46 protein-coding genes (1 of these 46 running past the window's edge) are annotated in these 57,671 nt (G+C 69.2%); 21 read left to right on the forward strand and 25 right to left on the reverse strand.

Going from position 1 to position 57,671, the window contains the following annotated elements; all coding sequences use genetic code 11:
* Positions 1-73: 73 nt before the first annotated feature.
* Entirely contained in the window at positions 74-940 is an 867-nt protein-coding gene (locus LCL87_RS00035) for an SDR family NAD(P)-dependent oxidoreductase (protein ID WP_225015273.1), read from the reverse strand.
* Positions 941-1,082: 142 nt separating this feature from the next.
* On the opposite strand from LCL87_RS00035, the gene LCL87_RS00040 reads away from it, so the two are divergent.
* Both LCL87_RS00040 and LCL87_RS00045 read left to right on the forward strand, forming a co-directional pair.
* Positions 1,083-2,318, forward strand: a complete 1,236-nt coding sequence (locus tag LCL87_RS00040) for a CaiB/BaiF CoA transferase family protein (RefSeq protein ID WP_225015274.1) — start codon at positions 1,083-1,085, stop codon at positions 2,316-2,318.
* Positions 2,318-3,250 (forward strand): hydroxymethylglutaryl-CoA lyase, encoded by a 933-nt coding sequence (locus LCL87_RS00045; protein WP_225015275.1) that lies wholly within the window; start codon positions 2,318-2,320, stop codon positions 3,248-3,250. The genes LCL87_RS00040 and LCL87_RS00045 overlap by 1 nt, the downstream gene beginning before the upstream one ends.
* A gap of 11 nt (positions 3,251-3,261) precedes the next feature.
* Here the strand turns inward: LCL87_RS00045 and helR are convergent, their stop codons facing one another.
* Both helR and LCL87_RS00055 read right to left on the reverse strand, forming a co-directional pair.
* Complete coding sequence (gene helR, locus LCL87_RS00050) at positions 3,262-5,478, reverse strand: RNA polymerase recycling motor ATPase HelR (RefSeq protein WP_510850666.1); 2,217 nt, start codon at positions 5,476-5,478, stop codon at positions 3,262-3,264.
* Between the two features lie 195 nt (positions 5,479-5,673).
* Entirely contained in the window at positions 5,674-6,552 is an 879-nt protein-coding gene (locus LCL87_RS00055; protein WP_225015276.1) for a hypothetical protein, read from the reverse strand.
* A 401-nt stretch (positions 6,553-6,953) separates the two neighbouring features.
* Between LCL87_RS00055 and LCL87_RS00060 the strand changes: the two genes are divergently transcribed.
* Positions 6,954-8,255 carry an HNH endonuclease signature motif containing protein gene (locus tag LCL87_RS00060; protein WP_225015278.1) on the forward strand — a complete coding sequence of 434 codons (1,302 nt, stop codon included), beginning with the start codon at positions 6,954-6,956 and terminating at the stop codon, positions 8,253-8,255.
* Between the two features lie 30 nt (positions 8,256-8,285).
* Here LCL87_RS00060 and LCL87_RS00065 read toward each other — a convergent pair whose 3' ends face one another.
* From LCL87_RS00065 to LCL87_RS00075, 3 genes are read right to left on the reverse strand one after another with little or no spacing between them, the layout of a single operon-like run.
* Positions 8,286-11,156, reverse strand: a complete 2,871-nt coding sequence (locus LCL87_RS00065; RefSeq protein WP_225015280.1) for a BTAD domain-containing putative transcriptional regulator — start codon at positions 11,154-11,156, stop codon at positions 8,286-8,288.
* Positions 11,157-11,210: 54 nt separating this feature from the next.
* Complete coding sequence (locus LCL87_RS00070; protein WP_225015282.1) at positions 11,211-12,344, reverse strand: acyl-CoA dehydrogenase family protein; 1,134 nt, start codon at positions 12,342-12,344, stop codon at positions 11,211-11,213.
* Positions 12,345-12,353: 9 nt separating this feature from the next.
* Positions 12,354-13,529: an acyl-CoA dehydrogenase family protein gene (locus LCL87_RS00075; protein WP_225015284.1), complete on the reverse strand. Its 1,176-nt coding sequence runs from the start codon at positions 13,527-13,529 to the stop codon at positions 12,354-12,356.
* A 385-nt stretch (positions 13,530-13,914) separates the two neighbouring features.
* Between LCL87_RS00075 and LCL87_RS00080 the strand changes: the two genes are divergently transcribed.
* The gene (locus tag LCL87_RS00080) at positions 13,915-15,423 is read left to right on the forward strand and encodes a GAF domain-containing sensor histidine kinase (RefSeq protein WP_237691554.1); all 1,509 of its coding nucleotides are present in this window, start codon (positions 13,915-13,917) and stop codon (positions 15,421-15,423) included.
* A 139-nt stretch (positions 15,424-15,562) separates the two neighbouring features.
* A complete protein-coding gene (locus tag LCL87_RS00085; RefSeq protein ID WP_225015288.1) occupies positions 15,563-15,967 on the forward strand; it encodes an Hsp20/alpha crystallin family protein in 405 nt (134 codons plus the stop codon).
* Positions 15,968-15,987: 20 nt separating this feature from the next.
* Here the strand turns inward: LCL87_RS00085 and LCL87_RS00090 are convergent, their stop codons facing one another.
* The 4 genes from LCL87_RS00090 to LCL87_RS00105 all read right to left on the reverse strand — a co-directional run bounded on the left by LCL87_RS00090 (position 15,988) and on the right by LCL87_RS00105 (position 19,879).
* A complete protein-coding gene (locus LCL87_RS00090; RefSeq protein WP_225015297.1) occupies positions 15,988-16,413 on the reverse strand; it encodes a CBS domain-containing protein in 426 nt (141 codons plus the stop codon).
* A gap of 4 nt (positions 16,414-16,417) precedes the next feature.
* Entirely contained in the window at positions 16,418-18,739 is a 2,322-nt protein-coding gene (gene ppsA / locus LCL87_RS00095; RefSeq protein ID WP_225015299.1) for a phosphoenolpyruvate synthase, read from the reverse strand.
* Between the two features lie 73 nt (positions 18,740-18,812).
* Positions 18,813-18,977: a hypothetical protein gene (locus tag LCL87_RS00100; protein ID WP_225015301.1), complete on the reverse strand. Its 165-nt coding sequence runs from the start codon at positions 18,975-18,977 to the stop codon at positions 18,813-18,815.
* Positions 18,974-19,879: a universal stress protein gene (locus LCL87_RS00105; protein ID WP_225015303.1), complete on the reverse strand. Its 906-nt coding sequence runs from the start codon at positions 19,877-19,879 to the stop codon at positions 18,974-18,976. Before LCL87_RS00105 ends, LCL87_RS00100 begins: the two co-directional genes overlap by 4 nt.
* Positions 19,880-20,017: 138 nt before the next feature.
* Here LCL87_RS00105 and LCL87_RS00110 point away from each other — a divergent pair, with 138 nt between their 5' ends.
* Positions 20,018-20,644: a response regulator transcription factor gene (locus LCL87_RS00110; protein WP_225015305.1), complete on the forward strand. Its 627-nt coding sequence runs from the start codon at positions 20,018-20,020 to the stop codon at positions 20,642-20,644.
* Here LCL87_RS00110 and LCL87_RS00115 read toward each other — a convergent pair.
* The gene (locus LCL87_RS00115) at positions 20,633-23,296 is read right to left on the reverse strand and encodes a cation-translocating P-type ATPase (RefSeq protein WP_510850667.1); all 2,664 of its coding nucleotides are present in this window, start codon (positions 23,294-23,296) and stop codon (positions 20,633-20,635) included. The two genes, LCL87_RS00110 and LCL87_RS00115, sit on opposite strands and share 12 nt — an antisense overlap.
* Positions 23,297-23,314: 18 nt before the next feature.
* The gene (locus LCL87_RS00120) at positions 23,315-24,274 is read right to left on the reverse strand and encodes a 1-phosphofructokinase (RefSeq protein ID WP_225015309.1); all 960 of its coding nucleotides are present in this window, start codon (positions 24,272-24,274) and stop codon (positions 23,315-23,317) included.
* A 124-nt stretch (positions 24,275-24,398) separates the two neighbouring features.
* On the opposite strand from LCL87_RS00120, the gene LCL87_RS00125 reads away from it, so the two are divergent.
* From LCL87_RS00125 to LCL87_RS00150, 6 genes are read left to right on the forward strand one after another with little or no spacing between them, the layout of a single operon-like run.
* Positions 24,399-25,550 (forward strand): 4Fe-4S dicluster domain-containing protein, encoded by a 1,152-nt coding sequence (locus LCL87_RS00125; protein ID WP_510850668.1) that lies wholly within the window; start codon positions 24,399-24,401, stop codon positions 25,548-25,550.
* The gene (locus LCL87_RS00130; protein ID WP_225015314.1) at positions 25,547-25,993 is read left to right on the forward strand and encodes a cyclic nucleotide-binding domain-containing protein; all 447 of its coding nucleotides are present in this window, start codon (positions 25,547-25,549) and stop codon (positions 25,991-25,993) included. Before LCL87_RS00125 ends, LCL87_RS00130 begins: the two co-directional genes overlap by 4 nt.
* Positions 25,990-26,823 carry an FAD/NAD(P)-binding protein gene (locus LCL87_RS00135; RefSeq protein ID WP_225015316.1) on the forward strand — a complete coding sequence of 278 codons (834 nt, stop codon included), beginning with the start codon at positions 25,990-25,992 and terminating at the stop codon, positions 26,821-26,823. Before LCL87_RS00130 ends, LCL87_RS00135 begins: the two co-directional genes overlap by 4 nt.
* Positions 26,823-27,593, forward strand: coding sequence for an NADH-quinone oxidoreductase subunit B family protein (locus tag LCL87_RS00140; protein WP_225015318.1), 771 nt, complete (start codon positions 26,823-26,825; stop codon positions 27,591-27,593). The genes LCL87_RS00135 and LCL87_RS00140 overlap by 1 nt, the downstream gene beginning before the upstream one ends.
* Positions 27,583-28,917 (forward strand): nickel-dependent hydrogenase large subunit, encoded by a 1,335-nt coding sequence (locus LCL87_RS00145; protein WP_225015320.1) that lies wholly within the window; start codon positions 27,583-27,585, stop codon positions 28,915-28,917. Before LCL87_RS00140 ends, LCL87_RS00145 begins: the two co-directional genes overlap by 11 nt.
* Positions 28,914-29,375 carry a hydrogenase maturation protease gene (locus LCL87_RS00150; RefSeq protein WP_225015322.1) on the forward strand — a complete coding sequence of 154 codons (462 nt, stop codon included), beginning with the start codon at positions 28,914-28,916 and terminating at the stop codon, positions 29,373-29,375. The genes LCL87_RS00145 and LCL87_RS00150 overlap by 4 nt, the downstream gene beginning before the upstream one ends.
* 32 nt (positions 29,376-29,407) lie before the next feature.
* On the opposite strand, the gene LCL87_RS00155 is transcribed toward LCL87_RS00150, so the two are convergent.
* The 6 genes from LCL87_RS00155 to LCL87_RS00180 all read right to left on the reverse strand — a co-directional run bounded on the left by LCL87_RS00155 (position 29,408) and on the right by LCL87_RS00180 (position 37,102).
* The gene (locus tag LCL87_RS00155; protein WP_225015324.1) at positions 29,408-29,851 is read right to left on the reverse strand and encodes a hypothetical protein; all 444 of its coding nucleotides are present in this window, start codon (positions 29,849-29,851) and stop codon (positions 29,408-29,410) included.
* A 69-nt stretch (positions 29,852-29,920) separates the two neighbouring features.
* Positions 29,921-32,446, reverse strand: a complete 2,526-nt coding sequence (locus LCL87_RS00160; RefSeq protein ID WP_225015326.1) for an FtsX-like permease family protein — start codon at positions 32,444-32,446, stop codon at positions 29,921-29,923.
* Positions 32,447-32,450: 4 nt separating this feature from the next.
* A complete protein-coding gene (locus tag LCL87_RS00165; protein ID WP_225015334.1) occupies positions 32,451-33,218 on the reverse strand; it encodes an ABC transporter ATP-binding protein in 768 nt (255 codons plus the stop codon).
* A 97-nt stretch (positions 33,219-33,315) separates the two neighbouring features.
* Positions 33,316-35,685: an arylsulfatase gene (locus LCL87_RS00170; protein WP_225015336.1), complete on the reverse strand. Its 2,370-nt coding sequence runs from the start codon at positions 35,683-35,685 to the stop codon at positions 33,316-33,318.
* Between the two features lie 71 nt (positions 35,686-35,756).
* On the reverse strand, positions 35,757-36,344 hold the full coding sequence (locus tag LCL87_RS00175) for a hypothetical protein (protein WP_225015338.1): 588 nt from the start codon (positions 36,342-36,344) through the stop codon (positions 35,757-35,759).
* Positions 36,341-37,102, reverse strand: a complete 762-nt coding sequence (locus LCL87_RS00180) for an SDR family oxidoreductase (protein WP_225015346.1) — start codon at positions 37,100-37,102, stop codon at positions 36,341-36,343. Before LCL87_RS00180 ends, LCL87_RS00175 begins: the two co-directional genes overlap by 4 nt.
* Positions 37,103-37,217: 115 nt before the next feature.
* On the opposite strand from LCL87_RS00180, the gene LCL87_RS00185 reads away from it, so the two are divergent.
* The 3 genes from LCL87_RS00185 (at position 37,218) to LCL87_RS00195 (ending at position 40,695) form a co-directional block, all read left to right on the forward strand.
* Positions 37,218-37,994, forward strand: coding sequence for a deoxyribonuclease IV (locus LCL87_RS00185; RefSeq protein WP_225015348.1), 777 nt, complete (start codon positions 37,218-37,220; stop codon positions 37,992-37,994).
* A gap of 85 nt (positions 37,995-38,079) precedes the next feature.
* Complete coding sequence (locus tag LCL87_RS00190) at positions 38,080-38,703, forward strand: AMIN-like domain-containing (lipo)protein (RefSeq protein ID WP_225015350.1); 624 nt, start codon at positions 38,080-38,082, stop codon at positions 38,701-38,703.
* Between the two features lie 102 nt (positions 38,704-38,805).
* Entirely contained in the window at positions 38,806-40,695 is a 1,890-nt protein-coding gene (locus tag LCL87_RS00195; protein WP_225015352.1) for an ABC transporter ATP-binding protein, read from the forward strand.
* 28 nt (positions 40,696-40,723) lie between these two features.
* Here the strand turns inward: LCL87_RS00195 and LCL87_RS00200 are convergent, their stop codons facing one another.
* Both LCL87_RS00200 and LCL87_RS00205 read right to left on the reverse strand, forming a co-directional pair.
* Positions 40,724-41,326, reverse strand: a complete 603-nt coding sequence (locus LCL87_RS00200; protein WP_225015354.1) for an NlpC/P60 family protein — start codon at positions 41,324-41,326, stop codon at positions 40,724-40,726.
* 169 nt (positions 41,327-41,495) lie between these two features.
* Positions 41,496-43,310: a DEAD/DEAH box helicase gene (locus LCL87_RS00205; RefSeq protein WP_225015356.1), complete on the reverse strand. Its 1,815-nt coding sequence runs from the start codon at positions 43,308-43,310 to the stop codon at positions 41,496-41,498.
* A 267-nt stretch (positions 43,311-43,577) separates the two neighbouring features.
* Here LCL87_RS00205 and LCL87_RS00210 point away from each other — a divergent pair, with 267 nt between their 5' ends.
* Positions 43,578-44,861, forward strand: a complete 1,284-nt coding sequence (locus tag LCL87_RS00210) for a TrpB-like pyridoxal phosphate-dependent enzyme (RefSeq protein WP_225015358.1) — start codon at positions 43,578-43,580, stop codon at positions 44,859-44,861.
* Positions 44,862-44,928: 67 nt separating this feature from the next.
* Here the strand turns inward: LCL87_RS00210 and LCL87_RS00215 are convergent, their stop codons facing one another.
* On the reverse strand, positions 44,929-46,092 hold the full coding sequence (locus tag LCL87_RS00215; RefSeq protein ID WP_225015360.1) for an alpha-hydroxy-acid oxidizing protein: 1,164 nt from the start codon (positions 46,090-46,092) through the stop codon (positions 44,929-44,931).
* 131 nt (positions 46,093-46,223) lie between these two features.
* Here LCL87_RS00215 and LCL87_RS00220 point away from each other — a divergent pair, with 131 nt between their 5' ends.
* The 3 genes from LCL87_RS00220 to LCL87_RS00230 all read left to right on the forward strand — a co-directional run bounded on the left by LCL87_RS00220 (position 46,224) and on the right by LCL87_RS00230 (position 49,607).
* Positions 46,224-46,868, forward strand: coding sequence for a phosphoribosyltransferase family protein (locus tag LCL87_RS00220; RefSeq protein ID WP_225015363.1), 645 nt, complete (start codon positions 46,224-46,226; stop codon positions 46,866-46,868).
* Between the two features lie 69 nt (positions 46,869-46,937).
* Complete coding sequence (locus tag LCL87_RS00225) at positions 46,938-47,654, forward strand: DUF8548 family protein (RefSeq protein ID WP_225015365.1); 717 nt, start codon at positions 46,938-46,940, stop codon at positions 47,652-47,654.
* Between the two features lie 165 nt (positions 47,655-47,819).
* Positions 47,820-49,607 carry an AMP-dependent synthetase/ligase gene (locus LCL87_RS00230; protein ID WP_225015367.1) on the forward strand — a complete coding sequence of 596 codons (1,788 nt, stop codon included), beginning with the start codon at positions 47,820-47,822 and terminating at the stop codon, positions 49,605-49,607.
* A gap of 84 nt (positions 49,608-49,691) precedes the next feature.
* On the opposite strand, the gene LCL87_RS00235 is transcribed toward LCL87_RS00230, so the two are convergent.
* Together LCL87_RS00235 and LCL87_RS00240 are read right to left on the reverse strand one after the other, a co-directional pair.
* Entirely contained in the window at positions 49,692-50,447 is a 756-nt protein-coding gene (locus LCL87_RS00235; RefSeq protein WP_225015369.1) for a maleylpyruvate isomerase N-terminal domain-containing protein, read from the reverse strand.
* A complete protein-coding gene (locus tag LCL87_RS00240) occupies positions 50,447-51,082 on the reverse strand; it encodes an alpha/beta fold hydrolase (RefSeq protein ID WP_225015370.1) in 636 nt (211 codons plus the stop codon). The genes LCL87_RS00235 and LCL87_RS00240 overlap by 1 nt, the downstream gene beginning before the upstream one ends.
* Positions 51,083-51,182: 100 nt before the next feature.
* On the opposite strand from LCL87_RS00240, the gene LCL87_RS00245 reads away from it, so the two are divergent.
* A complete protein-coding gene (locus LCL87_RS00245) occupies positions 51,183-54,716 on the forward strand; it encodes a bifunctional RecB family nuclease/DEAD/DEAH box helicase (protein WP_225015372.1) in 3,534 nt (1,177 codons plus the stop codon).
* Here LCL87_RS00245 and LCL87_RS00250 read toward each other — a convergent pair.
* Positions 54,686-55,864 (reverse strand): amino acid deaminase/aldolase, encoded by a 1,179-nt coding sequence (locus tag LCL87_RS00250; RefSeq protein WP_225015374.1) that lies wholly within the window; start codon positions 55,862-55,864, stop codon positions 54,686-54,688. The two genes, LCL87_RS00245 and LCL87_RS00250, sit on opposite strands and share 31 nt — an antisense overlap.
* Before the next feature lie 59 nt (positions 55,865-55,923).
* Complete coding sequence (locus LCL87_RS00255) at positions 55,924-56,595, reverse strand: TetR/AcrR family transcriptional regulator (RefSeq protein ID WP_225015377.1); 672 nt, start codon at positions 56,593-56,595, stop codon at positions 55,924-55,926.
* Positions 56,596-56,672: 77 nt separating this feature from the next.
* Here LCL87_RS00255 and LCL87_RS00260 point away from each other — a divergent pair, with 77 nt between their 5' ends.
* On the forward strand, positions 56,673-57,671 hold the 5' portion of the coding sequence (locus tag LCL87_RS00260) for a D-arabinono-1,4-lactone oxidase (RefSeq protein ID WP_225015379.1). 312 nt of this gene lie beyond the right edge of the window; only the first 999 of its 1,311 coding nucleotides appear in the window; its start codon is at positions 56,673-56,675; its stop codon lies beyond the right edge, outside the window.

Consider the following 57,671-nt stretch of genomic DNA (forward strand, 5'->3'; position numbering starts at 1 on the left):
ACACGACGGGGACCACCTGCCGATACCAATCCGATACGAGTCCGCTGCAGATCGGTGTCGATCGACTCGGTTGTCAGTCGATGACAGCTTCGGAGAACGCCGGCGGATTGCCGAGGAACTGACGGTGCGACGGCGGCTGCTTCCCCTCGAGGTCCTTGACGCCGAGCTCCTCTGCGACCTCGGCGCCGACGAGCACCTGGCCGCTGCGCTTCATCAGCTGGGGGTCGCGGGCGAGCGCGTCGATGACCCGTCCGGGGAACTCCGCGGACTCCGCGGTCGCCGCGAGGCCGTCGTACGCACCCGGGTTCGCGTCGAAGCCGGCCTTGGTGCGCTCGGTCATGAGCAGACCCATCCAGAGCGAGACCACCGCGACGTTGAACGGCTTGAAGTCGACCGCCATGTCGTGGGCCATCTTGTCGACCGCGGCCTTGCCGGCGCCGTACGCGGGTCCGTGCATGTAGCAGGTGCCACCGAACGACGACGTGTTGACGACGAGGCCCTCACCGTTGGCGGCGAGCAGCGGCGCGGCGTAGTAGCTGGAGACGTAGCTCGACCGCATGCCGACGTCCAGCACGTCGAGCAGGGCCAGGGACTTCTCCCAGAACGGCCCCTTCTTGGTCAACTCGTCCGGCACCGCCAGCGCGTTGTTGACGAGGATGTCCAGGCGGCCGTGCTCCTCCTTCAGACGCTCGAAGAACGCCGCGACCTGCGCGTCGTCGCTGTGGTCGAGCACCACCGGAACACCCTCGCCGCCGCGGCGGGTGATCTCCTCGGCCGTCGCGAACACCGTGCCGGGCAGCGGGGCGTCGCCCTCGGTCTGCGTCCGCCCGGTGACGTACACCTTGGCCCCGGTCTCGCCGAGTGCCAGCGCAATTCCCTTACCTGCGCCGCGACTCGCGCCGGTGACCACCACGATCCGATCCGAACTCAGACCCACCATCCACTCCAACCGTTTGTCGGGAGACCACACGAGGGGTGTGGCCTGCGTCTCATTCAGCACACCGTAGGCGCGGCCTCGTGTGCATGTCACTTCCCGATGGACGGGAAAACCACGACGGACCCGGAACTGCTTGAATCGAGGGATGACGCAGGACAACCCGACGCGGCCCCTCGACGGCATCCGCGTGCTCGAGCTGGGCAACTACATCGCGGCCCCCACCGCGGGCCGGCTGCTCGCCGACTTCGGCGCCGAAGTGATCAAGGTCGAGCGCCCCCGCACCGGCGACGAGCTGCGCAACTGGCGCCTGTACTCGGGCACGACGTCGATGCTCTACCGCACGATCAACCGGAACAAGAAGTCGATCGTGCTCGACCTGCGGTCCGACGAGGGCCGACGCCTGGTCCTCGACCTCGCGGCGAAGTGCGACGTCCTGCTGGAGAACTTCCGTCCCGGAACCCTGGAGAAGTGGGGTATCGGGCCGGAGCAGCTGAACGCGGTGAACCCCGACCTGGTGATCACCCGGATCTCCGCGTTCGGGCAGACCGGACCGCTCGCCGAACGGCCCGGGTTCGCGGCCGTCGCCGAGGCCGTCGGCGGCTTCCGGGAACTGGTGGGCGACCCCGACCGTCCGCCCGTACGGGTCGGCGTCTCGATCGGCGACTCCATCGCCGGCCTGTACGCGGCGTTCGGATCGGTGATGGCGTTGTTCCAGAGGCAGTCCCGCGTCGGCGCGTCGCTCTCGCTGTCGCAGCGGACCATCGACGTCGCGCTCAACGAATCGATCATGTCGATGATGGAGTCGCTGATCCCCGACTATCTCGCGTACGGCGTCAAGCGCGAGCGGGTGGGTGGCCGGATGGAGGGCATCGCGCCGTCCAACGCGTATCCGTGCAACGACGGCACCAGCATCATCATCTCCGGCAACGGCGACGCGATCTTCCAGCGCTACATGGAGACGATCGAGCGACCCGACCTCGCGGCAGACGCGGAATTGCAGACCAACGCGGGACGCTGGGCGCGCCGCGACGAACTCGACGCCGCCATCGGCGCCTGGACGTCGCGTCACACCCGCGACGACGCCCTGCGCATCCTCGACGACGCGAACGTCCCGTCCGGGCCGATCTACACCGCCGCCGACATCGTCGACGACGAACAGTACAACGCGCGCAACATGATTCAGACGTTCGACGTAGACACCGGCGCCGAATCGCCGCAGCCGGTGGGCTTCCCGGGAATCGTGCCCGTGATCGGCGACAAGTCGCTGCCCATCGACCATGTCGGCCCGGATCTCGGCGAGCACACCCGCGACGTGCTCGCGGCGGTGCTGGGGCTGTCCGACGCCGAGATCGACCGGATCGCCACCGAGACGGAGTCCTGATGAGTTACTCCTTTGCACCCCATTCGATTCTGCGCGACGTCACCCTGCGCGACGGCCTCCAGCTGACCGGCAAGGTGCTCCCGACCGACCGCAAGCTCGAGATCGCGCGGGGCCTGCTGGCCCTCGGCGTTCCCGAACTCGAGGTCGGGTCGATGGCCCGGCCCGATCTGGTGCCGCCCATGGCCAACACCCTCGAGGTGATCGGCGAGTTGACGCCCGAGGAGTTGGAGCGCTGCTGGGTGTGGGTGGCCACGCCCCGCCACGTGGAGAAGGCCGCGGCCGCCGGCGCCCGGAACTTCCAGTACTGCTTCTCGGCATCGGAATCCCACAACCGCGCCAACATCGGACGGTCCACCGACGACAGCCTCGCCGCGATGCCCGCCGCGATCGAGCTGACCCGGGCGGTGGGCGGGCGCATCCAGCTGTGCATCGCGACGTCGTTCACGTGCCCGTTCGAGGGCGACGTCCCGGCCGACCGCGTGCTGGCCATCGCGAACGACCCGCGCGGCGACGGCGCCGACGACATCGTCCTGGCCGACACGCTCGGTCAGGCCGTTCCGGCGCAGGTGGCCGCACTGGTCGGGCGGGTGAAGGCCGAATCGCCGCAGCGCCGCATCGTGTTCCACGGTCACGACACGTGGGGGCTCGGCGTCGCGAACACCCTGGCGGCGATCGGCGCCGGGGCGGACGTCGTCGACGGCTCCCTCGGCGGGCTCGGCGGCTGCCCGTTCGCGCCCGGCGCGAGCGGCAACACGTCCACCGAGGACATCGCGTTCGCGACCCGGCCGGACTGGCTCACCCCGCACACGTTGACCGCCCTCGTGGACATCGCGACGCCGATGCTCGCCGAGCTGGGCGAGCCCAACCGGTCCAAGACGGCCGAGGGCACCCGCTCCGAGGCACACGCCTTCGAGTGGGTGCGCCCGGCCTGACCGTTGCAGCCCTATCCGGTTGTCCTGGCGAGCCCGGCCAGGACGGCCGGCAGCGGGCCGCGGTGCAGCACTCCGAGGCGCTGAGTGGCGCGGGTGAGCGCGACGTAGAGTTCGGCGGCACCGCGGGGCCCGTCCGCGAGGATCCGATCGGGATCCACCACCAGGACGGCGTCGAACTCGAGCCCCTTGGTCTCCGACGCCGCCACGGCCCCCGGGACGTCGGGTGGCCCGATCACGACGCAGGTCCCCTCCCTGCCGGCCTCGTCGCGCACGAATTCTGCTATTGCAGTATCCAGTTGGTCGCCGTGGACGCTCCTGGACCAGGGCTGCACACCACACTCACGCACCGAGTCCGGCGGCGTGACGTCGGGCGCGAACTCGGCGAGCACCGCGGCAGCGACGGCCATGATCTCCGCCGGGGTCCGGTAGTTCACCGACAGCGACCGGTAGACCCAGCGGTCCGGCACGTACGGTGCCAGCATCGCGTCCCACGACGTCGCGCCGGCCGCCGACCGGCGTTGCGCGAGATCACCGACCACCGTGAAGGACCGGCTCGGGCAGCGGCGCATCAGCACCCGCCAGTCCATCTCCGACAGTTCCTGCGCCTCGTCGACCACGACGTGCCGGTACGTCCAGCTCCGATCCGCCGCGGCACGTTCGGCGAGTTCGCGGGTGTCGCGCTCGACGAAGCGTTCCGCCAGATCCTCGGCGTAGAGCAGGTCCGTGGCGAACAGGTGGTCGTCGTCGTCCATGTGGTCCTCGCGGCCGACCATGAGGTCGAGCACGCCTGCGGCATACGCCGCTTCGGCCTGCGCGTCGGCCTTCCGCTTCTGCTCGGCAGCCCGCTCCACCGCCGGGTCGGCACCGAGCAGGTCGGCCAACTCGTCGAGCAGTGGGACGTCCGACACCGTCCAGGCGGCACCGTCGGCACGCCACAGCGCGGGGTCGGCGCCGGCCGCGCGCAGTCGCTCCGGTGACGTGTACAGCTGTGCGAGAACCGTTTCCGGCGTCAGGATCGGCCACAGTTCGTCCAACGCTTGTCGGAACCCGTTGTCCTCGGCGAGTTCGGCGAGGAGGTCGACGCGCAGCCGCTCCCACGCGTCGCGGTCCGCGCGGGTCAGCCAGCCCCGGCCGATCCGTCCGATCGCCCGTTCCGTGAGGACGTAGGTGACGATGTCGCGGAACACCTCGCGGGCCTCGTTGTGTGGCAGCCCGCTCGCCCGCGCCTCCTCCCGACCCCACTGCGCGGTCTCGGCGTCGATCCGCACCGTGACGTCGGCCAGTTCGATCGGCAGCGGATCCTCCGGCAGTCGTTGCCGATCGGCGATCGCCGCTGCCAGCACGTCCAGGATCGTCAGCGCCCCTTTGAAGCGGGCGACGTCCGGCGCGTCCTCGCGTGTCGTGGACAGACCCGGCACGAGATCGCCGGTGGTGGTGAACACCACGTTCGACTCCCCCAGCGACGGCAGGACGCGGTCGATGTGGCCGAGGAACGCCGGATTCGGCCCGACGACGAGCACACCGTGGTGCTCGACCCGCGCCCGCTGGGTGTAGAGCAGGTAGGCGACGCGGTGCAGCGCGACGACCGTCTTGCCGGTGCCCGGACCACCCTCGATCACCAGCACCCCGTCGTGGTCGAGCCGGATGATCCGGTCCTGCTCGGCCTGAATCGTCGCGACGATGTCGCGCATGCCGTCGCCGCGGGGCGCGTTCACCGCTGCGAGCAGGGCCGCGTCGACTCGGTCCACGCCTGTGCCTTGCCCGTCGCCGTCGGGGCGGCCGAGGATCTCGTCGGTGAAATCGACCACCTCACGCCCACTTGTGTGGAACTGGCGACGGCGCCGCATGCCCTCCGGGTGCGCGGCGGTGGCGACGTAGAAGGCGCGGGCGGCCGGCGCCCGCCAATCGAGCAGCAGTGGCTCGTACTCGTTCGCCTCGTCGAACAGTCCGATGCGGCCGATGTAGGACGGCTCACCGGTGAGACTGTCCAGCCGGCCGAAGCACAGACCGTGATCCGCGACGTCCAGTCGGGTGATCTCGCGGGCCAGCGCGCGCACTCCTGCATCCCGCTCCACCAGCGTGCCGCCGTTCTCGGCGTCGATCGGGCTCCGTAGCGTCGCGCTGTACCGCCCCTTCACCCGTGCGCGCTCTGCATCGAGTCGTGCGTAGAGTCCCGCCACATAGGTCTGCTCGTCCTGCAGTTCTTGTTCGTATTCCCGAATCGACACGTGCCCTCACCTTCCCTGGGCCGGTGTTCCCATCTGGTTCACACCGGCACTGCCGGATGCGTTCCCCACTCGAGAATTCCGGCTCAGGCCAGCGATTCTGCGGCATACCCGGGGCCTTGCCGCAAGGCCCCCCGTGCGTTATAAGTTGATAGTGGAAACGAGTGGATCTCCTCCTTCCCGTAGATCTCCCCCATGTCAAGCCGTGCATTCGCACTCCTCACCGAACAGCGACGACGAAACTGCCGAGCGTTCGTACAGCATCCAGACCAACCCAGCAGCAAACTGTGCGGGCTCGCGGATGAGCACCATGCCGCCGGGCAGCAGGAATCTGCCCCCGGCCATGTGGTCGTCGGTAGGAAACTCCAACTCGATGCGATAGCAGCGTTGCCGTCGAACCAGAAGGAACGTGAACTCGACCGTGCTGTCGCGCACCCACTCGAGCGCGAGTGGCCTGATGTCGCTCCTGATGGCTGCTTTTCTAGACAATGCCCCCAGTGCCGCGTCGAACGATGATCCAAGTCCTGAGGCCTCAGGCGGTGGCACGACCCGAACATCCCAGTAGCTGCCACGCCGGTCCAGGTAGGGCAGGTAGTAGCGACTGTCCGGTGATCGGTACACATTGGCGGGCTGCTCGGAAGCGACGGTGGTGCGGTAGACGGTGTAGCTCCCGGGATGCCGGATGGCGTACTTCTGCCAGTCGAAGTTCGAAGGCGCATCGATCTGCATGCACGAGGACGAAAAGAAGGCTGCCACTTCGAATCTCGTGCCCACAGAACCCGCGGCGTGGGAGTAGAGATAGAGCGCGGCGAGGTTCACCGGCGCGGCCCAGCGGATCACACTGACCGCACGAACCGGAATCAGGTCGGCGCCTGCCACGTCGAACCTGACCATGACGTTGCCGGACGGCGAGACGAATGCGCCGTCATCGTCGACGGACCACTTGCTTACGCGGACAGTCGCCGGTTCACCGTCGACATCGACCGCGTACCCGTACGGCCAGGGACGGTGCCCCCTGAGGATCGCGCCGATATCGATCCCCTCATTCGCTATGGGAAGCGGGGTTCGCTCAACCATTTCGGACCCCAGCAGCCACCAGCAGTGCCCGAACCCATTTCCGACTTGCCGTCACGCGCACTCACTCCCGAGACTCCGCACGAGGCGAAGGTTCCGACGGTACACCTGCCTGCGCTCATCTTCGCGTTGAGCCGCGACACCCTGTGGGTCTGACGCACGAAGGGTCGCGACGCCGGAACCAACTCCAGCAGAACCGGAGCCAGACGCTTCCCCGTCGACACACCGAGTGCCGACCAGCAGAATGATAGGGCTGCAACAGCTTCCAGCCCATCGACCACCGGCCGCGGAGCCTGCCATCGCACGATTCTCGGCGTCAGGGCAGACCGCAACACATTGCCGGCATCTTCGATGAGTCAACGCGACCCATTGACTCGAACACCAGTTCGAACCAGGCTCGAGTCATGAATCCGGGGGGACTCAACAATTCGGGCATCGCGACCACCGCGCTGCGGCCCGATGACGTGTGCCGGCTCCCTGAGGCCTTGTTGTTGCAGGCCACGTTGGATGTCTCCCGCGAGATCGAGCGCCTCGAGGCGTTACGTGTTGCGATGGTGGCCGAGGTGGATGAGCGGGCAGTTTCGCTCGACACCCTCGGATTTCGGAGTGTGAAGTTCTGGCTGGCCGCGAATTCGCTGTTGGAAGTATCGGTCGCAGCGAAGATCCTGGCGCTGGGCAAGATGCTCGGTCGGCAATCCGAGATCGCTGACGCCTTCAACGCAGGTGACATCTCTGCCGAGCATGCCGCTTTGATCGGAAAGTTCTGCGAGACCCCGCCCCGCGGCATGCCGAACGAGGCACTGGATGCGTGCCGGAAAGTGTTGCTGGACAGCGCCACCGGGCCCACCGCAACCACCACGACCGTGCGCACCTGCATCTCCCGGTTGGAGCGGATCTTCGAATCCGACGAACTGCCACCCAGCGAGGACGTCGAACGCAACGAATTCCACGCCTCGAAAACTCTGAACGGGAGGGTCGCGGTAAAGGGTGACCTCGACGCGGTGACCGGTGAGATGTTGCTGACCGCGTTGTCGTCGTTGACCAAGCCACGCAACCCGATGGACGACCCTGCCGGCGCCCGCACCCCGGCGCGGCAGCGCGCGGACGCGTTCGCCGAGATCCTGCGCCGCTACCTCGACTCCGGCGACGCCCCCATCGAGGGCGGGGAACGACCGCATCTGTCCCTGCACGTGAATGCCAAGGATCTTGCCCGCAGCGAGACCGATCACGAGTGGGCGGGCGCAGACGGCGATCCGGACCTGTTCGGCGACAAAGACGTTGCACGAATGCCCCACATGGGGCCACTCTCCATCGCGACCGCACGCAGATTGGCCTGCGACTGCCACCTCACCCCCATCGTCATGAGCGACGGCGTACCGATCGACCTGGGCCGCACCAGCAGAACAGTGTCGAAGAAGCAACGGCGGGCACTCATCGCCCGCGATCACGGCTGCGCCTTCCCCGGCTGCGGCGCACCACCCGCCCACTGCGAAGGCCACCACGTCACACATTGGGCAGACGGCGGACCCACCGACCTCGACAACCTCGTCCTGCTCTGCCGCTACCACCACACGCTGCTCCACCACTCCCACTGGGAAGTGAAAATCGGCACCGACAGAAAGCCGTGGTTCACCCCACCGAGCACCGTCGATCCCTACAAGAAACCCATCCCGGCCCACAACCGTGCGGGACCACGCGCAGCGTAGGCGCGGGGGTCGTTCCGAATCAGCCTGCTCCTAGCGCGATTCGGAGACCGGCCCCTCGACCAGTTCACCCACCAACCGGTTGACTTCCTCCCGGGTCAAGTGGGCGCCCATTGCCGCGTACTGCTCGTATTCCTCGTCCTCGAGCGCATCGTGGACGACGGCCGCCTCGATGGGGCCGTCGACCGCATCGATCCAGGCCGGCAGGAAACCCGCGTGTGCCCCCAGAGCGTCGACGGCGCCCATCAGTACCGCGCCGTCCGTGGGGCGCCCGGACGCCGCCAACACTGCCGCGGTCGAGTGGATCATCACCAGCCACGACGTGACGTCCCCGTCCTCCTCCAGATCGGCGCGCATCACACGCATCGTCGCGAGCGCACCCTCCACGTCGCCCGCATCCGCGTCGGCCTTCATCAACGCCCAGGTCGACGATGTCACCGTCCAGCGATGTCCACACCGTTCCCCGATCCGGATCGCGGCCCGCAGCTCGTCACGTGCTTCCTCGACCTCCCCCACCGACCGCAGCAGCATGCCGAGCAGCATCCGGGCCTCGGCCTCCGCCCACAGGGCACCATGCTCGACCGCCAACTGCACCGCGTGGCGGCAGATCTCGACCGCAACCTCGGGCCGGCCCTGGATCGCGACGAAGTGTGCCCTCCACGCCTCGTCGCGTGCCACCTCGCCCATCTCACCGATCGACGACCACAGTTGAGCACCGCGGCGCACCGAGTCCTCCGCCGTCGAAGCGTCACCGGTCAGGTACGTCAACGACGCCAGACCGTCGAGTGCCCGCGCCATCACTCTCGGCTCCGGCGGCCGCCAATCCCCGGCAACCAGATCCAGTGCGGTTCGCAGGAACTGCAGTCCCTCACCGATGTTGCCGATCCGATACCAGAACCAGGCCAGCAGACCCGCCAGTTCGAGGGCATAGTGGGCGTCGTCGACGGCAAACGCCGACTCCAGCGCCGCACGGTGCTCCGCTTGGTCGGCCGCGAGCATGTCCACCGCTTGACCGGCGCGGGCGCTGCGCAGCATCGGCGAAATCGCCTCCACACGGGCCAGCACGTAGGCGCGGTGCGCTGCCCGGATCCCGATCGATTCCGCGTCGTCGGCCTGCTCGCGCGCGAAACGGCGCACCGTAGCGAGCATGCGATACCGCGGAGGCGAAGAACCGGGGACGACCCGAATCAGCCCCCGCCGTACCAGACCGGTGAGAACCGCCGACACCCGATCGAGTGCGCCCAACACACACACTGCCGTGGCGCCCTCCGCATCGAAGGATCCGGCGAACACCGAGACCCGGCGCAGCAGACGCGCCTCCCCGTCGGACAGCAGCCGGTTGGCCCAGTCGATGGTGTCCCACAGCCGCCCACGCGGACCGATGGCAGGGTCGGGAGTGCCGTGAAGCAACGTGAAATGGTTCGCCAGTCGCTCGACGATCTGCTGCTCCGTCATCCACCGAAGCTGTGCCGCAGCGATTTCGATCGCGAGTGGCAGCCCCTCCACTGCGCGGCAAATCGTGTGGACCGCGTCGGTATTGCGCGAATCCAACTTCCACGTCGCGGTCACACCTGCAGCCCGTTCGGAGAACAACTCGACCGCGGCATCGTCCACCGGCAGCGCCGTCACCACGTGCACCGCTTCACCCTCGACCCCGAGGGGGTCCGCACCGGTGACGATGATCCGCACGTCCGGGCACTCGGCGACGATCGCACGCGCCACGTCGGCCGCGTAGTCGGAGACGTGCTCGCAATTGTCGAGAAGCAGCACACAGGCACGCGCGGCCAGCGCGTCCGCCAGATGAGCCGCAGACCCTATTCCGGGTAACGCCAGCATCGTCGCAATCGTCGACGGAATAAGCGCGCCATCACTGACTTTCGAAAGATCGACGACCCACGGCCCGTCAGGATCCTCACGTCGGCGGCATGCCTCGACCGCGAGCCGCGTCCGACCGACGCCGCCCGGCCCGACGAGAGTGACCAGCCGCCCGGTGTCGAGAAGTTCCATGAGCTCCGAGACTTCCCGTTCACGGTCGATGAGGCGTGTCCGCGGTGCCATCAGGTTCGATCCGCGAGACTTCCGCGGCTCGGACACCCGGGCCGATTCGAGGTAGACGGCGTCATTCGTCAGGATCGCGGTCTCTATGCGCCGCAGAGGGGGACCGATTTCGCAGCCGAGCCGGTCGTCGATGATCGCGCGGCACCTGCGGATCGCGGCCAGGGCGTGCGCCTGCTGACCCGATCGGGACAGCCCGAGCACCAACAGTTCCCACGCGCGCTCGTCGAGGGGGTGGTCGGCGACGAGCGCCTCCGCCTCGACGGCGGCCGCGGCCGGCGAACCGCTGTCGAGTTGTGCTGTCGCCAAGGACATTCGCGCCCCGAATCGGAGCGCGGTCAAGCTGAACACCTCTGCCTCGATGAAGACGGTTTCAGCGAAGGCCGTGCTGGGAATCCCCGCGTAGGCGATGCCGTGCCACAGGCGCAAGCCTTCGCGATAGGCCTCCGCCGCGGTCTCCGGGGCCGTCGCCACCATCGCGTCGCCGCGACGCACCTCGTCGACGAAACGCTGGGAATCCAACGCATCTCGATCGAGGACCAACTGCACCCGGGTACCGTCGCGGACCAGACTCCGCTCCCCCTCGGCGGCACCGGCATCGAGCCGTTGCCTCAATCCTTCGAGGGACTGCACGAGCGGATCGGGTCCTCCGTCGACCTGCCCGTCGCCGGCCGCAGCCGCGCCGGTGTACCGCACCTGCGCGCGCAGACGTTCGATGTCGACCGAGTGCGGAAATGCGACCAGCAGCGCGGCGAGCAACGCTCGCTGCTGCGCATCGAGCACGATCGGGTTGCCGGCACGACGCACCGAGACGGGACCCAGGACCGAGAACTCGAGTCCGTCCGCCATCGGTCGCTCCCTTCGGTCCGATCGCCGTGTAGTCCTGTTACCCCTGTGGTCCTGTCAGCCGGTCACGTTGACCATGTCGTGTCCCGCAACGTCGGCCGCGAGCACCCTGAGGTGGTCGTCGGCCGAACCGAGAGTGTGCTCGATCGCGGTCAGCCTCGACACGTAGTGGCCCACCGAATACTCCGCCGTCATGCCGATGCCGCCGTGCATCTGGATCGACTCCTGCCCGATGTGCCTCGCGGATCGGCCGATGCGCAGCTTCGCACGCGAGGCGACGACCGGATCGACCACACCGTCGGCGAGCGACATCGTCACGTACTGACTCATGCTGCGCGCCAACTCGAGCGACACATACATGTCCGCGGCGCGCTGCGTCAGCGTCTGGAAACTCGCGAGTGGAACGCCGAACTGCTTTCTGGTTCTCAGGTATTCGGTGGTGAGGCGTAGCACCTCCTCCATTGCACCCACCGCCTCGGCGCACAGGGCGGCCTGTGCGCGTACCTGCGCGGCGCGGATCGCGACCACCGCGTCGCCACCGCTCCCCAGCGGTTCCGCGGGCGCGCCACGCAACTCGATCTGCGCGCCGCGCAGCCCGTCGTGCGTCGCGTATCGCTTCCGGGTCACGCCCGGAGTGTCACCGTCGACGAGGAACAGGCCGATCCCACCGTCCGGAAGCGACGCCGACACCACCACGGTGTCCGCGCAGTCGCCGTGCGGGACGGGGTTCTTGGTTCCGTCGATTGTCCACGAATCGCCCTGCTGCACAGCGGTGGTGCGCACCTCCAGCGACGGCCAGCGCTGCCCCGGCTCGGCGTGTGCGAACGCCAGCAGGATCGCGCCGCCGACCACGCCCGGCAGAATCTTGCGCCGCTGAGCCTCGCTGCCGACGTCCGCGATCAGTCCGCCGGGCAACAGCACTGCATCGAGGACCGGTTCGGGGGCCAGTCGGCGCCCGAGTTCGGTCATGACGATCCCGACCTCTACCGGCCCGGCCTCCGAACCGCCGTCGGCCTCGTCGAACCCGAGCCCGAGGAGACCGGTCTCGGCGAGCCTGCGCCACACATCCTCTCGCCAACCGCGCGGTGTCGCCTTCGCGGCTGCGAGCTGTTCGAGGTCGTAGCTGCGGTCCAGCAGCTCCCGCGTCGTGTCACGCAGCAGCTTCCGTTCGTCGTCCAGATCGAAATCCATTTCGCCGCCTCACAATCCGAGGATCGACGACGCGATGATGGTGCGCTGCACCTCGCTCGACCCGCTGTAGATGGATACCTTGCGGTAGTTGAGATACGTGGGAGCGGCCCGCTGCGCCCACAGCGGGGAGTCGATCTCGTCGCCGGCGTCGTACGGCAGCGAGTCCGGACCGGCGATGTCGACGAGAAGTTCGGTCGCGGCCTGCTGCAACTCCGATCCGCGCAGCTTGAGCAGCGACGACGCCGGGTCGGGTTTGCCGTTCGCGGACGCGGCCACCACCCGCAACTGCGTCAGCTCGAGCGCGAGCAACTCGTTCTCCAGCTCGGCCACCCGCGCGGCGAACAGCGGGTCGTCGAGCAGCGTTCCGGATCCGAGTGGTGTCTGCGCGGCGCGCTCCTTGGCCCGCGCGAGCCGGATCTTGGTGCGGCCGACGCCGGTGACGCCCGTCCGCTCGTTCCCGAGCAGGAACTTGGCATAGCTCCAGCCCGCGTTCTCGTCCCCCACGAGGTTCTCAGCGGGGACGCGGACGTCGTCGAAGAACACCTCGTTGACCTCGTAGCTGCCGTCGATGAGCTTGATCGGCCGGACCGTGACGCCCGGCGAGGTGAGGTCGATCAGGAGGAACGAGATCCCGGCCTGCTTCTTGGGTGCGTTCGGGTCCGTCCGCACCAGGCAGAAGATCCAGTCGGCATACTGCGCGAGCGTGGTCCAGGTCTTCTGTCCATTGACGATGTAGTCGTCGCCGTCACGAACCGCGCGCGTCTGCAACGACGCGAGATCCGAGCCCGATCCGGGCTCGGAGAAGCCCTGGCACCACCAGATGTCGAGGTTCGCGGTCGCCGGAAGGAACCGCTCCTTCTGATCGTCGGACCCGAACGCTGCGATGACCGGTCCGACCATGTTCGCGTTGAACGCGAGCGGTTCCGGGACGGCGGCCAGTTGCATCTCGTCCAGCCAGATGTGACGGTGCACCGCCGTCCAGTCCTGTCCACCCCACTTCACCGGCCAGTGCGGGACCGCGAGTCCCGCGGCGTTGAGGATGCGCTGCGTCGTGACGAGCTCGTCCCGGCTCACCGTGCCGCCGGAGGCCACCCGCTCCCGGATCTCGGAGGGAATCTCCGTCCGGAAGAACGCGCGCATCTCGTCCCGGAAGGCACGCTCTTGCGGGGTCAACGCCAGATTCATCGATGGTTACCTCCACGCACACGGATCCGGACCGGTCCTAGATGCGAACGTTACCCTCCTGGCATGCGCAAACAGGAGGCTTTGCGCACGCGTCGGCGCGGCCCCGTTCGACCCACGAACTCCCGTATCCTCGTTCTTGCATGACGAGGGCCCGCGAGTGATATCCGCGGTACCCGCAGTAGCCACGCGAACAGATGACGCCGTGCCCCGATTGCCGAGACCAGCTACCCCGTACACCGACGACCCGCTCGACCGAAGCGAGCTGATCGTCGCGTCCTGCCGCACGAGGAACCAACTCGAGGACCTCTTACGAGCGTTGGTCGACGTCACGGCAGATCTGGACCTTCCCGAAACTCTCCGCCGGGTCGTCGTGGCGGGCATGCGGATGACCGGTGCGCGATACGGGGCACTCGGCGTTCGCGAGCCCGACAGCACCCGGCTTTCCCAGTTCGTACACGAGGGCCTCGATCGCGAGACGGTACGGAGGATCGGTGCGCTGCCGCAGGGTCGTGGACTCCTGGGGCGGGTGTTCGACGATCCCGTTCCACTGCGACTGGACGACATACGCCGACACCCGGCCTCGATCGGATTTCCGGTGGGACATCCCCCGATGAAGACGTTCATGGGAGTTCCGATCCGGCTCCGTGGGAAGGTCTACGGAAACCTCTATCTGACGGAGAAGGCAGGTGGGGAATCGTTCACCGCCGACGACGAGATCCTGGTCACCGCTCTCGCATCGGGGGCGGGGATCGCGATCGACAACGCGCGCCTCTACGACCAGTCCCATTCCCGACGGCGTCGCCTCGAAGCACTGCACGAGATCGGCACCGCGCTCCTCGCGGGCGGTGATCCCGATCGGGTGTTGCAGATCGTGGTCGACCGCGCGCTCGAACTGACCGACGCTGACCAGTCCATTCTCGCGATGCCGACAGATCCCGACGCACGGGACTACGAAGTGGACGAACTGGAGATCGTGGTTGCGTCCGGGCCGGAATCCGCGCACGCGGTGGGAAGTGTCGTCTCGGTGGATCGCGATCGCACCGATCGTATGCTCCGGACGGCGGCGCCGACCGATCGCGATCGGCTCGGGCACTCGCCGTTCGACACCGTCCTGAATGCGTTCGGGCCGGCGCTGATCGTCCCCCTCCGGGCAGCGGACGGGGTGACCGGGCTGCTGGTGACGCTACGGCGGCGCGGACGTCAGGCGTTCGATTCCGACCAGTTGGCGCTGATGACGTTGTTCGCCGACCAGGCCGCGCTCGCCCTACGACTGGCATCCGCCCAGCGTGACAGGCAGGAACTCACGCTGGGCGCCGATCGGGATCGAATAGCCCGCGACCTCCACGACCACGTCGTCCAGCGTCTGTTCGCCGCCGGCATGTCCCTGCACGCCGCACTCCACGATCCCGCGGCACCGAGATCGCGGGCCCGCATCGACACGACGATCGACGAACTCCAGGAGGTGATCGGGGAGATTCGGAGCGCCATCTTCGACCTTCATGACGGCCGACCGCCTTGCACGCTCGGGCGACGACTGCGCCGAGCCGTCGCGGACCTGACAGCCGATTCCTCGCTGGATTCTGATGTCCGCATCCGCGGCCGGCCCGAGACACTGCCACCGGTCCTCGCAGATCACGTGGAGGCAGTGGTTCGCGAAGCGGTCAGCAACGCGGTTCGGCACTCGTGCGCCGACACGCTCCGTGTCGCGATCGAGGTCTCGGACCGGGTGACGGTGGAGATCGTGGACGACGGGTGCGGCACCGCGGAAGGTGTCTCGCACAGCGGGCTCGCGAACCTTGCCGCGCGCGCCGACGAGGTGGGTGGGACTTTCGAGTTCGAGTCGACGATCGGCAGCGGGACGCGGGTTCTGTGGTCTGCTCCCGCGGGCAACTGACGGCGGACCCCGAGGATCCGGCTACGGGGTGCCCGGTACGCGACGACGGTGACCAACGGCCCTGCCCCGGCGTCCGAGATCGGGGTCGAATGGAGATGCAGCCGATTCCGAGGCTGTGCGACAGCAGTGAGGAGTGGTCATGTCCAATCTTCCCACCCGGCGCCGATCGGTCTTTCCCGATCTGACCGAGGTACTCGACGCTTTTCGTCCACCGTTCGGCGGCAACCTGATTCGCGTCGAGGACCACGTCGGAGACGACAAGTACACCCTGCGCGCCGAACTTCCCGGCCTGAATCCCGAGGACATCGAGGTTCGCGTCGAGGACGGCCGGCTGACGATCGAGGCCGAACGCACCGAGGAGACGTCGGAGAGCGGACATTCGGAGTTCTCGTACGGCTCGTTCAGTCGCACGGTGACGCTGCCTCCCGGCGCCGACGAGGACAAGGTCGACGCGAGCTACTCGAAGGGAATCCTCGAGGTGACCGTGGCGCTGACCGCGAAGGGATCAGCAGCGAAGAGCATCGAGGTCAAGTCCGCCGACTGACCGTGTGATCGGAGTGGCGGTCACTGGGTGCTCCCCGATGTCGGCGGGGCAGGGCGGCCGTCGGTCAGTGCACGGACGAGGTCGAGTCGGGTGACGGTGCCGATCAGGGTGAAGCCGTCCACGACGGGGACGGCGCAGGTGCCGGCGTCGGACAGTGCGGCCGCGACGTGACGAACGTCGGTGGCCGCGCGGACCGCGAGGACCGGGGCGGTCATGGCGTCGGACACCGTGTCCCGCGGATCGACGACGTCGGTGGCGGCGAGTAGTAACGGGCGGAGGCGTTCGAGCAGGTGGGCCGCGGTGACCAACCCGACGAGGTGCCCGGCGTCATCGAGCACGTGCAGGGTCGATTCGGGATCGGTACCGAGCAACCCGGCCGCGGCCGCGAGGGTGGCGTGTTCGCCGATGGTGACGACCTTGCGCGTCATGATGTCGCCGGCGCGCATCGGGTCACTCCTCGACTCTGACCGTGCGCGCGTGGTCGAGGAGAATGCGGCGTTCGGCGGCGGCGACGACCCGTCGTGTGCGGGCCGCCGAATCCGGCGTCACCGACACCGAGGTGATGCCACGGCGGACGAGGTGTTCGGCCAGTCGAGGATCGGTGGAGACCGCCTGCCCGCACAGGGAAGTCGTCAGACCCGACGCGCGCGCACGGTCGATGATGCGATCGATCGCGTCGAGTACGGCCGGGTCCATCGTGTCGAACAAGTCCTTGCACACCTCGGAATCGCGGTCGACTCCGAGCATCAGCTGGGTCAGATCGTTACTGCCGATGGACACGCCGTCGATGCCGAGCCGCGCGTACTCCGGAATCCAGTAGGCCACGGACGGGACCTCCGCCATGATCCAGCGGTGCATCCCACGGTCGGCGCCGAGCGGGTGGGCGTCGAGTTGCGCGAGACACTGCGCGAGTTCCCAACGGGTCCGTACGAACGGAATCATCAAGTGCACGTTGGGCAGTCGCCTTCGAACCTGATGCAGCACGTCGAGGTCGAGGGCGAACAGTTCGGGCTCGCGCACATACCGGAAGCAGCCCCGGTAGCCGATCATCGGATTGTCCTCGTCCGGTTCCACGTCACCACCCTCGAGCTCCGCGAACTCGTTCGAACGCAGGTCGACGGCGCGGTAGACGACCGGACGGGGAGCGAAGGCCGCGGCGATGTGTTCGACGCCGGCCGTCATGTCGTCGATGTACTCCTGCCGGCGTCCGGCAGCGATCATCGCGGCGGGGTGTCTGCCACCGAGCGCGCCGGTGATCATGAACTCGGCGCGGAGCAGGCCCACACCGTCGACGTCGGTGGCCGCGACGGACTCGGCCGCCTCCGGGGTCGCGAGATTGACGTACAGCGCGGTCGCGGTCGGCTCGGTCGTCGTCGCGCGCGGGGACGGCGCGGTGGGCTCGGAACGGGAGGCCCGTGTCGGCGCCACCGCACCGGCGAACACCACCCCCCGGTCCCCGTCGACGGTGATCACCGCGCCGTCGGTGATGACGCTCGTGGCGTCGTGGGTGCCGACGACGACGGGCCTGCCGAGTTCACGGCCGACGATCGCGGCATGGCACGTCACTCCCCCACCGTCGGTGACGATCGCCGCCGCGCGCCGCAACACGGGCAGCCAGTCGGGTCGGGTCATCGGGGCAACCAGGATGTCGCCGTCACCGAGTCGGCCGGAATCCCCGAGCGCGGTCAGGACCCGCGCGGTGCCGGTGGCAGTCCCGGGACCGGCGCCGAGCCCGTGGACCAGCGGTGTCGTGGCGGCGGCGGACTCGGTGCCGACATCAGTGTCGGTATCGGTGTCGGTGTCGCCGAGGGTGGTGATCGGTCGGGTCTGGACCAGCCACACGTCACCGTCCTCGACTGCGAACTCGAGATCCTGCGGCGCCGCATAGTGCTTCTCCACTGCTGCAGCGAGTTTCGCGATCTCTCGCACACGTGCGATGTCGAGGACCTGGCGGTTGCCCTCGTCGGGAGACAGGTCCACCCGCCGGTCACCTCGGATACCCGGGCGGATTGCGAACGCCTGCGACCCGATGTTCTTGTCGACCAGGGAGAAGTCGTCCTTCGACACGACGTACGTGTCCGGCTCGACCTGCCCACCGACGATCACCTCCCCAAGCCCCAGCGCGGCCTCGACGACGATCCGGTCCCGGGCCCCGGTGCGAGGATCGGCCGTGAACGCGACACCGGAACAGTCGGACCGGACCATGCGCTGCACGACGACGGCGATCGACGGTTCGTCGTCGTACCCGCGCAAGATCCGATAGGTCAGGGCGCGTGGCGTCCACAACGACGCCCAGCACGCGAGGACCGCGTCGATCAGTGCGTCGTCACCGACGACATCGGTATAGCTCTCGTGAATGCCCGCGAACGAGGTGTCGGCGGCGTCCTCGGCGGGTGCCGACGACCGCACCGCCACCGGAACGTCGGGACCGAGATCCCGGTAGGCGCGGCAGATCTCGGTTCTCATGCCGTCAGGCAGGTTCACCCCGCGGACGAGGTCCTGCAGGCTTCGCGATTCACTGTCGAGGACTGCATCGTCCGCCGTCCGGCTCGCAGCGCCGCGATCGGCGAGTTCGGTACGGATCCCGGCCGCGTCCATCGCCGCGAGGTAGGCGCTCTCGGCTATCGCGAACGCCGGCGGCACCGGGAATCCGGCGCGGGCGAGTTCTCCGAGGTTTGCGGCCTTTCCGCCGACCGACGGTGCGTCGGTGGCCCCGAGTTGATCGATCGATGCGGTCCACCGTTGGCCCGTCGGGGCCGACTGAGCTGTCATCACCGCTCCTCGGTGTGATTCGAGGGTCCCCTCCAGCAAACACCGCCTGCCGGGCTCGTCCCAGGGTCCAATGTCATCCGTCGGATGATTCGTCGGCGTCGTGCAGGGCCTCTGCAAAGACCACACAGGGTCGACTCCGGGCGTAGGCGCAGATGATCGCGTCGGTCACCGGGACCGACGATCCCGCGAGGAGAAGGACCTCGTCGTCGGGCGTATCCACGGCTGTCCTCTCGGTCATTCCCCGGACGACCGGACGATCATCAGGGGGCAGTCCGCGGTGTGTAGCAGCACGGTGCCCGTCGATCCGAGGAGCATTCCCGCGAACCCGCCACGCCCGTGCGAGCCGACCACCAGGAGGTCCGCGTCCGCTGCACGCTTCCGCAACTCCTCGGCGGCATTGCCGCGGACGACGATGCGGGTGACCTCGATCTCCGGATGACGGTCCTCCCAGCCCGCGAGGCTTTCCGCGAGGACAGCCCGCTCGGCGACCTCGACCTCGTCCCACTGCAGATCGAGTTGGTCGTCGAAGGCGGTGGACAGGTCGAACGGCGACCACGTGTGGATCGCGACCAGTCCGGCGCCCCGTCGGGATGCCTCGTCGAACGCTGTCGCGAGTGCCGGCGCGCTGCTCCGGGTCCCGTCGACACCGACGACCACCTGCCGGTGGCCGGCGCCGGATGTCTGCCCGGCGTGGCCGCGGATAACGACGACCGGGCTGTGCGCGTGAGCGGCGAGCGCCACCGCGACCGAACCCGCCAGCGCGGCTGTGATCCGGCCCAACCCTCGGCTGCCGACGACGATCATGCGGGCCGACTTCGACGCCTCGATCAGGGCCGGTCGGGCGGAACCCTCGAGGAGGTCGGTGACGACCTCGGTGCGGTTCGACGCGGTATCGGTGGTCCGCGCGATCGCGGCCGCCTCTGCGAGGGCGGCGCGGGCGGCGCGATCGCGGTCGGCGAAGTAGCTCGGCGGGAGCCGAATGTCGTCGCCGTATGGTGACGGCGCACCGAGCGCGGTCACGATCCGCAGCGGGCCGTCGTGGAGCCGCGCCGTGCGCGCCGCCCAGCTCACCGCGGCGAGGGACGTCGCGGAACCGTCGATTCCGACGACGACCGGTGCTGCCGTTGTGACTGCGTCCACGGCGACCTCCACGAACCTCGCGTTCCCCCATCGTCGGCGCGCCGAGCGCCCCGGCATAGGGCCGGAAGTCCCACGACACGGTGCGAGCCGCACGGAACGTCGTACCATCGGATCGTATGCACCCAGGAGGTGCCGAGGATGTTGACTGTGTTCATCGTGGACGATCACGAAGTGGTGCGCCGCGGCCTCGCCGAACTGCTCGATACGGACCCCGACATGCAGGTGGTCGGTCAGGCCGAGAACCGGTCGCAGGCTCTCGCCCGGATCCCGGCGCTCCGACCCGACGTCGTCCTGCTCGACGTGCGACTGCCGGACGGCAACGGCATCGACGTGTGCCGCCAACTGCGGACCAGGATTCCGGATCTACGCTGCCTCGTCGTCACCGCCTTCGCCGACGAGCGCGCCATGCAGGATGCGGCCGCGGCAGGAGCAAAGGGTTACGTGGTCAAGGACATTCGTGGAATGCAGTTGATCGAGGCGGTGCGCGAGGTCGGCGCGGGTCGCACACTCCCACTGCCCGCCCCTCCGACAGGGCGGCGCACGCCCCCCGACGATCTGACCGCGCAGGAACGGCGCCTTCTCGCACTACTCGGCGAAGGCCTGACGAATCGCGAAATCGCCGCCCGCATGTTCCTGGCCGAGAAGACCGTGAAGAACTACGTTTCCCACCTCTTGGCAAAACTCGGTGTGGAGCGCCGCGCCCAGGCGGCGGTACTCGCCGCACGTTCCGGGGTGACGATGGGAGCTCCGAACTTACGAACCTGACGGTCGCCGAGATGTCGCGGCCGGCCTGCGTCTCGACGTTCCACCGATACCGCCGCGTCGGATCCGCTTGCTCCAGTAGTCCGCCGCGAGCAGAGCCGGCATCCCCGCGATCGCGACGGCCCATCCCGCGATCGACGGCGGGGACTGCCCGAGTACCGCGGCGACCGGCCCGATGACCAGCAGCGCGATCAGGATCACGAATTCGGCGGCCACCGCCCACACCAGCATCCGATTGGTCAGCCATCCGAGTTGCCATACCGGACGGGTCGCACTGCGACACGCGAAGGCATTCGCGATCTGTCCGAGGACGACCGCGGCGAACGCCGAACCGGACGCGGTGACCAGCACCGTGCCGCTCGGAGGGTCGGCGCCGAGGTGCCAGCCTGCGAGCGTGAGCACCGTGAGGAAGGCGATCATCTCGATCGACGACTCGACCGGGCCCAGGACGCCGAACACGCGGGTCAGGAGCGGGCGGTCCATGAGATGCCGACGCTCCGGCCGGCGCTCCATCACGCCCTTGCTCGGCGGCTCCCCACCGAGCGCGAGCGCCGGCAACAGGTCGGTGACGATATCGAAGCACAGCACCTGCAGAACACCGATCGCGAGCGGGACGTGCCCGCCCGACAACGCCCACACGACGAAGGGCGTGAGCTCGGCGACATTGGCCGTCAGGTGATAGGTGAGGAACCTCCGGATGTTCGCGTACGTGGCACGCCCCTGCTCCACCGCGGCGACGATCGTGGAGAAGTCGTCGTCGAGCAACACCAGGTCAGCGGCCGCCCGCGCGACATCGGTGCCGCCCAACCCCATCGCGACCCCGATGTCCGCCTCCCGCAGCGCCGGGCCGTCGTTGACGCCGTCACCTGTCATCGCGACCACGTGACCGCGGGCCTGGAGTGCGCGGGCGACAGCGAGTTTCTGCTCGGGAGACACCCTGCTCACCACTGCTCCGTCGCGATCGAGCAGTTCGCCGAGCGCGGCATCGTCAGTCGGCAGATCGCGGCCCTGCAGCACGACGGAGTCGCTGCCGCCTCGGATGAGCCCGATCTCCTGCGCCACCGCCACGGCGGTGGCCGGATGATCGCCCGTCAACATGACGACCTTGATGTGCGCACGGCGGGTCGCATCGAGCGCATCGGTGACCGCCGGGCGCGGTGGGTCCTCGATAGCGAACAGACCGAGCAGCGTCAGATCCCGCTCGATCGCCTCCACCGGCGTCGACGCGTCCGGTGCGGCAGCTCCGGCGAGCTGCCGCTCTGCCACCGCCAGCACCCGCAGCCCCTGTCCCGCCAGGTCGTCCACGGTGTGACGTGCACTCGAGAGTGCGGCGTCGTCCGGTCCCGTGCACAGCGGCAGGACCGAGTCGGGCGCGCCCTTGAGCATCAAGGTGCTGCCGGACACCACCGACTCACGGCGCCGCACGGGATCGAAAGCGTAGCGCCGTTCGACGGGCATCCCGACGCGGTTCGGACCGCCGGCCAGGCGGCGCGCGAATGCGTCTATCGCCGCTTCCATCGGATCGCCGACCACTGACCAGGTGCCGTCGTCGAACGAGATCCCGCCCTGGGACGCGGTAATCGCCGCGCGCCCCATTCGCGCTCCGGCGGTCCGTGCCGCGGTGGATGCGGTGACCTGGCCCGTCGGCTCGTACCCGTCACCGACGACTGCGACGGAGCCGGCGGGCGTCCACGCCCGGACCACGGTCATCCGGTTCTGGGTGAGTGTCCCGGTCTTGTCGGTGCAAATCAGGGTCGTGGAGCCGAGTGTCTCGACCGCCTCGAGATGTCGCACGAGGGCGTGTCGGCGGACCATCCGCTGCGCGCCCATCGCCAGCGACAGAGTCACTGTCGGCAGAAGTCCCTCGGGCACGAGTGCGACGGTGACGCCGACCGCGAACAGGAAGCCGTTGTGGGCCGGCGCCCCGACCAGCAACGACAACGCGAAGAAGGCGCACCCCACGCCGATCGCGAGCACCGCGATGATCCGAACGATCCGGTGGAGTTCGGCGGCCAGCGGGCTCCGCGGGCGCCGCACCCCCGCGGTCAGTGACGCGATCCCGGCCAACCGGGTGTCGTCGGCGGTCGCGACGCACAGGGCTTCTCCCTGACCGGACACCACATACGTGCCGGCGGAAACGTCGTCGTCCCTCGCCGCGTGTACCGATTCACTCTCGCCGGTCAGCGTCGACTCGTCGACTGCGAGATCGTCGCTGTGGAGCAGTCGACCGTCGGCCGGTATCCGATCGCCGCTGGAAAGCAGCATCACGTCGCCGACGACCACGTCGGCAGCCTCGACGACGCGTGGCTCGCCGTCCCGGCGAACTGTCACGGCCGACGGCAGCAGGTCCCGGAGCCGTTCGGACGCCTTCTCCGCGCGTTCCTCCTGCACGAACGCGAACACCCCGTTCACCAGGATCACGACGACGATCGCGATCGCGAGTTGGGGCATCCCCGCCACCATCGCCAGAACGGCTGCCACCCACAGCATCAGCGCGAAGAAGTGGGTCAGTTCCGCGAGCAACTTGCGCCACGCGGGCACCAGCCGTACAGACGGCAGCACGTTCGGACCGTCGGCGCGCAGACGTGCCGCAGCGTCGGCTGCGGACAGTCCGGTCGCCGCCACTGTGGTTTCGGTTGCCGGCACGCGTGCCACCGGTGCTCCGCTTCGCCCCTACGACTGCACGCGGTCGCCGTCCACGGCAACCGCGGGCGGGGCGCGGTGATAGAGCATCTCGATCTCCTCGCGCCGGCACGGACGGGTGCCGGGCATCCTGAGCATCGCGGCCCCCGCAGCGATCCCGAGTCGAACCGCGTCGTGCAGGGGCTGGTTGCGCGCCAGCCCGACGGTGATCCCGGCGAGCATCGCGTCGCCCGCCCCGACCCCACTGCGGATCGCGACGGGGAGGGCCGCGAACCGGGCGGCCGAATGGGCCGTGACGACCAGGGCCCCACCGGCGCCCAACGACAACACGACGACTTCGCATCGCCCGGCGTCGACGAGTCGGCGGGCCGCGGCGAGCCGAGCCGCCGCGTCGGCGAGGTCGTCTCCGCTCAGCTCCCGCAGCTCCCGAATACTCGGCTTGAGGAGGTACACGCCGAATCGGCTGCGCTGCAACGATTGTCCCGACGTATCGAGCAGGCACCGCACACCGAGGTCACGGGCCGTCGCGGCGACCCGATCGTAGAAGTCCGGTGGCGTACCCGGCGGCAGCGAACCACTCGCGACGATGAATCGGGCGTCACGAGCCACCTCCTCGAGCATCACCAGGCACTGCTCCTGCTGGGCGCGGGTCAGACGGGGGCCGGGGAGCACGAAGCGGTACTGCTCGCCGGAGCTGTCCTCGTCGACGGTGAAGCTCTCGCGAGTGGCGCCGTCGATCGGGATGCGGCGCGTCCATACGCCCTCCTTGTCGAGCAGTCCGCCGAGCACCCCACCCGTGGCGGAGCCGACGGGAAACACCGCGACGACGGACTCGCCGAGCACTCGCACGATCCGGGCGACATTGATCCCCCCACCGCCGGGGTCGTAACGGGGCTCGCTACAGCGAATCTTGTCGGTGGGGCCGACTCGTTCGGCAGTCGTCGAGATGTCGAGCGCCGGATTCATGGTGAGCGTGACGATCGCCGGCATCGCAGGGCGCCTCCCTCGGACAGGATGCGGTCGGCGCCCGCATCCTCCCATCCGATCGTGCGTGGCCCGCGGTACGCCGAACAGGGCCGAAGGGCCCTTCACACACACCGACGGACCTGCCCCAATGGACGGGAGGAGTGCCATGGACACGATGAACACGGCGGTCATCGACAGACGCGATCTCGATGACCTGATCCGGGTGCTGCGCGACGACGGGCGCCGCGTGGTGGGTCCAACGGTGCGCGAGAGCGCCGTCGTCCTGGGCGACCTCGAGTCCGGCGCCGACCTGCCCGACGGCTGGGGTGTGGTCACGGCGCCGGGCGAGTACCGGCTCGAGCGCCGCGATGACGGCGCGGTCTTCTCCCACTCGGCTGGACCGATGTCGTGGAAGACGTTCGTCCATCCACCTCGGCAGGTGTTGTGGTCGGAGTCCGGTGGGACGTTCTCCGGTCCGGACGCCGAGGAGCCCCGTTTCGCATTTCTCGGCGTGCGTGGCTGCGATCTCGCGGCGATCCGTACGCTGGGCACCGTGCTGGGCGCCGACCCGGGCGGCCACACCGCCCGAGTCCTCGCAGACCTCGTGGTGATTGCGGTGAACTGCATCGAACCGGGTGGGGTGTGTTTCTGCGCCTCGATGGGCACCGGACCCGGCGTCGGCGGCGGCTACGATCTCGCGCTCACCGAACGCATCGACGATCGCGGGCACCGGTTCGTCGTCGACGTCGGCACCGAGACGGGGGCCCGCCTGCTCGCGCGGATCCCGCACACCGCCGCCACCCGGGCCGACGCCGACGAGGCGTGCGCGGCCGTCGACGACGCGCGCGGACGGATGGGACGCGCGATGCCTGACGTGGACCTGCGGGAGTTGTTGCGCGCCGCCCGCGACGAACCGGTGTGGGACGACGTCGCCGACCGCTGCCTCACCTGCGGAAACTGCACGATGGTGTGTCCGACGTGCTTCTGTACCAGCGCCGAGGATGTGAGCGAACTGGGCGGCGAGGGCACCGAGCGGCAGCAGCGGTGGGCATCGTGCTTCGAACTCGACTACTCGCACCTGCACGGCGGGAACGTCCGCACCACCGGCGCAGCACGCTACCGCCAGTGGATGACGCACAAGCTCGGTACCTGGTTCGACCAGTTCGGTTCGTCCGGCTGCGTCGGGTGCGGGCGCTGCATCGACTGGTGTCCGGTCGGGATCGACATCACCGCCGAGGCCGCGCGGCTCAGCGGTGCGCTGCCGGCATTCGACGCCGAGGACCGGGGGCACGGGCTGTGACGGGGCCACTGTTGCTGCCGGGCCTGTCCGATGCGGCGCGGGACCGGCTCGCAGAGTTGTCCACTCCCGCGTTGTGGGTGCCGGGCGAGATCGTCTTCCACGAGGGTGAGCCCGCCCGGCGGTGTTGGTTGCTGCGGCGCGGACGAGTGCAGCTCAGTACCGCGGTGCCTGGTCGCGGCGACGTGGTGATCGAGACGCTGTCCGGCGGCGACGTGCTGGGGTGGTCGTGGCTGCGGCCGCCGGAGGTGTGGAGTTTCGGAGCGCGTGCGGCCGAACCGACCGAGGCGCTGCAGATCGACGTCGCGGCGCTGCATGAGGCGGCCGACCGGGATCCCGTGTTCGGGTACGCGGTGGCACGCGCGATGTCGGGACTGCTGCTCGACCGTCTGCAGGCGACGCGGGCCCGGCTGCTCGATCTGTACGCGAACCGAGGTAAGTCGTGACCGGGCCGACATCGGTGCTGGTCCCGACAGCTCACCGGGTGCTGCACCGGACGGTGGAGACACACGACTCGGTCACTCTCGAGTTGGCACCCACCGGCGCTGCGCTGCCGGGGTTTCGGCCCGGGCAGTTCATGATGCTGTGCGCGCCGGGGATCGGAGAGATCCCGATCTCGGCGTGCGGAGATCCGACGCGCAGCGACGGAGTCCTCACCCACACGGTGCGCAGCGTCGGGCCCGCGAGCGCGGCGCTGCACGACGCACCGGTCGGCACCGTCGTCGGTGTGCGCGGCCCGTTCGGGACCGAATGGAACCTCGACGGCGCCGCGGGCGGAGACCTGGTGATCGTCGCGGGCGGAGTCGGCCTCGCGGCGGTGCGAGCGCCGATGCTCGCTGTCATCGCACACCGGGCGCGGTACCGAAACGTCACACTCGTGGTCGGGGCCCGCAGTCCGGACGAGATCCTCTACCGCCGCGAACTCGACGGTTGGCGCCGCACGGGGATCGACGTCGTGGTGACCATCGACCAGCCCACTCGGGACTGGACCGGGCCGGTCGGGTTCGTCACCGAGGTGCTCACCCGGTTGACGGTGGTACCGGAGCGAACGCACGCCCTCGTCTGCGGACCCGAGGCGATGATGCGGTTCTCGGTCCGCACCCTCGACGGCCACGGCGTCGAACGCCGCCGGGTGCAGGTCTCGCTCGAGCGGAACATGCAGTGCGGCGTCGGTGTCTGCGGGCACTGCCAACTCGGCGAGCTACTGCTCTGCCGCGACGGCCCGGTCGTCGACTACACCGTCGCCGGCCCGCTCCTGCACACCCGGGAGTTGTGATGGCCTCCCCACCGACACTGGCCGTATGGAAGTTCGCGTCGTGCGACGGCTGCCAGCTCTCGCTCCTCGACTGCGAGGACGAGCTGCTCACGGTGGCAACCGAACTCGACATCGCGCACTTCCTGGAGATGTCGAGCGCGTCGGTCGCGGGGCCCTACGACCTCTCGCTCGTCGAGGGCTCGGTCACCACGGCGGAGGACGTCGAACGGATCCACCGGATCCGCGACGCCTCGGAACACCTCGTCACGATCGGTGCGTGCGCGACCGCAGGCGGGGTCCAGGCGCTGCGCAACTTCGGCGACGTCGCCGAGTTCGCCGCGGCCGTGTACGCGAGCCCCGAGTACATCGACACACTCGCGACGTCGACGCCGATCTCGGCGCACGTGCCGGTGGATTTCGAACTGCGCGGCTGCCCGATCGACCGCCGGCAGCTCATCGAGGTGATCACCGCGTTCCTCGCCGGCCGCTCCCCGAACGTGCCCGACACCAGCGTGTGCAACGAGTGCAAGCGGCGCGGGCTGACGTGCGTCATGGTCGCCGACGGTACCCCGTGCCTGGGTCCGGTCACGCACGCCGGTTGCGGCGCACTGTGTCCCGCGCATTCACGGGGGTGCTACGGATGCTTCGGTCCCACAAAGGATCCCAACATCACGTCGCTGGCCGGCTGGTTACGCCGCTGCGGCATGGACGACGCCGGCATCGGCCGGGTGTTCTCGACGTTCAACGTCGCCGCACCCGAGTTCGACGAGGGGCGCCGCCATGGGCAGTGACGATCCCCCTGATGTTGCCCAGGGCGCGCCCGACGCGGCCGAGCGGCGGCGGCTCACGGTTCGGGCGCTGGCCCGGGTGGAGGGCGAGGGCCGGCTCGACGTCACCGTCCGGTCCGGCACGGTCGAGCACGCCCGGCTCGACATCTACGAGCCGCCCCGCTTCTTCGAAGCGTTCCTCCGGGGGCGTGACTTTCGCGAGCCGCCGGACATCACGTCCCGGATCTGCGGGATCTGCCCGGTCGCCTACCAGGTGAGCGCATGCAACGCCCTCGAACAGGCCTGCGGCGTGACCGTGAATCCACGGGTGCGGGCGCTGCGGCGGCTGCTGTACTGCGGCGAGTGGATCGCCAGCCACACGCTGCACATCTACTTCCTGCATGCGCCGGACTTCCTCGGATTGGACGACTCGATCCAACTCGCCCGCCGCGACCGGCGCGCCGTCGAGCGGGGGCTCGCGCTCAAGAAGGCCGGCAACGCAATCCTCGAGACGATCGGCGGGCGCCCGATCCATCCGGTGAACGTCCGGGTCGGCGGGTTCTATCGGGCCCCGACCCGGGGCGACCTCGATGCCCTCGCCGACACCCTGCGTCGCGCTCTCGACGACGCACTCGACACCGTCCGCTGGGTGGCCGGATTCGACTTCCCCGACGTGCGCCTCGATCCGATCCTGGTCGCGTTGCACGACGACGCCGGGTACGCGATCGAGGACGGCGTGGTCCGCACCAGTGCCGGCGATCGGTTCCCCGGCGCCGCGTTCGGTGATCATGTGCGCGAGCGTCAAGTTCCCGAGTCGACGGCACTGCACGCCCGTCTGGACGGCGCTCCCTACCTGACCGGGCCACTGGCCCGGTACTCGCTCAACGGCGGGCAGCTCACCGGCGCCGCACGGGATGCCGCCACCGCGGCCGGGCTGGGCGAGGAGTGCCGGAACCCTTTCCGCAGCATAATTATTCGTGCAGTGGAGGTCACGTTCGCGGTAGAGGAAGCGCTGCGGATCATCGACACCTACGAACGTCCCGAACCGCCGTCCGTTCCGGTCGCAGCGCGCGCAGCCACCGGGCACGGGGTGAGCGAGGCGCCGCGCGGGTTGCTCTACCACCGGTACGTGCTCACCGACGACGGGTCGATCCGAGCCGCCGACATCGTTCCCCCGACCGCACAGAATCAGGACGTCATCGAGGCCGATCTCGTCGACCGGATCGGCGAACACCTCGACCTCCCCGACGCGGCTCTGACCACGCTGTGCGAACGGATCATTCGCAACCACGACCCCTGCATCTCGTGCGCCACTCACTTCCTCGATCTGAAGGTGACGCGCCGATGAGCGGACAGGCGAACACCGTTGTCGTCGGTCTCGGCAACGAGTTCCGGCGGGACGACGGCTTCGGCCCCGCGGTGGTCCGGGCACTGGACGGACGGATTCCGCCAACCACCACGGTCACCACGGTCACCGATGCGACCGACCTGCTCGACGCCTGGGCGGGAAGGCAATTGGCGATAGTCGTCGATCTCGTCCTGCCGGACCTGATTCGCCCGGGCCGGGTGCAGCGGTGGGTCCTCGGCGACGACGCCGGTCCGCTGGACAGCCACGGCATCGACGTGGCGGCCGCGCTCGCCCTCGCGCACGCGCTCGGCACGGCACCCGGACACGCGATCCTGTATGCGACGGCGAGTCGTGATGTGGGGTTCGGGCAGCACCTCTCGCCCCCGGTACGGCGGGCCGTGGAGGTCACGACCGACGCCATCGCCGCAGAGGTGACATCAGGGCTACGAATCGAATGATCCTGCTACCGGGCCGCTTTCCGGCGCACCCGTCAGCGCGTCTCGAGCACCAGCAGGTAACCACCGCCGCCCGCGTCGATGCGGGTCGACAGATCGAGATCCGGTGCGAAACGCGACAGCCGGTCGAGCAACCACTCCGCGGCGGCCTTCGCGTCCGACTCACCGGGGCACCGCGCCACGGCTACCCGGCCGCCCTTGCGGCTCAACTGCTCCACGACCCCGACGATCGGCGCGGGGTCGACCACGAACAGGTGGTCCGGCCACGGCACGACGGGCTTGACCGCACCCTTCTTGGTGTTGCACGCACGGTGCGCCAGCCGCTCCTGGACGGCCTTGGCCTTGCTCTTCTTCGCCGTCGCGATGCCGTCGACGCTCGGGCCGCGGGGATCGTTGACGGACATGTCGGGGTCGACCGGTTCGTCGCACAGCCAGCAGCGCCAGCCGTCACGATCACCGATTTCCTGCAGGTTGCTCACGCGAAAACGGTACCTTCGCCGCCGAAGCCGCGAAGGTACCGTCCCCTGTTCCCGATCGAGCGGGACCGCCTACATGTCGGAGATCGCCTCCAACGGCTTCGTCTTGGCGGCACGGGACGCCGGCCACAGCGCCGCCAGCACACCCACGACACCCGACCCGATCAGCATCGCCAGCACCTGACCCCACGGCACCGAGATCTGGTCCAGGCCCTGATCGGCGAGCGTCCGCACGAAGCCCCATCCGAAGACGACGCCCAGCACGACGCCCACCAGCGCACCGAACACGGCGATGAGCACCGACTCGAGGTAGATGGTGCGGCGCACCTGCGCACGCTGCATTCCGACCGCCCGGAGCATGCCGATCTCCCGGCGACGCTCGACCACCGACAGCGCGAGGGTGTTCACGATGCCGAGGATCGCGATGACGACCGCGAGCGCCAGCAGGCCGTAGAGCACCGAGAGCAGCATGTCGATCTGCTGGCCCTGCGCGCCCTTGAACTGCTCGCGGTCCTGGACCTGCACGACGACGAACGGGTCGGTCGCGGACGCGAGATCGGTGGCCATCGCGGTCAGGTCCGCGCCCGGCGTCGCCTTGATCAGCACCGCCCACTCCGCCCGCATGTTCGCCGGCGTCATCTCCCGGTACACCTCGCCCGACACCATCCACGGACCCAGCAGCTGGTTGTCCTCGTAGATGCCGGTCACCGTCACCGTCGTCTGCTCGCCGTCACGATCGGTGAGGGTGACGGGCGTGCCCAGCTTCCAGTCGTGGTCGGCGGCCTCCGACTCGCTGACCATCATGTCGGTGCCACCGACGGACGCGGAGCCCTCCTTCATCGTGTAGTCGAGGACACCGTCCGGGGAGCCGCTCAGCGCGGTGCCGAAGACGTCGTCGTCGCCGATCTTCGCGGCCACGCCATGCAGCGACACCGCCTCGGCGACACCGTTCACGCGGCCCGCGGCGGCCGCCGCTCCGGCCGGCACCCCGATGCCTTGCGGCCCCGTGAGCACGAAGTCGGCCTCGACGCCCTTGTCGACCAGGGAGTTCACGCTCGACTTGGCGGACGCACCGAACACGCCGATCACCGACACCAGCATCAGGCCGAGCGTGAGCGCGAACGCGGTCGCCGCGGTGCGCTTCGGGTTGCGAACCGCATTAGTGCGGGCGAGACGCCCCACCGGACCGAACGGCTTCGCGAAGATCGCGCCGAGTCCGCCGACGATCGGACGGGACAGTGCCGGTGCCGCGAGCAGGACCGCGAGGACGAGCGCGAGCGCGCCCAGTCCGACGATCGCCGCCGCGCCGCCACCGGTGGACTGCGCGCCGACGACCAGAGCGAGCACGCCGAGCACCGCCGCGATCGCACCGATCAGCGTGCGCACCTTGAGCGTGTCGCCGGTGGAGGCGAACTCCTCGCGCATCGCCGCGACCGGCGGCACCTTCGCCGCGCGGCGGGCCGGAGCGTAGGCGCTGACGACGGTGACGATGATGCCGAGCACCAGCGCGACGATGATCGTGCGCGGTGCGACCTGCAGCGATCCCTCGGGCAGGCCGAGATCGAACGCGTTGAGCAGGGCGCGCAGACCGTAGGCGAGGCCGACGCCGGCGGCGAGGCCCAGCGCGCTGCCGATGGCGCCGACGACGAGCGCCTCGAACACCACGGAGCGGCCCACCTGCTTGCGGCTGGCGCCGATCGCGCGGAGCAGCGCCAGCTCGCGCAGACGCTGCGCGACGATCATCGAGAACGTGTTGTAGATGATGAACGTGCCCACCAGCAGCGCGATCGCGCCGAATGCCAGCAGGAAGTAGTTGACGAAGCTGAGGGCCTGGCCGATCTCGTCCTTGGTCTCCTGCTTCACCTCGGCACCGGTCTGCACCTTGGTGTCCGGCAGGGCCGCGGCGATGCGATCGCTCAGCTCGTCCTGCGACACCCCGGAACCGGCGACGTCGATGTAGCCGACGTGGCTGCCGTCGGTGAACAGCTCACGGGCCTGCGCATCGGTGAACAGCGCCCCGACGTAGCCGCCGGTGTCGGTCTCCGGCGCATAGATGCCGGAGACGGTGACGTCGTTCCAGCCGCGCATCGTCAGCACCCGAGTGGGCGAGCCGACGTCGAGGCCGGCGCGTGTCGCGGCGCTCTGGTTGAGCGCGATCTGACCGGTCTGCTCCGGCGGCGTGCCGGCGACGAACTTGGTCGGCTCGCCGAGCGCCTGCTCCGGCGGCAGGTACGACGACCCGATGCTCGGGGCGCCGCCGTTCTGCATCGGCTTGCCGGCCGAGTTGAGGACGACGATCTGCCCGTCCACGGCCGGGGCGACCGCGCGGACGCCGTCGACCGCACGGATGGTGTCGACGTCCGCGATCGGGACACCGCTCGAGCCCTGTTCGACGGCGCTGACCCGGACGTCGACACCCTGCGCGGTGCCGTCGAAGATGCTGTCGAACGTCTTCTGCAGCGTGTCGGTGAACACGAACGAACCCGCGACGAACGCGGTGCCGAGCACCACCGACAGCACGGTCAGGACGAGCCGCACCTTGTGGGCGGCGAGATTGCGCAACGACACCTTGCGCATCGGTGAATTGGTCACGGCCATGGCGTCAGACCGTCTCGAGGTTCTTCATGCGGTCCAGGACCGACTCCGCGGTGGGCTCGCGCAGTTCGTCGACGATCTGCCCGTCCGCGAGGAACACCACGCGGTCGGCGAAGCTCGCGGCCCGCGGATCGTGCGTGACGATCACGACGGTCTGGTTGAACTCGTCGACCGCGGCCCGCAGGATCGACAGCACCTCGCCCGACGAACGCGAGTCGAGGTTGCCGGTCGGCTCGTCACCGAAGATGATCTCCGGCTGCCCGGCGAGCGCCCGCGCGCACGCGACGCGCTGCTGCTGACCGCCCGACAGCTCACCGGGACGGTGGTCGAGACGGTCCCGCAGGCCCAGCCGATCGACCACGGTGTCGAGCCACTGCTGGTCGGCCTTCCGGCCGGCGATATCGAGCGGCAGGGTGATGTTCTCCAGCGCCGTGAGCGTCGGCACCAGGTTGAACGCCTGGAACACGAAACCGATCCGGTCGCGGCGCAGCTGCGTCATCTGCTTGTCCGAGAGCGTCGTCAGATCCGTCGCACCGATCAGCACCGCACCCGACGTCGCGGCGTCGAGGCCGGCCAGGCAGTGCATGAGCGTCGACTTGCCGGAGCCGGACGGCCCCATGATGGCGGTGAACTCCCCCCGCGCGAACTCCGCGGACACGCCCGCGAGCGCGTGGACCTGGGTGTCCCCCGACCCGTAGACCTTCGTCAGGTTGACCGCGCGGGCGGCCACGGTGGTTTCGGTGGGCATCTCGGTTTCGGTTGGCATGCCCACCATCCTCACCCGCGGGGACGACAGAAACCATCGGGGTCTTCCCTGATCTTGTACCCCGACCAGCCGCAGGGTCCGTTCGTGCGAGGAGTGACCGTGGCGTTCAGTCGTGCGAGAAGGCCCGGGCGATCTCGCGCTCGATGTCGAGGTACGGCTCACCGGACACGTCGGCGACCACCTTCGCGATGGTCCCGCCCCGGAACCGGAACGGGGCGCGGTACGCCGCCGACACCGACTGCCCGGGATCGCGTCCGATCCGGATACCCTCGCCGACGCCCGAGAACATCGCCGGCTGCATCCGGATCCCGGAGCGCGAGCCCACCGCACGGTCGTCGATGTGCAGCGTCACGTCACCGACCGGCGTGAACTGGTCGTCGCCCGCGCCCGTCCGCTCGAACCGCACCCCGAGGACGTGCGAGCCGGCGGTCACCTTGTCGGTGGACACGACGAGCTGTTCCTCCTCGCCGAGGAAGTTGTAGACGTACGTCAGCCGCCCGTCCTGCACGAACAGCGTGTGTCCGCCCAGACGGCCGCCGTGGGCGAACAGGACGCCCTCGACGTCGTCGGCCGACTCGACGCTCACCTCGGCCAGCAGCGAGAAGGATCGGCCCCGCATCTCGAGCGCGGCGCCCGGACCCACCTCGGCGGCGTCCGGGTAGTAGACGAACGACTCCCGCGCACCGGTGAGGTACGGCCGGTAACGCAGAAACGCCGACAGGATGTCGAGGTCGTTGAGCGGCAGCCCGCCGTACTTCTCGGCCTCGGTGAACCACAGCGCCCGCATCTCGTCGAGCTTGTCGGGGCGCGCGGCGGCGAGATCGTGGACCTGGCTGCGGTCCCGCTCGATGTGGAACAGCTCCCAGCGGTCGTCGTCGAAGTGCGACCAGTTCGACGGCGCGGCGGGGTGGACCGTGTTCGCGAACCAGCCCTCGTGCCAGATCCCGCGGGTGCCGAGCATCGAGTAGAACTGGGTGACCTTGCCCGTGGCCGCGTCCGGATCGTCGAGGATCGGACGGAAACTCACACCTTCGAGCGGTCGCTGCGGGACACCCCCGACCAGCAGCGGCGGGTCGACGCCGAGCAGTTCGTACACGGTGGGCGTGACGTCGCAGACGTTCACGTAGCGGTCGCGGACCTCACCACGAGCCGCGATGCCGTCCGGCCACGAGATCAGGCACGGGTCCGCGATCCCGCCCTCGTGCGACGCGTACCTCTTGAACAGCTTGTACGGGGTGTTGAACGCCATCGCCCAGCCGAGGCAGTAGTGGTTGTACGTCTCCGGCCCGCCGAGTTCGTCGATCTTCGCGAGCCCGTCCTCCACCTTGTCGGCGTAACCGTTGAAGAACTTGTACTCGTTGACCGAACCGTTGGGTCCGCCCTCGCCGCTCGCACCGTTGTCGGAGAGCAGCACGACGATCGTGTTGTCGAGCTGCCCCGACTCCTCCAGGTAGTCGAGGACGCGACCGATCTGCGCGTCGGTGTAGCTCTGGAAGCCCGCGAAGACTTCCGCCATCCGGCTGAACAGCCGCTTCTCGTCCTCCTGCAACGAGTCCCACGGGCGGACCGTGTCGAGCGGCGGCCACGGCAGCCCCTCGGCGCTCACCTCGTCGGCATACGGATTCATCGGCGACAGTTCGGTGTCGGCCGGCACGAGCCCCAGGTCCTTCTGGTTCTGCAGCACGATCTCGCGGTACTTCTCGTACCCCATGTCGAAGCGGCCGGAGTACCGGTCGGCCCATTCCTGCGACACGTGGTGCGGCGCGTGGCCGCAGCCGGGACACAGGTACATGAACCACGGCTTGTCCGGCGCGATCACCTTGGAGTCGCGGATGAACTCGATCGACTTGTCCGCCAGGTCCTTCGACAGGTGGTAGCCGTCCTCCGGGGAGTACGGCGGCTCCACCGGATGGTTGTCGTAGACCAGGTTCGGGTACCACTGGTCGGCCTCGCCCCCGAGGAACCCGTAGAACCGCTCGAAACCCCGCGAAAGCGGCCAATTACGCTTCGTGGCAGCCAGATTCGACTCCTCGAGTGGCGTGAGGTGCCACTTGCCGACCGCGTAGGTGTTCCAACCGCGCTCGCCGAGCACCTCGGACATCAGCGCGCAGTCCGCCGGAATCCGGCCGCTCGCGTTGGTGAATCCGTCGGTGAACTCCTCGACCGTCGCCATGCCCACCGACGTCGGGTTCCGCCCGGTCAGCAGCGCGGCGCGCGTCGGCGAACACAGTGCGGTCGTGTGGAACTGGCTCAGCAGCACACCACGATCGGCGATGCGCCTGAGATTGGGCATCTCGACCAAGCCGCCGTACAGGTCCCACGTCCCGATGCCGGTGTCGTCCCACACCAGGTACAGGACGTTGGGCGCGCCCTCGGGCGCGCGGGGTTCGGCGAACGGCGCCCAGTCCGGCGTCGAGTCCCTGATGTCGACCGAAACCTTGCCGGTGAAATCCTTGCCCGTGAAATCCGCAGCCATGACCGGGTCCTCCCGATGCGCGTGAGGGTCCCATCATCACACGCACCGGGAGGCACCGGGGCAGGTTCGGGCTACTCGGCCCGCGTCTCCATCATCACGTTGAAACCCCTGGTGAAGTCCAGATAGTCCACGACGTCCGTTCGGACGACGTCGGGACTGTCGGGGCCCGCGTAGTAGTGCTCGCGGTAGTCGTCGACAGTGTCGAACCACAGCTCCGAGACGGCCTCGATCCCACCGGCGCCCGCACCGCGGGCATCGACGACGAGGTTCTGCACGTACCGGCTCACCGCCGGATGGTGCACCCGCGCAATGTCGGCGTGTGCGGCGTAACGCTGCTCGAACTCGGCACGCGGGACGTCGGCGCGGCGCGCGACGAAACACACCTGCTTGATCCCACCTCCCGCGGTCGCCGCCGGATCGCGTCGGTCCCAGCGGACCGACTCGGTGAGCGTCAACACCGCATCGGGATCGACGCCGACGTCGACCGCCGCGTCGTCCCACGACCACACCACGGTGCGGAGCGGCACGTCGTCCGACTGCGGTGCAACGGAATTGGTGCGGAAGATGCCGGGCCGGTGGATGTCGACCACCGAGCGGCCGCCGGCGTCCACGGCGCCGAGCACGTCGGCGAACGCGAACGCCCGCTTGACCACCGTCACGACCAGCGAGCCTGGCCGCCGTCGAGCGGGATCGTCGCACCCGTCAGGTACGCCGAGTCCGGTCCGACCAGGAACGCGACCGCGTTGCCGATGTCGGTCTCCGGATCACCGATGCGGCGCATCGGGATGCTCGCGACGAACGCCGCGGCCTCCTCCGGACGCGCCTCGGTCCAGCGCTGCAGACCCGGCGACATGGCGTGCGGAGCAACGGCATTGACGCGAATGTTGTCGACACCCCACTCGCACGCCGCCGCACGGGTCAGCGACCGCACCGCTTCCTTCACCGATGCGTAGCCGCCGTAGCCGCTCGCGTCCCAGCGGACCGCGACCGACGACACCATGTTCACGATCGCGCCGCCGCCGCGCTCCTTCATGGAGGGGTAGCAGGCCTGCATCGTGCGCAGTGCCGCGATCGGGCCCGACGTGTAGGCGCGTTCGAGAAGGTCGGCCTTCAGTTCGTTGATCGGCCCCAGGGGGTTGAGGCTGGCGTTGTTGACCAGGATGTCGACGCCACCGAACAGTGCGATGGTCGTCTCGACCGAACGCGCGATGTCGTCGGCGTCCGAAACGTCCGCGACCACCGGTTCCGCGATCCCGCCGAACGCCGCGATCTGCTCACACGTCTCGATCAGCTTGGACTCGGTCCGCCCCGACACCGCGATCCGCGCGCCCTCCTTCGCGAGCGCGAACGCGACGCCCTGACCGACTCCCTGACCGGCACCCGTGATGAGTGCGACCTTTCCGTCCAGCTTGCCCATGTGGTTTCAATCTCCCGCAGTTTCGGATGTGCCGACCGACACACAACCAGGAACGGTCGACCGCCGGGCCGCGTTTCCCGTTGATCGGGACCTCGACGCCGCTACGCTCGACGTCATGCGGATCGGAGCCCACGTCCGGCAGGACGCCGACCCCATCGGGGCCGGCGAGCAACTCGGTGCCGACATCGTCCAACTGTTCCTCACCGATCCCCAGAAGTGGGACAAGCCGGAACCCCACCCGCAGACCGACCGGATCCTGGCCAGTCCCATCGACGTCGTCGTGCACTCGTCGTACGTCATCAACGTCGCGAGCCTCAACAACAGGCTTCGCATGCCGTCCCGCAAGGCCGTGGCCGACCAGGCCTCGGCCGCGGCCGAGATCGGTGCGGTCGGCCTCGTCGTGCACGGCGGGCACGTGCGCGACGGCGAGGATCCGGCCGCGGGAGTGGCGAACTGGCGCAAGCTCTTCGAACGACAGCAGGACAAGGGCGGCTTCCCGGTCCCGATCCTGGTGGAGAACACCGCGGGTGGCGACTTCGCGATGGCACGGCACCTCGATGCGATCGCCCGACTGTGGGATGCGATCGGCGAATTCGGCGCCGGGTTCTGCCTCGACACGTGCCACGCGTGGGCGGGCGGGGAGGAACTGCTCGGTATCGTCGAACGGGTCAAGGCGATCACCGGCCGGATCGACCTGGTGCACCTGAACAACTCCCGCGACGAGTTCGACTCCGCGCGCGACCGCCACGCGAACCTCGCGACCGGCCTGATCGACCCTGCGATGCTCACCGCCGTCGTGTCCGCGGCCGGTGCCCCCGTCATCCTCGAGACGCCGGCCGACGGGATCGCCGAGGACCTCGCGTACCTGCGAGACGCCCTCGCCGGGGATTGAACGCGTCCGACATCACATACCGAATCGGACACGACGCCGCGTCGGACCCGGACGGCGACGTGGCCCCGACCTACCATCGCCAACCATGACGTACCTTCGGTCTCGCCGCGCCCTCGCCGTCTCCTCCGCCGCCGTCGCGGCGATCGCCCTGGCCGGTTGCTCGAGTCCCGACTCGGAGCCGACCGCCTCCACGACGTCGATCACCGCGTCGGCATCCGCCCCGGTCAAGGCCGCCCCGCTGGCGGCCGACGAGGGCACGCTGACCGCGGCGCCGACCGAACAGGAAGCCCAGACCGGCACCGCGTCCGCGGATGCCGCGCTCACGATCCGTGACATGCGGATCGGCACCCACGACGGTTTCGACCGGGTGGTGTTCGAGTTCGGCGGCACCGGCACGCCCGGCTGGCGGTCCGAAATCGTCTCGACCGCCAACCAGCAGGGCAGCGGCAAGCCCCTCGCCGTGAGCGGCCAGGCGATCCTGCAGGTCATGATCACCGGATCGTCGATGCCGTTCGCGAGCGGCGTCGAGCCGTACGCGGGCCCCAACCCGCTCGAGGCCGCCTCGGGCGGCATCGTCACCGAGGTCCGTGACGCGGGCATCTTCGAGGGCACGACCCAGACGCTGATCGGGCTCGCCCGTCCGGATGCCGCGTACCGCGTGTACACGCTGGACAACCCCACTCGCCTGGTAGTGGACGTCGCCCGCTGACCTGGGGCTTCCACCCGCTCATTGACCTCAACCATTGTCGAGGTCTTACCGTCGTGTCGTACCCCGGTCGTAACGTGACCGGGCGACGGGAGGGTGCACACCATGAGCATGGAAGTCACCGCGTGGAACGCGATGTACAACGCGATGCACGCGCAGCAGGACAGTCGGCCGTTCTCACGGGCGACGCTCCGGAGGGTCGCGGGGTACGCGCGGCCGCACCGCAGCCATATCGGGTGGTACCTGGTGCTCAGTGTCGTGACCGCCGCGCTCGCGGTGGCCACCCCGATCCTCGCCGGCCGCGTCGTCGACGCGATCGTGGCCGGCGACGAAACCGCTGTGGTGGTACGCCTGGCGTTGCTGATCGCGGCGATCGCACTGCTCGAGGCCGGTCTCGCGATCGTCACCCGCTGGCTCTCCGCGAGCATCGGAGAGGACCTCATCCTCGACCTGCGCCGAGCCGTGTTCGACCACGTGCAACGCATGCCGGTCGCCTTCTTCACCCGCACCCGGACGGGCGCCCTCGTCAGTCGCCTCAACAACGACGTGATCGGCGCGCAGCGCGCGTTCAGCGACACCCTGTCCGGCGTGGTCGGGAACCTGGTGACCCTCGTGATCACGCTCGTCGTGATGATCGGGATCTCGTGGCAGATCACCCTGCTGTCCCTGCTCCTGCTGCCGGTGTTCGTGTTGCCCGCGCGGCGCATGGGCGCGCGCCTGGCCCGGCTCAACCGTGAGGCCGCCAACCACAACTCGGTGATGAGCACGCAGATGACCGAACGGTTCTCGGCGCCCGGCGCCACCCTGATCAAGCTGTTCGGCCGACCCGCCGACGAGTCCACCGAGTTCGCCGTCCGCGCCCGCCGCGTGCGCGACATCGGGGTGCGGACCGCGATGCTGCAGTCGGTGTTCGTCACCGCCCTCACGCTGGTCTCCGCGCTCGCACTGGCCCTCGTCTACGGTCTGGGCGGGTTCTACGCGCTGCGCGGTCAACTCGAGGCCGGTGCCGTGGTCTCGCTGGCGCTGCTGCTCACCCGGCTGTACTCGCCGCTGACGTCGCTCGCCAGCGCCCGCGTGGATGTCATGAGCGCGATGGTCAGCTTCGAGCGGGTCTTCGAGATCCTCGACCTGAAACCGCTCATCGCCGAGAAGCCCGACGCCGTCGCGGTCCCGTCCGGCCCGGTGTCGGTGGAGTTCCGGGACGTGAGCTTCGCGTACCCGGCAGCGGACAAGGTCTCCCTCGCGTCGCTCGAGGAGGTCGCGACCCTCGACAGCCGCGGCGGATCGACCGTCCTGCACGACATCTCCTTCCGCGTCGAACCCGGGCAGATGGTGGCGCTCGTCGGGTCCTCCGGAGCGGGTAAGTCGACCATCGCGAGCCTGCTCCCCCGCCTCTACGACGCCGATGCCGGCGCGGTGCTGCTGGCCGGCACCGACGTCCGCGACCTGACGGCCGACTCGATCCGCCGAACTGTCGGCATGGTCACCCAGGACGGTCACCTGTTCCACGAGTCCGTGCGGTCCAATCTGCTGCTCGCCCGTCCCGGAGCCACGGAGGACGAACTGTGGGACGTGCTGCGCCGGGCCCGCCTCACGGAGCTGATCGAGTCGCTACCCGACGGACTCGACACCGTGGTCGGCGAACGCGGCTACCGACTGTCCGGAGGCGAACGCCAGCGCCTCACCATCGCCCGTCTGCTCCTCGCACAGCAGCGCGTCGTGATCCTCGACGAGGCCACCGCACACCTGGATTCGACGTCCGAGGCCGCCGTCCAGGAAGCGCTCGGCGAAGCGCTCGAGGGCCGCACCGCCGTGGTGATCGCACACCGGCTGTCCACGATCCGTGCTGCCGACCTGATCCTGGTGATCGAGGACGGCCGAATCGTCGAGCGCGGCAACCACGCCGAACTCCTCGACCGCGGCGGTCGCTACACCCAGCTGTACCGCACGCAGTTCGCCACCGGAACCCCGGTGCTGACGGAGGTGCTGAGCTGAGCCCGCTGCGGTTCGGAAGAGTTCGCGCTCAGAAGAACCGGCGGATGTTGTGGATCCGGAAGTCCGACAACGGCCGCAGCCCGGTCGGAACCCCGGTGCCGTACGCGTTGAACACCATGCCGTTGCCGGCGTAGATCCCGACGTGCCCGGCGATGTCGTACGTGTCCATCGTGATGACGTCGCCGGGCTGCAGCGCCGAGAGCGGCACGAGCATGCCACCGGTATAGCGGGCCATCTCCTGGCTGGTGCGCGGCAGGCTGATCCCGACGGTTCGGAACGCCCACTGGACCAGGCCCGAGCAGTCCCAGGCGTCGGGGCCGTTGCCACCCCACAGATAGGGCTTGCCGGTCTGGGTCGTGGCCGCGGCGAGCGCCGCGAGGCCACGCGGACTGGGGATCGGCAGGGGAATCGCGAGATCGCCGCTGCCGGCGAACAAGCTGGCACTGCCGGTTCCCCCACTGCTTCCGGAGCCGACGGATGACAGCACGTCGGCGAGGCTGTTGGTGATGTCGGCGGCATTGGAGATGGAACCGATGATGTCCGGTTGCGCCGCGGCGGGTGCCGCCAGGCCGACGGATGCGCCGGCAATGAGTGCTGCTGCGATGAATCCTCGACGAATCGTGTGGGCCACGTTCGTGCCTCCTTGATGGGATTGCGCGGATCCCCGACCGCAAACTGTGAGGCACGTTACAGAGCAGCAGTCACTCCCGTCACAAGATCGATCGCATTCACAGAAACGGGCGCCGGCGAGTCCATGACTCGCCGGCGCCCGTTCCGAACGTTATTTTCCCAGGTGGAGGTCAGTCTCGGGGACGACGCTTCCCGAACCGATCGCCCCGGTCACCCCGATCGCCGCGGTCGCCGCGATCTCGGCCGTACCTGCCGCCCGCGCGGTCGTCACGACCGCCGCGCGACGGCCGGCCCGACGGCGCGCCCTGATCGAGCTGCAGCTGGATCAGCACACCCGAGATCCGGGTCGCCCGCAGCGCCTCGACCGTCTGGCTCGACAGGTTCGCCGGAAGCTCGACGAGGCTGTGATCGGGGCGGATGCTGATGTGCCCGAAGTCGCTGCGCCGCAGCCCGCCCTCGTTCGCGATGGCGCCGACGATCGCACCCGGCGCGACCTTGTGCCGCTTGCCGACCGCGATCCGGTAGGTCGCGAACTCCTGGCCGTCACGGCCGATCCGCGGACCAGTCGGGCCGCCCTCGTCGAACCGGCGCGCGGGACGCTCCCGCGGCTCGCGCTCGCGGCGCGGCGGGGCCGGCGGCTCCGGCTCCATCAGGAAGGACTCGCCGTCGCGCGACTGCACCGCCAGCGCGGCGGCGATGTCGGCGAGCGGAACGTCGTGCTCGCGCTCGTAGTCCTCGATGAGCTTGCGGAACAACGCCAGGTTCTCGGAGTTCAGGCTCGCCGTGATGGAGTCACCGAACTTCGCGACACGCTGCGCGTTGACGTCCTCGACGGTCGGCAGCTGGATCTCGGTGAGCGGCTGCCGCGTCGTGCGCTCGATCGACTTGAGCAGGTGCCGCTCGCGCGGGGCGACGAACAGCAGCGCGTCACCGGTGCGGCCTGCGCGACCGGTGCGGCCGATGCGGTGCACGTACGACTCGGTGTCGTGCGGGATGTCGTAGTTGACGACGTGCGAGATGCGGTCGACGTCCAGACCGCGAGCCGCGACGTCGGTGGCGACGAGGATGTCGAGCGCGCCGGACTTGAGCTGGCCGATCGTGCGCTCGCGCTGCGCCTGGACGATGTCGCCGTTGATCGCGGCGGCCGAGAAGCCGCGCGCCCGCAGTCGCTCGGCGAGGTCCTCGGTGGCCTGCTTGGTCCGGACGAAGATGATCATCGCCTCGAACGACTCGACCTCGAGGATGCGGGTGAGCGCGTCCAGCTTGCGCTGGTGCGCGACCTGGACCCAGCGCTGGGTGATGTTCGACGCCGTCGCGGTCTTCGCCTTGACGGTGATCTCGACGGGATCGTGGAGGTACTGCTTGGAGATCTTGCGGATCGCCGGCGGCATGGTCGCCGAGAACAGCGCCACCTGCTTGTACTCGGGCGTGTCGGCGAGGATCCGCTCGACGTCGTCCTGGAAGCCCATCTTGAGCATCTCGTCGGCCTCGTCGAGGACGAGGTACTCGAGGTTGGAGAGGTCGAGCGTGCCCTTCTCCAGGTGGTCGATCACGCGACCGGGCGTACCGACGATGATCTGGGCGCCGCGACGCAGGCCGGACAGCTGGACGCCGTACGCCTGACCGCCGTAGATCGGCAGCACCTGCAGGCCGGGGATGTGTGCCGAGTACTTGCCGAACGCCTCCGCGACCTGCAGCGCGAGTTCGCGCGTCGGCGCCAGGACCAGTGCCTGCGGCACCTTCCGCTCGACCTCGAGGCGGGACAGGATCGGGATCGCGAACGCGGCCGTCTTGCCGGTGCCCGTCTGGGCCAGGCCCACGACGTCCTTGCCCTCGAGCAGCGTCGGGATGGTCGCGGCCTGAATCGGCGAGGGCGACTCGTATCCGACGTCGGAAAGGGCCTTCAGCACCCGTTCGTCGATCTGGAGGTCGGCGAAGGTGATGGGATTGTCGTCGGTCTGCGGGTCGCGCTCGGTGTCACTCATTTGACCAGTCAGTTTAGTCGATGCGTGGTATGGCCCTCGATCCGAGGGCCTTCTACGTGCATCGACGCGATTACCTGCACCGCCGTCGCATGGTTCTCACGCGCCACCAGGCCCGCCGAACGGGACATCGGTGACCGCGTTCGGGCCGCACACGTGCCGTGGACTCCCGTTGGGCGGGGCCGACGGACGGGACCCCGGATGCAGCCCGGCAATGACCGCGATCACAATGTGGACGACCGTCCTGCCACTCTCCGAGAGGAACCAGCAGTGTCCGACACGACACCCATCCCCACCCACTGGTACAACATCGTCGCGGACCTGCCGGTCGCCCCGCCGCCCCACCTGCACCCGGGCACCCGCGAGCCGGTCACCCCGGCCGACCTCGCCGCGCTGTTCCCGAGCGCGCTGATCGAGCAGGAAGCGACCACCGAGCAGTACATCGAGATCCCCGAACCGATCCGTGAGGCCTACCGCACGTGGCGGCCGGCACCGCTGATCCGTGCCCGTGAGTTCGAGAAGGCGCTGGGGACGCCCGCCCGGATCTACGTCAAGTACGAGGGCGTGAGCCCGGTCGGCAGCCACAAGACCAACACCGCGGTCGCGCAGGCGTACTACAACGCGCAGGACGGCGTGAAGAAGATCACGACCGAGACCGGCGCCGGCCAGTGGGGCAGCGCGCTGTCGTTCGCGTGCGCCAAGTTCGGCATCGACCTCGAGGTGTGGCAGGTGCGCGCGTCGTACGAGTCGAAGCCGTACCGCCGCCACCTGATGGAGACCTACGGCGGCACGGTGCACCCGAGCCCCTCGGATCTCACCGAGTCGGGTCGCAAGATGCTCGCCGATTTCCCCGACACCCCGGGTTCGCTGGGCATGGCGGTCACCGAGGCCGTCGAGGTCGCCGCGAACGATCCCGACGCGCGCTACGCGCTGGGCAGCGTGCTCAACCACGTGGTGCTGCACCAGACGGTGATCGGACTCGAGGCCGTCGAGCAGCTGCGCGCCGCCGGCGAGACCAACGCCGACGTCGTGTTCGGTTGCGCCGGTGGCGGTTCCAACCTCGCCGGCCTGGCCTTCCCGTTCATCCGGGAGGTGCTGCACGGCAAGGCGCAGACGCGGATCATCGCCGCCGAGCCGGCCGCGTGCCCGTCGATCACCAAGGGCGAGTACCGCTACGACCACGGCGACGTCGCCGGCCTGACGCCGCTGCTGAAGATGCACACGCTCGGCCAGGACTTCGTGCCGGACCCGATCCACGCCGGCGGCCTGCGCTACCACGGCATGGCGCCGCTGCTGAGCCACACCGTCGAACTCGGCTACGTCACCGGCCAGGCCGTGGACCAGACCGACTCGTTCGACGCGGGCGTGCTGTTCGCCCGCACGCAGGGCATCGTGCCCGCGCCGGAGTCGGCGCACGCCATCGCCGCGGCGGCCGAGTACGCGCGCGGACTGACCGAGCCCGAGGTGCTGGTCATCGGCCTGTCCGGGCACGGCATGCTCGACCTGCCCGCGTACCAGGCGCACATCGACGGCAACCTGGTCTCGACCGCGTAGCCCACACCCTCGACGCGGTGCCGTGGGCCGGGAATACCCGAACCCACGGCACCGCAGCCGTTTTCGTCTAGAGGACGCCAAGTGTGAGACGACGGATGTTCTCCCGCACCGCCGCGACGTCCGGGTACCCGTTGACGCCCATGAGCAGTTCCGCCTCGGCCAGCATCATGCGCAGCACGTGGACCAGGCCGGGCACCCCGCCCAGCGCGAGGCCGTACACGTAGGGGCGTCCGATCCCGACCATCGTGGCGCCCAGCCCGAGCGCCTTCACCACGTCGGAGCCCGACCGGACGCCCGAGTCGAACAGCACCGGCACCCGGTCGTCGCACGCCTCGACCACCGCCGGCAGCGTCTCGAGCGCGGCGATCCCCCCGTTCGCCTGCCGCCCACCGTGATTCGAGCAGTATATGCCGTCGACGCCGGCGTCGATCGCCCGTCGCGCGTCCTCGGGATGCGAGATTCCCTTGAGAATGATCGGCAGGGTGGTGAGCGAACGCAGCCAGTCCAGGTCCGTCCACGTGAGCGAGTTCCCGAAGGTCTGCACCCAGTGCAGCACCGTCATCTGCGGATCGTCCGAGCCGACCATGTCCCGGAACACCGGGTCGGACGTGTAGTTCTTCAGGACGTGACCGCGAAGCTGGGGAAAGTTCCCGGTGGTCAGGTCACGTGGGCGCCACCCGGGAACCCAGGTGTCGAGGGTGACGGTGATCCCCGCGTAGCCGGCGGCCTCGGCCCGCTTGACGAAGCTCTCGGCGAGGTCCCGATTCTTGGGCGTGTAGAGCTGGAAGAAGCTGGGCGTGTCGCCGGCGTGCGCGACGACGTCCTCGAGCGGATCCTCCATGAGGGTGGAGAACATCGCGGGCACGCCGGTCTGCGCGGCCGCCTTCGCGACCGCGATGTCACCGTGGTGGTCGCGGTCACAGAGCCCGATGACGCCGACGGGCGCCATGAAGATCGGCGTGGCGAAGGTGTGGCCCCACGCCTCGACCGCCAGGTTCGGACTCTCCGCACCCACCAGCATGCGCGGGATCAGTCCCCACTGGTCGAAGGCCTCGACATTGCGGCGCTGGGTGGTCTCGTCCCCGGCACCACCCGCGACGTACGAGAAGAGCGACTCCGGCATCGCGGCGGTGGCCTTCGCCTCGAGCGCGTCGTACTCCATCGGGAACTCGGGCACCCGACCCGCCAGTGCCGCGAGGTAGATCTCGTTCTGGTAGCTGCCGAACTGCATGATGTCTCCATCCTGGTGCGAAATGATCGGCGCCGGCGAGGGTTTCGAGGCGGCCCGCTGCGCGGCACAGCGTAACCACGCATCGGCGTATCGTCGAGGACGAGGGCGAACCTTTTCGACGGAGCACGCGAATGCACTACGCAACGCGAGCGAGAGCCGGTCGGGCGCTGACCAAGTCGCTCGGTCACCTCCGCGGATCCGATCCGGTCGTGCTCGGACTCCCCCGCGGCGGTGTCCCGGTCGCCTTCGAGATCGCCGAGGCTCTCGCCGCACCACTCGACGTCCTGCTGGTCCGCAAACTGGGCGTGCCGTGGCAGCCGGAACTTGCCATGGGCGCGATCGCCGAGGGTGACTTCGAGGTCCTCAACGACGACGTCGTCCGCCTGTCCGGGGTGACCCCGCAGGCCGTGAACGCGGTCCGGATCGACGAACGCCGCGAGCTGGAGCGCCGCGCCGGGGTCCTGCGGGGCGGCAGCCCTCGCGTGCCGCTGCGGGGACGCGTCGTCGTGCTCGTCGACGACGGCATGGCGACCGGCGCGACGGCAGCCGTCGCGTGCGTCGCGGCGCGAGCGGAGGGCGCCGAACGGATTGTCGTGGCGGTGCCGGTCGCGTCGTCCGAAGCGGTTGCCCGGCTCCGGGTGACCGCGGACGAGGTGGTGTGCCCGTTCGTCCCGGCCAATCTCGGCGGTGTGGGTGGGGCCTACATCGACTTCCATCAACTGGACGACCACGAGGTCACCGACCTGCTGTCCCGCGCCCGACGGCAGTGGACGTGACGGGTGCAACATTCGACAGCATCCCAGCGATACACGTTTCGCCAGGCCCCGCACTGTCAGGGAGGAACCGTGAGCGTCTCGGAACAGCAAGTGCAGACGGTTGCCGATGCGTGCCGGAACCAGCTCGGTGATCCGTCGGGTTGGGTGCCGCCGGACGAGTACCGGCGCAGCCTCGCACTGTGCATCATCGAGTCGGTCCAGGCTGCCGGTTCCCGCTACGCCGATGCCGGCACGGTCATCGACCGCTACCGGGCGTATCGCCGCGCGCACGCCCCGGGGCCGGTCGACGACGGCGCCCGCGAGTTGCTCCGGACTTTCGAGGAGGCCGGCAGTTCCGAACAGTGGGCCGGGAAAATCGGTAACTACAAGCGCCGTTACTCCGAGACGGGGGCGCCGCTGCGTGCCGCCGAGATTCAGCGAACGGCCGAGCGCCTGCACACCCTGCGCATCGATTCGGTCGGAGATCTGCTCGACGCCACCCGAGACGAACGGGCGCGTGGGAACCTGCACGACGCCTGGGTCGAATGCAGCGGCGCCCACGACGACAGCACGTGGGAGCACCTACTGCTGCTCGCGGGGGTCCCGCACATGCAGCACCCCGGTGCGATCGACGAGTTCGTCGGGTCGGCACTCTCGAACGCCTCCGAGGCCGCCGGACCCGCTGCGCCGCCCGCGGAGATCCTGGCCGCCGCGGCCGACGCCCTCGGTGTCGAGCCCCCGGCGCTCGAGCACGCGGTGCGGCGGTGGAAGTGCGCTCATCCGGAGGCCTGCGACACCGTCGCCTGACGCGGCGCGCCCGCTACCTGCAGAAAGTTAGCAGGACTCACGGTTACACTTATTTCCGCAGGTGAGCGCCATCAATGCGGCAAATCGGGCACTTGACCTAGTGCAAAGCGCCTCCGAATGTGATCCAATGCACATCCATCATGTCATTTTCTTGGAGGGGTCAAAGTGCGTGAGTATTCGGTTCCACAGTCGTTCACCATTCCGGAAGACGCGTCCATGGCCGACACTGTGTTCCGGTACGAAGCCGAGTGTCCGAACCTCGTGCCCTTCAAGAAGCCCGGCAACGGCGGCTGGGTAGACGTCACCGCGGCGGAGTTCGCCAAGCAGGTCAAGGCCGTCGCGAAGGGCCTGATGGCGTCCGGCATCGAACTCGGCGACCGCGTCGCGATCCTCTCGGGGACCCGTTACGAATGGGTCGTTCTCGACTACGCCATCTGGACCGCGGGCGGCTGCACCGTCGCGATCTACGACACGTCGTCCGCGGATCAGGCCCAATGGATCCTCGAGGACTCGGCAACGTCCTTACTCGTCGTCGAGACGTCGGCCCACGCGGAGACCGTCAAGGATGTCGCCGAGGCCGCCCCGGCCCTGCGCGAGGTCCTGCAGATCGAGGCCGGCGCACTCGACGAGCTGATCACTCGTGGTAGCGGCGTCAGCGACGACGCACTGCACGAGCGCCGGCACCAGGTGCGCGCTTCTTCGCCCGCGACGCTCATCTACACGTCCGGCACCACGGGTCGCCCCAAGGGCGTGCAACTGACCCACTCGAACTTCTACGCGGAGTCCGCGGCCGTGAAGATCGCGCTCGGCGACGCGATGCAGGAGGGCAAGCGCACCCTCATGTTCCTGCCGCTCGCGCACGTGTTCGCGCGGGCGATCTCGTTCGGCGCGTTCGACGCGAAGGTGACGGTCGCCCACACCTCCGACCTGACGACGCTGCTCGACCAGTTCGCGGTGTTCAAGCCGAACTTCATCCTGTCCGTCCCGCGCGTGTTCGAGAAGGTCTACAACTCGGCCAAGCAGAAGGCGGAGGACGGCGGCAAGGGCAAGATCTTCGCCAAGGCAGCCGAAACGGCCATCGCGTGGAGCGAGGCCCAGGAGACCGGCGGCGCCGGACTCGGTCTGCGCCTGCGCCACGCGCTGTTCGACAAGCTCGTGTACTCGAAGCTGCGGGTCGCGCTCGGCGGCGAGTGCGACCGCGCGGTCTCCGGCGGCGCCGCGCTCGGTGCCCGCCTCGGTCACTTCTTCCGCGGTGTCGGCGTCCCGGTGTACGAGGGCTACGGCCTCACCGAGACCAGCGCCGCCATCACGGTCAACACCACGCGCGACCAGAAGGTGGGCACGGTCGGCAAGCCGATCAACGGTCACGCCGCGAAGATCGCGGAGGACGGCGAACTGCTGGTACGCGGGCCCGTCGTGTTCGACGGCTACTGGCACAACGAGGCCGCGACCGCCGACGCGATCCGCGACGGCTGGTTCCACACCGGCGACCTCGGCTCGATCGACACCGAGGGCTACGTGTCGATCACCGGCCGCAAGAAGGAGATCATCGTGACCGCCGGCGGCAAGAACGTGGCGCCGGCCGTGCTCGAGGACGCGCTGCGCGCCCACCCGCTGATCAGCCAATGCCTCGTCGTCGGTGACGCCAAGCCGTTCATCGGTGCACTCATCACCCTCGACCCGGAGTCGCTGCCGGGCTGGAAGGAACGCAAGGGCCTGGCCGCGGACACACCGATCGCCGAACTGGTCAAGCACCCCGACCTGATCGCCGAGATCGACTCCGCCGTCGTCGAGGGCAACCGCAAGGTGTCGAACCCCGAGCAGATCAAGAAGTACCGGATCCTCGAGGTCGACTTCACCGTCGAGACCGGCGAGCTGACGCCGACCCTCAAGCTCAAGCGCAACATCATCCACGAGCAGCACGCGGCGCTGATCGAGCGCATCTACACGTAAGCACGACAACGATTTCCGGGCCCGGACGCGACTCACATCGCGTCCGGGCCCGGCTCGTATCGATAGGCCTTACACGGCGGGTTCCTACACGGCCGCCGCACCCAACAGCGCGCGGGCGACCGCGACGTCGCCGACGATGTCGACGCCGTCCAACGGCCGTCGACGCCACAGTGTCAGCAACAGGTCCTGCGCCGGACCCCGCAGCGCCACATCGGCTTTGCGATGTTCCCGGGTCACCGCGACCGATCCGCCGTCGAACGCGAGGTACCACTCGGCAGGAGCGGTGTCGGTGCCGTGCAGGTGGATCGTGCGGCCGCCGAGCGAGTCCGGGAACCTCCCGGCGCGACCCAGGCGAGGGAGGAAGACCGTGGTCCACTCGTCGACACCGTCGGCCGCCACTGCCGGAGCGAGGGCCGACGCGTCCGCCCCACCGCCCGCGCTGATCGCATCGGCGACGTCCATCCGGTGGACTGCGACCTCGTGCGCCTGCCGTCGGATCCACCACGAGACGGTTTTCGGGCCACCCATCGCCGCGACCGGCTGATCGACTCCGCGCCGATCGAACTCCGCCAGGACCGTGTCCAGGGCCGCGCGGTAGGCCGGGACACACTCGGGTCCCCGCGGCATGTCGCGGTCGCGGTGGATCACCTTCAGCGGCGCCTCGGGTTCCGCCCGCAGCACCGCTGCCACCCACAGGTGCACCTCGCCGGTGTGCCGCAGCACGTCCTCGACAGTCCAGTCCGGCACCGTCGGCACCGGCTCGGCGAGGGCTTCCACCGGAGTGCTCGCGAGCAGGTCGCCCTGAGTGCGCAACACGGACAGCAGATCTGGGGTATCCATCAGCCCACGGTAGCGCCGAGAACGAACTGTGCAACGTCGTCGGCGACGGTGCGGTGGACCTTTTCGTGCAGCAGGTCGTGGCCGGTGTCGGCGTATTCCCGCAGTTCGAGTCCGGGAACCCCGGCGGACCACTCGCGGACACCGTCGATCGGGGCGAGTCGGTCGTCGACGCCGTGCACGGCCAGCACCGGGAATCCCGGGTCCGCGAAGTCCGACGTCTCACCGTGCTGCACAACGGACTTGGGGGTTCCGCAGAGCACGGCCGCACGGAACGGCGCGAGACCGCGTCGCAGCAGGGTGACGGCGACGGCGGCGCCGAGCGAATGCCCCATGATCGCCAGCGGCAGGCGGGGACGGTCGTCGACGGCGAGTCCGGTCAGCCGGGCGGCATCGTCCGCCAGGTCGGTGACGGCGCCGGGCGTGCCGGGAGTGCCCTCCGACAGTCCGTGCCCGGCCTGGTCGATGCCCCACATCTCGATGTCGTGGTCGGCGAGCCTCGCGGCGAACCGGTGGTAGTGACCGGTGTGCTGGCCCATCCCGTGCAGGAACACCAGCCCGGCGCGGGGCCGGCGGTCCCCGGCGAGCGGCCAGCGGCGGTAGTGGATCTGTCCGGTAGCCCCGGCGAAGAACGGCATGGGACCCATTGTCCCGGCACCGTTCGCCATCCGCGCGCACCTCCCCCACCTGTCGGCCTGCGATGGCACAATCGCCCGAACCGACCGGCAAGGGGGCGTGATGTTCCTGCTCGACGACGTGATCGTGTACAGCACCGGGGATCTGACCGTGGCGGCCACGTGCGAGTTCGCACTGTTGCGGCAGCTCGACGGGCTGCTCGGGTTCGCCCCCGGGACGCCGGGGGCGGCGGCCGACCCCATGCTGCAGCGCGCGTCGCAGCTCGGTGCGGCGCACGAGCGCCGGGTCCTCGACGACTTCGCGGCCCGCTACGGGCCGGTCGAGACCATCACTCGGCCCGAGTACACGGCCGTCGGGTTGTACGACGCGCACCGCGACACCATCGCTGCGGCACTCGCCGGGGCTCCCGTGATCCACCAGGGCACGTTCTTCGACGGCCGGTTCCTCGGGTTCTGCGACTTCCTGGTCCGGGAGGCCGAGGACAGCGCTGCCTACACGGTGTACGACGCGAAACTGTCGCGCCACGTGGAGGTTTCCGCGCTGCTCCAGCTGGCGGCGTATGCCGACGCGCTCGACGCCGCGGGCATCCGCCCTGCGGATGAGGTGCACCTGCTGCTCGGTGACGGCGCGGACTCGGTGCACGCGCTGGCCGACCTCGTCCCGATGTACCGGGCACGTCGGGCGGCACTGCAGCGCGTCCTCGACGAACACCGGGCCGACGACGCACCCGTCGAGTGGGGCGACGAGCGGTACTTCGCGTGTGGTCGGTGCGAGACGTGTGCCCCCGAGATCGAGAGTCGTCGCGATCCCCTGTTGGTGGCAGGAATTCGCGCGAGCAGCCGGGAGAAGCTCGTGTCCGGCGGGGTCACGACGATCGACGCGTTGGCCGCGAGGAAGGCAGCCGTTCCGGGCCTGTCCGCGGCGACGCTCGCCGCCCTGCGGGCCCAGGCCGCGATCCAAGTCCGCAGCGAGACGTCCGGCACGACCGAGTACGAGATCTTCGATCCCGCCGCGCTGGCCGCGCTGCCGCAGCCCGATCCGGGCGACATCTACTTCGACTTCGAGGGTGACCCGCTGTGGGCCGAATCGGGGTCGACCGAGTGGGGCCTGGAGTATCTCTTCGGTGTCCTGCAGGAGCCCGAGGCGGGAGGCACGCCGCTGTTCCGCCCGTTCTGGGCGCACGATCGAACCGAGGAACGCCGCGCGCTGTCCGCCTTCCTCGACTACGTCCGGGAACGACGCGCCGCGCACCCCGGGATGCACGTCTACCACTACGCGGCGTACGAGAAGTCCGCGCTGCTGCGCCTCGCGGCACGCCACGGCGTCGGCGAGGAGGTCGTCGACGAACTGCTGCGTGACGGGGTGCTGGTGGACCTCTACCCGATCGTCCGCGCATCGCTTCGCGTCGGCGAACGCTCGTACAGCATCAAGAAACTCGAGCCGCTGTACACGGGCGAGAGCCTGCGCGACAACGACGTCACCACCGCGGCCGACTCCGTCGTCGCGTACGCCCGCTACTGCGACCTGCGCGATCGGGGTCGGCCCGACGAGGCCGACGGGGTGCTCCGCGAGATTCGCGACTACAACGAGGACGACTGCGTCTCCACCCGGGAACTACGCAACTGGCTGCTGGCCCGCGCCGCCGAGCACGGCGTTCTCCCGCACCCGCACGAAACCTCGCCGTTCACAACCGAACCGGAGGAGGACAGCGCCGCCGAACGTACCCTGCGCGGCTTCGCGGGCGACGGTCCGGCCGCGACACGGACCGCCGACCAGCAGGCAGCGGCGCTCACGGCTGCCGCCGTCGGATATCACCGGCGCGAGCGGAAGCCGTTCTGGTGGTCGCACTTCGCGCGGCTCACCGATCCGGTCGACGACTGGCCCGACACCCGCGACGTGCTGGTGGTGAGCCACGCGGAGGTGGTGCAGGGCTGGCACAAGAGCACGCCCAAGCAGCGGAAGCTGCGCCGACATGTCCGGCTCACCGGCACCTTCGGCACGGGCAGCACGATCCGGACCGGCGCGGAGGTGTTCCCGCTGTACGAGCAGGCGGTTCCCGGTGCCAAGACCTCGGCGCGTCCCGGCGGACGCGCCTGGTCGACGGCCGTCGTGCTGTCGGTGGCCACGGATGCGAGCTTCAACGATGTGGTGGTCGTCGAGGAGTTGCTCACCGGCGACGTCGAATACGACGCCACACCGATGGCGCTGGCCCCCGGGCACCCGATCGCGACGGTCCGGATCGAGCGCGCCATCGAAGAGTTCGCGGGGGCCACGGCGGCCGCGCTGCCCGACCTGCCCGCGAACGCTGCAACGGACATACTGCGCCGGGTGCCACCGCGTCTGCGCAGCGGATCCGGGTTGCCGGCGATCGCGGGATCCGACCCCGCCACCGCCATCGCCACCGCGCTCGTCGACCTCGATGATTCGTACCTTGCGGTTCAGGGGCCGCCGGGAACCGGAAAGACCTTCACCGGGGGCCGGGTCGTCGCGCGCCTCGTCGCCGAACACGGATGGCGGATCGGGGTGGTCGCGCAGTCCCACTCGGTGGTGGAGAACATGCTCGACGCGGTCGTCGACGCGGGACTCGACGGCTCGCTGGTCGCGAAGAAGGCCGACCCGGCGCCGAGCCGGCGATGGACCGCGATCACCACCACCGACTATCCGGGCTTCCTCGCCGCCGCCGGCGGGTGTGTCATCGGCGGAACGGCCTGGGACTTCGCGCATTCCGACCGCGTGCCGGTCGGAAGCCTCGACCTCCTGGTGATCGACGAGGCCGGCCAGTTCTCGCTCGCGAACACGATCGCGGTGAGCGCGGCCGCGCGCCGGCTACTCCTTCTCGGCGATCCGCAGCAGCTTCCTCAGGTCAGTCAGGGCACCCATCCCGAACCGGTCGACGAGTCCGCGCTGGGATGGCTCGCGGCCGAGCACGACGCCCTGCCGCCCGACCGTGGATACTTCCTCGAACGCACGTGGCGCATGCATCCCACGCTGTGCGAGCGGGTGTCACAGCTGTCCTACGGCGGCCGACTCCACTCGGAGGAACCCGTGACGACCGCGCGAGACCTCGCTGGTGTCGAACCCGGTGTGCGCACCGAGATCGTCGAGCACGTCGGAAGATCGACCGATTCCCCCGAGGAGGCGGCGACGATCGTGGCCGAGATCCGGTCGCTGCTCGGCCGGGAGTGGACCGATCCCACCGCCTTCGACGGCACCCGGCCGCTCGGTCAGGCCGACGTCCTCGTCGTGGCGCCCTTCAACGCGCAGGTCGCGCTGCTCCGGACTGCCCTCGCGGGTGCGGGACTACCCGACGTCCTCGTCGGGACCGTCGACAAGTTCCAGGGCCGCCAGGCTGCCGTCGTCCTCGTGTCGATGACCGCGTCGACGGCCGACGACGCCCCCCGCGGAATGTCGTTCCTGTTGTCCCGCAACCGGCTGAACGTCGCGGTGTCGCGCGGCAAGTGGTGCGCGATCGTGGTGCGGTCACACACGTTCACGCACTACCTGCCGCCCACCCCCACCGCCCTCGCCGAACTGGGGGCGTTCCTGCGACTGGCCCCGGAGCCGGCCGAGGATCGCGGCGGGGCCCACGAACAGGATCGGCTCGGTCAGCCGAAGCACATGCCTTCACCGCGATAGGTCGGGGTCGCCGTCGCATGCCCGTCCTCGTCCACGAGATGGATCTCGGTGAAGCGCTCGCACAGTTCACCGGCCTTCGCGTGGCGGAACCACACCCGGTCCCCCACCGCGAGTTCGGCCGCGGCGGCACCCGTCACCGGGGTCTGCACCTCGCCGGCGCCCTCGTTGCGCAGCAACTTCAGACCGCCCGGCCACACGGGCGTGGGCACCCGAGTCTTCCCGGCCGGACCCGAGGCGATGTACCCGCCACCGAACAGCGTGGTGATCTTCGAAGTCGGCTTGCGCAGCGCGGGCAGCGCGAAGAACATGGCCGGTCGCGGCGTGAAGGAGTGGTAGCGGTCGAACAGTGTGGGCACGTACAGGCCGGAGCCCGCGGTGACCTCGGTGACGACCGAATCGGCCGCGCTCACCTCGAGCGAGCCCGTGCCGCCACTGTTGACGATTTCGAGCTTGCCGACCTCCACGGTGACGGCGTCGACGACCGCCGTTCGCCGCGTGGACAGTTCGGCCGCCGACGCCTTCTTCACCATCCGGACGGCGAAACTGGTGTCGGGCAGCCCGGCGATCTGTGCCTCGTAGAACATGACACCGACGACGGCGAACCCCCGATCCGCCGCGGTGCGGGCGAGTCGGGCCACCTGAGCGGGCTCACGCAGCGGCGACCGGCGCACCCCGAGATGCGCGGGACCGAGCCGGAGCGACGCGTCGACGTCGAGGCAGATCCTCGGTCGCACGCGGTCGGAGCCGACCGCGTCCCGGACGACGTCCAACTGCGCGACGTCGTCGACCATCAGGGTGATGCGATCGAGAAGGGCACTGTCGGAACCCAACTCCGCGAGCGCGGCCCGGTCTACCGTGGGATAGCCCATCAGCACGTCCTCCGCACCCTGCCGAGCGAGCCAGATGGCCTCGCGCAGCGAGTACGACATGATGCCCCGGAAACCACCCGCCGCGGTCAGACCGGAGCCGAGCGCGATCTCGAGGACGGCGCGGCACCGCACCGACTTGCTCGCGACCCGTACCGGCGTACCCTCCGCGCGCCGGACCAGGTCTTCGGCGTTCGTGCGCAACGTCGCGAGATCGAGTGCCGCCAAAGGCGGATCCAGGCTCGCGGTCGCGGCGGTGAGACGGTCGATCGTCGCAGTCACATCAGTTCCGTTCGTCAGTCCCGTCGATCACGCGGGTGGCAGGCGTCCGGATCAGTCGATCACTCTGCTGAACGATTGTCCAGGTCTGAGCCTGCCTCGACCGCCTTGCTTCCGACGATGCGGACCAGATCGTCGAGTTCGGTGAGGATCGCGGCGCTGTCGCGATCGACCAGCCAGCGGAGCACGATGCCGTCGATGACGGCGAGCGCGAAACGTGCGATCGCCTCGACCGGTTCCGTCCACGTGCAGCCCGTGCGACGAACGCTCTCCTCGAGGAAGACCGTCGCCTCGATGTCCATGACCCGGTACTGCTCGTCCGCGACACTCCCGGCGAGCGGCGCGCCCGCGGCACGGTGCCGCAGGGCATAAGCGGTGATCTCGTAGGTGAGCAACTGACGATCGGCCGTGGCCTCGATCAGCGGCCACATTCCGGTCAGGCCCGTATGAAGGACCTCGCGCAGGTCACGCAGCCCACTGAGTTCCTGCGAGTCCCACACCGATGCGAAGGCCTCGCGCATCCCGCCGGAGAGTTGCAGCACCAGGCTCTCGGCCATCGCTGCGACCAGCGCTTCCTTGCTCTCGAAGCAGTAGTGCACCACGCCGAGAGAGACACCCGCTTCCTCGGCGACGGCACGGATCGTGACCGCAGCGATCCCACCCCGCTCGGCAATGTTCAACGCCGCTTCGACGAGTTGGGCGCGGCGCTCTTCCGCTGGAAGCCGATTCAACATCCCATGATCGTAAAACCCGGAGACGAATTTTCGTGTCTCATTTGCCTGGACGCTCGTCCAGGTGAATAGTTGCGGGAATGGCACAGGACACGTGGCGCAACTGGGCGGGGACCCACTCGTCGACACCTCACCGATTCGAGACCCCTCGATCGGTGGCCGAGCTGAGCATGCTGGTTGCCAAGGCGACCGAGCAGGGATTACGCGTCAAAGCCGTGGGGGCGGGCCATTCGTTCACCGGGGTTGCCGTCACCGACGGCGTCCTCGTCAGTCTCGACAACATCTGCGGCATCGAGTCGGTTCGGCAGACGCCGGAGGGCCCGGTGGCCACCGTGCTGGCCGGGACGCGCCTGCGCAGCCTCAACGAGCAGCTGTGGGACCGAGGGCTGGCGATGATCAACCTCGGCGACATCGACGTGCAGTCGATCGCCGGCGCTCTCGGCACCGGAACCCACGGAACCGGCGCCCGCTTCGGCGGCCTGGCGACCCTGATCCGCGGACTGCAGATCGTGCTCGCCGACGGCACCGTCGCGGACTGCTCGGAGACGGAGAATCCGGAGCTCTACCAGGCCGCCCGCATCGGACTCGGCGCATTCGGCATCATCACCAAGCTCGACCTGGCGGTCACCTCGGCGTACGCGCTGCGTGCGGTCGAGGGCCCGGCCCGGCTCGACGAAACCCTCGACGGGCTCGAGCACGACCTGGAGAACGTCGACCACTTCGAGTTCTACTGGTTCCCGCACACCAATCGCGTACTGACGAAACGCAACACCCGGCTCCCGGGTGACACCCCGCTCGACCCGGTGAGCCGGATCCGCGGCTACCTCGACGACGAGTTGATGTCGAACACGCTGTTCGAGGGCATCAACCGGGTGACGACCGCCTTCCCGGCCGCGATTCCGCAGATCAACCAGATCTCGGCGCGCGCATTGTCGGCACGCGAGTTCACGGACCGCAGCTACCGCGTGTTCGCCTCCCCGCGCCGGGTTCGCTTCCGGGAGATGGAATACGCGGTACCTGTCGAGACCGTCAAGGACACGCTGCGGGAGATCTCGACGTGGCTCGACCGGTCCGGCTGC

Source organism: Prescottella equi, from assembly GCF_020171745.1.
Taxonomy (GTDB): domain Bacteria; phylum Actinomycetota; class Actinomycetes; order Mycobacteriales; family Mycobacteriaceae; genus Prescottella; species Prescottella equi_A.

Excerpts from the sequence above, each read along its gene's own strand:
- LCL87_RS00220 (WP_225015363.1), top strand. The coding sequence starts at position 46,224 with ATGCACTACGCAACGCGAGCGAGAGCCGGTCGGGCGCTGACCAAGTCG.
- LCL87_RS00045 (WP_225015275.1), top strand. The coding sequence starts at position 2,318 with ATGAGTTACTCCTTTGCACCCCATTCGATTCTGCGCGACGTCACCCTG.
- LCL87_RS00235 (WP_225015369.1), bottom strand. The coding sequence starts at position 50,447 with ATGGATACCCCAGATCTGCTGTCCGTGTTGCGCACTCAGGGCGACCTG.
- LCL87_RS00035 (WP_225015273.1), bottom strand. The coding sequence starts at position 940 with ATGGTGGGTCTGAGTTCGGATCGGATCGTGGTGGTCACCGGCGCGAGT.
- LCL87_RS00195 (WP_225015352.1), top strand. The coding sequence starts at position 38,806 with ATGAGCATGGAAGTCACCGCGTGGAACGCGATGTACAACGCGATGCAC.
- LCL87_RS00170 (WP_225015336.1), bottom strand. The coding sequence starts at position 35,685 with ATGGCTGCGGATTTCACGGGCAAGGATTTCACCGGCAAGGTTTCGGTC.
- LCL87_RS00080 (WP_237691554.1), top strand. The coding sequence starts at position 13,915 with ATGACCGGTGCGCGATACGGGGCACTCGGCGTTCGCGAGCCCGACAGC.
- LCL87_RS00190 (WP_225015350.1), top strand. The coding sequence starts at position 38,080 with ATGACGTACCTTCGGTCTCGCCGCGCCCTCGCCGTCTCCTCCGCCGCC.
- LCL87_RS00060 (WP_225015278.1), top strand. The coding sequence starts at position 6,954 with ATGAATCCGGGGGGACTCAACAATTCGGGCATCGCGACCACCGCGCTG.
- LCL87_RS00040 (WP_225015274.1), top strand. The coding sequence starts at position 1,083 with ATGACGCAGGACAACCCGACGCGGCCCCTCGACGGCATCCGCGTGCTC.
- LCL87_RS00245 (WP_225015372.1), top strand. The coding sequence starts at position 51,183 with ATGTTCCTGCTCGACGACGTGATCGTGTACAGCACCGGGGATCTGACC.
- LCL87_RS00185 (WP_225015348.1), top strand. The coding sequence starts at position 37,218 with ATGCGGATCGGAGCCCACGTCCGGCAGGACGCCGACCCCATCGGGGCC.
- LCL87_RS00165 (WP_225015334.1), bottom strand. The coding sequence starts at position 33,218 with ATGGTGGGCATGCCAACCGAAACCGAGATGCCCACCGAAACCACCGTG.
- LCL87_RS00090 (WP_225015297.1), bottom strand. The coding sequence starts at position 16,413 with ATGCGCGCCGGCGACATCATGACGCGCAAGGTCGTCACCATCGGCGAA.
- LCL87_RS00255 (WP_225015377.1), bottom strand. The coding sequence starts at position 56,595 with ATGTTGAATCGGCTTCCAGCGGAAGAGCGCCGCGCCCAACTCGTCGAA.
- LCL87_RS00065 (WP_225015280.1), bottom strand. The coding sequence starts at position 11,156 with ATGGCGGACGGACTCGAGTTCTCGGTCCTGGGTCCCGTCTCGGTGCGT.
- LCL87_RS00240 (WP_225015370.1), bottom strand. The coding sequence starts at position 51,082 with ATGCCGTTCTTCGCCGGGGCTACCGGACAGATCCACTACCGCCGCTGG.
- LCL87_RS00070 (WP_225015282.1), bottom strand. The coding sequence starts at position 12,344 with ATGGATTTCGATCTGGACGACGAACGGAAGCTGCTGCGTGACACGACG.
- LCL87_RS00075 (WP_225015284.1), bottom strand. The coding sequence starts at position 13,529 with ATGAATCTGGCGTTGACCCCGCAAGAGCGTGCCTTCCGGGACGAGATG.
- LCL87_RS00215 (WP_225015360.1), bottom strand. The coding sequence starts at position 46,092 with ATGCAGTTCGGCAGCTACCAGAACGAGATCTACCTCGCGGCACTGGCG.
- LCL87_RS00125 (WP_510850668.1), top strand. The coding sequence starts at position 24,399 with ATGGACGGGAGGAGTGCCATGGACACGATGAACACGGCGGTCATCGAC.
- LCL87_RS00055 (WP_225015276.1), bottom strand. The coding sequence starts at position 6,552 with ATGGTTGAGCGAACCCCGCTTCCCATAGCGAATGAGGGGATCGATATC.
- LCL87_RS00180 (WP_225015346.1), bottom strand. The coding sequence starts at position 37,102 with ATGGGCAAGCTGGACGGAAAGGTCGCACTCATCACGGGTGCCGGTCAG.
- LCL87_RS00085 (WP_225015288.1), top strand. The coding sequence starts at position 15,563 with ATGTCCAATCTTCCCACCCGGCGCCGATCGGTCTTTCCCGATCTGACC.
- LCL87_RS00100 (WP_225015301.1), bottom strand. The coding sequence starts at position 18,977 with ATGACCGAGAGGACAGCCGTGGATACGCCCGACGACGAGGTCCTTCTC.
- LCL87_RS00150 (WP_225015322.1), top strand. The coding sequence starts at position 28,914 with ATGAGCGGACAGGCGAACACCGTTGTCGTCGGTCTCGGCAACGAGTTC.
- LCL87_RS00110 (WP_225015305.1), top strand. The coding sequence starts at position 20,018 with ATGTTGACTGTGTTCATCGTGGACGATCACGAAGTGGTGCGCCGCGGC.
- LCL87_RS00145 (WP_225015320.1), top strand. The coding sequence starts at position 27,583 with ATGGGCAGTGACGATCCCCCTGATGTTGCCCAGGGCGCGCCCGACGCG.
- ppsA (WP_225015299.1), bottom strand. The coding sequence starts at position 18,739 with ATGACAGCTCAGTCGGCCCCGACGGGCCAACGGTGGACCGCATCGATC.
- LCL87_RS00140 (WP_225015318.1), top strand. The coding sequence starts at position 26,823 with ATGGCCTCCCCACCGACACTGGCCGTATGGAAGTTCGCGTCGTGCGAC.
- LCL87_RS00160 (WP_225015326.1), bottom strand. The coding sequence starts at position 32,446 with ATGGCCGTGACCAATTCACCGATGCGCAAGGTGTCGTTGCGCAATCTC.
- LCL87_RS00120 (WP_225015309.1), bottom strand. The coding sequence starts at position 24,274 with ATGCCGGCGATCGTCACGCTCACCATGAATCCGGCGCTCGACATCTCG.
- LCL87_RS00205 (WP_225015356.1), bottom strand. The coding sequence starts at position 43,310 with ATGAGTGACACCGAGCGCGACCCGCAGACCGACGACAATCCCATCACC.